This is a genomic window from Vitiosangium sp. GDMCC 1.1324, assembly GCF_003044305.1.
In the GTDB taxonomy this organism is placed as follows: Bacteria; Myxococcota; Myxococcia; order Myxococcales; family Myxococcaceae; genus Archangium.
Map to the genome: position 1 here is coordinate 170,344 of NZ_PZOX01000020.1, position 56,161 is coordinate 226,504.

General features: G+C 69.3%; 52 protein-coding genes and 1 other RNA gene (2 of these 53 running past the window's edge). 34 read left to right on the forward strand and 19 right to left on the reverse strand.

Annotated features, from left to right (window positions below; genetic code table 11):
• The 4 genes in view from DAT35_RS42510 to DAT35_RS42525 are tightly spaced (at most 60 nt apart) and all read left to right on the forward strand, a layout consistent with a single transcriptional unit that may run on beyond the window.
• Positions 1 to 2,733, forward strand: partial view of a response regulator gene (locus tag DAT35_RS42510; protein WP_108075102.1) — the 3' portion only. The gene continues 3 nt to the left of window position 1, outside the view; 2,733 of the gene's 2,736 nt are visible here — the last part of the coding sequence; its start codon lies beyond the left edge, outside the window; its stop codon occupies positions 2,731 to 2,733.
• Between the two features lie 35 nt (positions 2,734 to 2,768).
• Positions 2,769 to 3,767, forward strand: coding sequence for a tRNA (adenosine(37)-N6)-threonylcarbamoyltransferase complex transferase subunit TsaD (gene tsaD, locus DAT35_RS42515; protein WP_108075031.1), 999 nt, complete (start codon positions 2,769 to 2,771; stop codon positions 3,765 to 3,767).
• A 12-nt stretch (positions 3,768 to 3,779) separates the two neighbouring features.
• Positions 3,780 to 4,610 carry a 16S rRNA (adenine(1518)-N(6)/adenine(1519)-N(6))-dimethyltransferase RsmA gene (gene rsmA / locus DAT35_RS42520; protein ID WP_108075032.1) on the forward strand — a complete coding sequence of 277 codons (831 nt, stop codon included), beginning with the start codon at positions 3,780 to 3,782 and terminating at the stop codon, positions 4,608 to 4,610.
• 60 nt (positions 4,611 to 4,670) lie between these two features.
• A complete protein-coding gene (locus DAT35_RS42525) occupies positions 4,671 to 5,075 on the forward strand; it encodes a hypothetical protein (RefSeq protein WP_108075033.1) in 405 nt (134 codons plus the stop codon).
• A 1-nt stretch (position 5,076) separates the two neighbouring features.
• Here DAT35_RS42525 and DAT35_RS42530 read toward each other — a convergent pair whose 3' ends face one another.
• Complete coding sequence (locus tag DAT35_RS42530) at positions 5,077 to 5,466, reverse strand: hypothetical protein (RefSeq protein ID WP_369946325.1); 390 nt, start codon at positions 5,464 to 5,466, stop codon at positions 5,077 to 5,079.
• Between the two features lie 109 nt (positions 5,467 to 5,575).
• Here DAT35_RS42530 and DAT35_RS42535 point away from each other — a divergent pair, with 109 nt between their 5' ends.
• From DAT35_RS42535 to DAT35_RS42555, 5 genes are all read left to right on the forward strand, one after another.
• A complete protein-coding gene (locus tag DAT35_RS42535; protein ID WP_108075034.1) occupies positions 5,576 to 6,220 on the forward strand; it encodes a deoxynucleoside kinase in 645 nt (214 codons plus the stop codon).
• A 167-nt stretch (positions 6,221 to 6,387) separates the two neighbouring features.
• Positions 6,388 to 7,287 carry a 3-methyl-2-oxobutanoate hydroxymethyltransferase gene (gene panB, locus DAT35_RS42540; protein WP_108075035.1) on the forward strand — a complete coding sequence of 300 codons (900 nt, stop codon included), beginning with the start codon at positions 6,388 to 6,390 and terminating at the stop codon, positions 7,285 to 7,287.
• 3 nt (positions 7,288 to 7,290) lie between these two features.
• On the forward strand, positions 7,291 to 8,145 hold the full coding sequence (panC, locus tag DAT35_RS42545; protein WP_108075036.1) for a pantoate--beta-alanine ligase: 855 nt from the start codon (positions 7,291 to 7,293) through the stop codon (positions 8,143 to 8,145).
• A 13-nt stretch (positions 8,146 to 8,158) separates the two neighbouring features.
• Positions 8,159 to 8,644 (forward strand): SsrA-binding protein SmpB, encoded by a 486-nt coding sequence (smpB, locus tag DAT35_RS42550; RefSeq protein ID WP_108075037.1) that lies wholly within the window; start codon positions 8,159 to 8,161, stop codon positions 8,642 to 8,644.
• 31 nt (positions 8,645 to 8,675) lie between these two features.
• Complete coding sequence (locus DAT35_RS42555; protein ID WP_108075038.1) at positions 8,676 to 9,209, forward strand: ClpXP protease specificity-enhancing factor SspB; 534 nt, start codon at positions 8,676 to 8,678, stop codon at positions 9,207 to 9,209.
• 24 nt (positions 9,210 to 9,233) lie between these two features.
• On the opposite strand, the gene DAT35_RS42560 is transcribed toward DAT35_RS42555, so the two are convergent.
• The 6 genes from DAT35_RS42560 to DAT35_RS42585 all read right to left on the reverse strand — a co-directional run bounded on the left by DAT35_RS42560 (position 9,234) and on the right by DAT35_RS42585 (position 15,388).
• Entirely contained in the window at positions 9,234 to 10,997 is a 1,764-nt protein-coding gene (locus DAT35_RS42560; RefSeq protein ID WP_108075039.1) for a serine/threonine-protein kinase, read from the reverse strand.
• Between the two features lie 16 nt (positions 10,998 to 11,013).
• Entirely contained in the window at positions 11,014 to 11,352 is a 339-nt protein-coding gene (locus DAT35_RS42565; RefSeq protein WP_108075040.1) for a DUF971 domain-containing protein, read from the reverse strand.
• Positions 11,353 to 11,434: 82 nt separating this feature from the next.
• Positions 11,435 to 13,135, reverse strand: a complete 1,701-nt coding sequence (locus DAT35_RS42570; protein ID WP_108075041.1) for an HD domain-containing phosphohydrolase — start codon at positions 13,133 to 13,135, stop codon at positions 11,435 to 11,437.
• 18 nt (positions 13,136 to 13,153) lie between these two features.
• On the reverse strand, positions 13,154 to 14,041 hold the full coding sequence (locus DAT35_RS42575) for a LysM peptidoglycan-binding domain-containing protein (RefSeq protein WP_108075042.1): 888 nt from the start codon (positions 14,039 to 14,041) through the stop codon (positions 13,154 to 13,156).
• Positions 14,038 to 14,487 carry a FecR family protein gene (locus tag DAT35_RS42580; protein WP_108075043.1) on the reverse strand — a complete coding sequence of 150 codons (450 nt, stop codon included), beginning with the start codon at positions 14,485 to 14,487 and terminating at the stop codon, positions 14,038 to 14,040. The genes DAT35_RS42575 and DAT35_RS42580 overlap by 4 nt, the downstream gene beginning before the upstream one ends.
• Positions 14,488 to 14,584: 97 nt before the next feature.
• The gene (locus DAT35_RS42585) at positions 14,585 to 15,388 is read right to left on the reverse strand and encodes a carbon-nitrogen hydrolase family protein (RefSeq protein WP_108075044.1); all 804 of its coding nucleotides are present in this window, start codon (positions 15,386 to 15,388) and stop codon (positions 14,585 to 14,587) included.
• A gap of 214 nt (positions 15,389 to 15,602) precedes the next feature.
• On the opposite strand from DAT35_RS42585, the gene rimP reads away from it, so the two are divergent.
• The 16 genes from rimP (at position 15,603) to purB (ending at position 33,191) form a co-directional block, all read left to right on the forward strand.
• Positions 15,603 to 16,085, forward strand: coding sequence for a ribosome maturation factor RimP (gene rimP / locus DAT35_RS42590; protein WP_108075045.1), 483 nt, complete (start codon positions 15,603 to 15,605; stop codon positions 16,083 to 16,085).
• 61 nt (positions 16,086 to 16,146) lie between these two features.
• Positions 16,147 to 17,832, forward strand: coding sequence for a transcription termination factor NusA (gene nusA / locus DAT35_RS42595; protein ID WP_108075046.1), 1,686 nt, complete (start codon positions 16,147 to 16,149; stop codon positions 17,830 to 17,832).
• A gap of 44 nt (positions 17,833 to 17,876) precedes the next feature.
• Positions 17,877 to 18,218: a DUF448 domain-containing protein gene (locus DAT35_RS42600; RefSeq protein WP_108075047.1), complete on the forward strand. Its 342-nt coding sequence runs from the start codon at positions 17,877 to 17,879 to the stop codon at positions 18,216 to 18,218.
• A 72-nt stretch (positions 18,219 to 18,290) separates the two neighbouring features.
• A complete protein-coding gene (infB, locus tag DAT35_RS42605; protein ID WP_108075048.1) occupies positions 18,291 to 21,521 on the forward strand; it encodes a translation initiation factor IF-2 in 3,231 nt (1,076 codons plus the stop codon).
• Between the two features lie 88 nt (positions 21,522 to 21,609).
• The gene (locus DAT35_RS42610) at positions 21,610 to 22,212 is read left to right on the forward strand and encodes a DUF503 domain-containing protein (RefSeq protein ID WP_108075049.1); all 603 of its coding nucleotides are present in this window, start codon (positions 21,610 to 21,612) and stop codon (positions 22,210 to 22,212) included.
• Complete coding sequence (gene rbfA / locus DAT35_RS42615) at positions 22,209 to 22,568, forward strand: 30S ribosome-binding factor RbfA (protein WP_108075050.1); 360 nt, start codon at positions 22,209 to 22,211, stop codon at positions 22,566 to 22,568. The genes DAT35_RS42610 and rbfA overlap by 4 nt, the downstream gene beginning before the upstream one ends.
• Positions 22,569 to 22,573: 5 nt before the next feature.
• Positions 22,574 to 23,443 carry a tRNA pseudouridine(55) synthase TruB gene (truB, locus tag DAT35_RS42620; protein WP_108075051.1) on the forward strand — a complete coding sequence of 290 codons (870 nt, stop codon included), beginning with the start codon at positions 22,574 to 22,576 and terminating at the stop codon, positions 23,441 to 23,443.
• Between the two features lie 12 nt (positions 23,444 to 23,455).
• Positions 23,456 to 23,776, forward strand: coding sequence for a hypothetical protein (locus DAT35_RS42625; protein ID WP_108075104.1), 321 nt, complete (start codon positions 23,456 to 23,458; stop codon positions 23,774 to 23,776).
• Positions 23,777 to 23,908: 132 nt separating this feature from the next.
• Positions 23,909 to 24,181, forward strand: a complete 273-nt coding sequence (gene rpsO, locus DAT35_RS42630; RefSeq protein WP_108075052.1) for a 30S ribosomal protein S15 — start codon at positions 23,909 to 23,911, stop codon at positions 24,179 to 24,181.
• A 380-nt stretch (positions 24,182 to 24,561) separates the two neighbouring features.
• Complete coding sequence (pnp, locus tag DAT35_RS42635; RefSeq protein WP_108075053.1) at positions 24,562 to 26,742, forward strand: polyribonucleotide nucleotidyltransferase; 2,181 nt, start codon at positions 24,562 to 24,564, stop codon at positions 26,740 to 26,742.
• Between the two features lie 223 nt (positions 26,743 to 26,965).
• Positions 26,966 to 27,673: a hypothetical protein gene (locus tag DAT35_RS42640; RefSeq protein ID WP_233262041.1), complete on the forward strand. Its 708-nt coding sequence runs from the start codon at positions 26,966 to 26,968 to the stop codon at positions 27,671 to 27,673.
• A gap of 12 nt (positions 27,674 to 27,685) precedes the next feature.
• Entirely contained in the window at positions 27,686 to 28,696 is a 1,011-nt protein-coding gene (locus DAT35_RS42645) for a M23 family metallopeptidase (RefSeq protein WP_108075055.1), read from the forward strand.
• Positions 28,697 to 28,745: 49 nt separating this feature from the next.
• Positions 28,746 to 29,201 (forward strand): dUTP diphosphatase, encoded by a 456-nt coding sequence (dut, locus tag DAT35_RS42650; RefSeq protein ID WP_108075056.1) that lies wholly within the window; start codon positions 28,746 to 28,748, stop codon positions 29,199 to 29,201.
• Positions 29,202 to 29,302: 101 nt separating this feature from the next.
• On the forward strand, positions 29,303 to 30,940 hold the full coding sequence (locus DAT35_RS42655; RefSeq protein ID WP_108075057.1) for a serine/threonine-protein kinase: 1,638 nt from the start codon (positions 29,303 to 29,305) through the stop codon (positions 30,938 to 30,940).
• Positions 30,937 to 31,881, forward strand: a complete 945-nt coding sequence (locus DAT35_RS42660) for an ABC transporter substrate-binding protein (protein ID WP_108075058.1) — start codon at positions 30,937 to 30,939, stop codon at positions 31,879 to 31,881. The genes DAT35_RS42655 and DAT35_RS42660 overlap by 4 nt, the downstream gene beginning before the upstream one ends.
• A complete protein-coding gene (purB, locus tag DAT35_RS42665) occupies positions 31,878 to 33,191 on the forward strand; it encodes an adenylosuccinate lyase (RefSeq protein WP_108075059.1) in 1,314 nt (437 codons plus the stop codon). Before DAT35_RS42660 ends, purB begins: the two co-directional genes overlap by 4 nt.
• A 48-nt stretch (positions 33,192 to 33,239) precedes the next feature.
• Here purB and DAT35_RS42670 read toward each other — a convergent pair whose 3' ends face one another.
• Together DAT35_RS42670 and DAT35_RS42675 are read right to left on the reverse strand one after the other, a co-directional pair.
• A complete protein-coding gene (locus tag DAT35_RS42670) occupies positions 33,240 to 34,196 on the reverse strand; it encodes a phosphoribosylaminoimidazolesuccinocarboxamide synthase (RefSeq protein WP_108075060.1) in 957 nt (318 codons plus the stop codon).
• 46 nt (positions 34,197 to 34,242) lie between these two features.
• Positions 34,243 to 34,758 carry a hypothetical protein gene (locus DAT35_RS42675; protein ID WP_233262034.1) on the reverse strand — a complete coding sequence of 172 codons (516 nt, stop codon included), beginning with the start codon at positions 34,756 to 34,758 and terminating at the stop codon, positions 34,243 to 34,245.
• A gap of 124 nt (positions 34,759 to 34,882) precedes the next feature.
• Between DAT35_RS42675 and DAT35_RS42680 the strand changes: the two genes are divergently transcribed.
• Complete coding sequence (locus DAT35_RS42680) at positions 34,883 to 35,668, forward strand: RNA methyltransferase (protein ID WP_108075062.1); 786 nt, start codon at positions 34,883 to 34,885, stop codon at positions 35,666 to 35,668.
• On the opposite strand, the gene DAT35_RS42685 is transcribed toward DAT35_RS42680, so the two are convergent.
• The 3 genes from DAT35_RS42685 to DAT35_RS42695 all read right to left on the reverse strand — a co-directional run bounded on the left by DAT35_RS42685 (position 35,665) and on the right by DAT35_RS42695 (position 37,678).
• Positions 35,665 to 35,928, reverse strand: a complete 264-nt coding sequence (locus DAT35_RS42685; protein WP_108075063.1) for a vegetative protein — start codon at positions 35,926 to 35,928, stop codon at positions 35,665 to 35,667. The genes DAT35_RS42680 and DAT35_RS42685 overlap by 4 nt on opposite strands.
• A gap of 141 nt (positions 35,929 to 36,069) precedes the next feature.
• On the reverse strand, positions 36,070 to 37,284 hold the full coding sequence (locus DAT35_RS42690) for a S1C family serine protease (RefSeq protein WP_108075064.1): 1,215 nt from the start codon (positions 37,282 to 37,284) through the stop codon (positions 36,070 to 36,072).
• Positions 37,285 to 37,375: 91 nt separating this feature from the next.
• Complete coding sequence (locus tag DAT35_RS42695) at positions 37,376 to 37,678, reverse strand: hypothetical protein (RefSeq protein WP_108075065.1); 303 nt, start codon at positions 37,676 to 37,678, stop codon at positions 37,376 to 37,378.
• Positions 37,679 to 37,839: 161 nt separating this feature from the next.
• On the opposite strand from DAT35_RS42695, the gene DAT35_RS42700 reads away from it, so the two are divergent.
• Together DAT35_RS42700 and DAT35_RS42705 are read left to right on the forward strand one after the other, a co-directional pair.
• On the forward strand, positions 37,840 to 38,862 hold the full coding sequence (locus DAT35_RS42700; protein WP_233262035.1) for a CFI-box-CTERM domain-containing protein: 1,023 nt from the start codon (positions 37,840 to 37,842) through the stop codon (positions 38,860 to 38,862).
• On the forward strand, positions 38,859 to 39,473 hold the full coding sequence (locus DAT35_RS42705) for a TlpA disulfide reductase family protein (protein ID WP_108075067.1): 615 nt from the start codon (positions 38,859 to 38,861) through the stop codon (positions 39,471 to 39,473). The genes DAT35_RS42700 and DAT35_RS42705 overlap by 4 nt, the downstream gene beginning before the upstream one ends.
• A 3-nt stretch (positions 39,474 to 39,476) precedes the next feature.
• Here DAT35_RS42705 and DAT35_RS42710 read toward each other — a convergent pair whose 3' ends face one another.
• From DAT35_RS42710 to DAT35_RS42720, 3 genes are read right to left on the reverse strand one after another with little or no spacing between them, the layout of a single operon-like run.
• Complete coding sequence (locus DAT35_RS42710; protein ID WP_108075068.1) at positions 39,477 to 40,826, reverse strand: BamA/TamA family outer membrane protein; 1,350 nt, start codon at positions 40,824 to 40,826, stop codon at positions 39,477 to 39,479.
• 17 nt (positions 40,827 to 40,843) lie between these two features.
• Positions 40,844 to 41,968, reverse strand: coding sequence for a DUF819 family protein (locus DAT35_RS42715; RefSeq protein WP_233262036.1), 1,125 nt, complete (start codon positions 41,966 to 41,968; stop codon positions 40,844 to 40,846).
• Positions 41,968 to 43,290 (reverse strand): aspartate aminotransferase family protein, encoded by a 1,323-nt coding sequence (locus DAT35_RS42720; RefSeq protein ID WP_108075070.1) that lies wholly within the window; start codon positions 43,288 to 43,290, stop codon positions 41,968 to 41,970. Before DAT35_RS42720 ends, DAT35_RS42715 begins: the two co-directional genes overlap by 1 nt.
• 344 nt (positions 43,291 to 43,634) lie before the next feature.
• Between DAT35_RS42720 and DAT35_RS42725 the strand changes: the two genes are divergently transcribed.
• Entirely contained in the window at positions 43,635 to 44,612 is a 978-nt protein-coding gene (locus DAT35_RS42725; RefSeq protein ID WP_108075071.1) for a HEAT repeat domain-containing protein, read from the forward strand.
• Here DAT35_RS42725 and DAT35_RS42730 read toward each other — a convergent pair.
• The 4 genes from DAT35_RS42730 to DAT35_RS42745 all read right to left on the reverse strand — a co-directional run bounded on the left by DAT35_RS42730 (position 44,585) and on the right by DAT35_RS42745 (position 50,441).
• Positions 44,585 to 45,463: a hypothetical protein gene (locus tag DAT35_RS42730; protein WP_108075072.1), complete on the reverse strand. Its 879-nt coding sequence runs from the start codon at positions 45,461 to 45,463 to the stop codon at positions 44,585 to 44,587. The genes DAT35_RS42725 and DAT35_RS42730 overlap by 28 nt on opposite strands.
• A gap of 95 nt (positions 45,464 to 45,558) precedes the next feature.
• Complete coding sequence (locus DAT35_RS42735; protein WP_369946326.1) at positions 45,559 to 47,349, reverse strand: OmpA family protein; 1,791 nt, start codon at positions 47,347 to 47,349, stop codon at positions 45,559 to 45,561.
• A gap of 117 nt (positions 47,350 to 47,466) precedes the next feature.
• Entirely contained in the window at positions 47,467 to 49,083 is a 1,617-nt protein-coding gene (locus tag DAT35_RS42740; protein ID WP_108075074.1) for a pitrilysin family protein, read from the reverse strand.
• Positions 49,083 to 50,441, reverse strand: coding sequence for a pitrilysin family protein (locus tag DAT35_RS42745; protein WP_108075075.1), 1,359 nt, complete (start codon positions 50,439 to 50,441; stop codon positions 49,083 to 49,085). The genes DAT35_RS42740 and DAT35_RS42745 overlap by 1 nt, the downstream gene beginning before the upstream one ends.
• 221 nt (positions 50,442 to 50,662) lie before the next feature.
• Here DAT35_RS42745 and ssrA point away from each other — a divergent pair.
• The 5 genes from ssrA to DAT35_RS42770 form a co-directional block, all read left to right on the forward strand.
• Positions 50,663 to 51,025: a transfer-messenger RNA gene (ssrA, locus tag DAT35_RS42750) on the forward strand.
• A gap of 123 nt (positions 51,026 to 51,148) precedes the next feature.
• Positions 51,149 to 51,991 (forward strand): fructosamine kinase family protein, encoded by an 843-nt coding sequence (locus tag DAT35_RS42755; RefSeq protein WP_158502118.1) that lies wholly within the window; start codon positions 51,149 to 51,151, stop codon positions 51,989 to 51,991.
• Between the two features lie 300 nt (positions 51,992 to 52,291).
• Positions 52,292 to 54,259, forward strand: coding sequence for a serine/threonine-protein kinase (locus tag DAT35_RS42760; protein ID WP_108075077.1), 1,968 nt, complete (start codon positions 52,292 to 52,294; stop codon positions 54,257 to 54,259).
• Positions 54,260 to 54,366: 107 nt separating this feature from the next.
• Positions 54,367 to 55,293: a DUF2381 family protein gene (locus tag DAT35_RS42765; protein WP_108075078.1), complete on the forward strand. Its 927-nt coding sequence runs from the start codon at positions 54,367 to 54,369 to the stop codon at positions 55,291 to 55,293.
• A 135-nt stretch (positions 55,294 to 55,428) separates the two neighbouring features.
• Positions 55,429 to 56,161: the 5' portion of a serine/threonine-protein kinase gene (locus tag DAT35_RS42770; RefSeq protein WP_108075079.1), read on the forward strand. It continues 434 nt past the right edge of the window; 733 of the gene's 1,167 nt are visible here — the first part of the coding sequence; the start codon lies at positions 55,429 to 55,431; its stop codon lies beyond the right edge, outside the window.

Genomic DNA, 56,161 nt, shown 5'->3' on the forward strand with positions numbered 1-56,161 from the left:
GCCAAGCAGCACCTGCTCCTGGTCGATGGTGACCCGAAGAGTCTCCGTGTGATGGAGGTCAGCCTGAAGAAGGCCGGCTTCTCCGTCACGACGGCCATCCACGGCAAGGACGCGCTCGAGAAGGTGCAGATCAGCCCGCCGGACCTCGTGCTCGCCGACACGAAGATGCCGGAGATGGACGGCTTCGAGCTGTGCAAGACGCTCAAGTCGGAGGAGCGCTACAAGCACATCCCCTTCGTCTTCCTCACCAACCAGAAGGCGGTCGAGGCGAAGGTGAAGGGCCTGGAGCTCGGTGGCGACGACTACCTGACCAAGCCCATCTACATCAAAGAGATCGTCACCCGCCTGACGATGATCCTCCAGAAGGTGGACAAGGAGCGCATCGAACGGCGCGAGACGACCAAGGGCGGGTTCGCGGGCAACCTGGCCGACATGGGCGTGGTAGACTTGGTCCAGACGTTCGAGATCGGCCGCAAGACGGGCACCATCTCCATCAAGGGAGACCGGGTCGCCACCATCTACTTCAAGGAAGGCCGCGTCATCGACGCGGAGATGGGGCGGCTCAAGGGTGAGAACGCGTTCTACCGTCTGCTGAACGCCACCGAGGGCGAGTTCGAGGTTCAGTTCACCGCGCTGGATCGGCCCGAGCGCATCGAGGTCTCCACCCAGGGCCTGCTCATGGAGGGCATGCGCCGGCTGGACGAGTGGGGCCGGATGCTCGAGCAACTCCCGCCGCTGGAGACGGTGTTCGAGATCGACTACCACCAGCTGGCGGACCGCCTCTCGGAGATTCCGGACGAGGTGAACGGGCTGCTGCGCCTCTTCGATGGCAAGCGCAGCCTGAGCCGGGTGGTGGAGGACTCGGACTTCGACGACCTGGCGGCGCTGGGCATCATCAGCAAGCTGTACTTCGAGGGCCTCATCCGCGAGCTGGGCAGCGTCTCGCAGGAGCCCGTGCAGAGCGGCAAGCCGGGCATCGAGGAGTGGCTCCACAACGCGCCGGCGCCGAGCGCTCCCGCCGAGCCGGCTCCGGAGCCGGTGGTTCCCGCGGTGGTGGCCGCGCCCGTGGTGGCGCCGGTGGCCCCCCCTGTCCAGCCGGTGCAGCCCCCCGTGGCGCTCACGGCCGCGCCGGAACAGCCGGCCCCGCTCGAGCCGCAGGCCACGCAGGAGCCGCAGCCCGCCAACGTCGTCGTGTTCGAGGCCCGGAAGCGCCAGCCGAACGCCGCCGAGACGGACATCATCGCTCCGCCGCGCACGGCCGAGGGCTCGGCGTTCCTCGTGGAGCCGGCGCCGGCCCACCGTGCCAAGGAGCTGGAGCGGCGCAGCCTGCTGCTCGACTGGAACCGGGTGGACATGGATGGCCTGGGCTCGGCGGGCGCGTGGGGTCCGGGCTGGTCTCCGGCTCCTCGCGCCTCGGCGCCCGCCAATGCGTCCGTGCCTGGCAACGCGCCCGCGTCCACGCCCGTACCCACTCCTTCGAGCCCCGTGGAGTCGCCGGAGTCCTCGCCACGGGGTCCCATCTTCGGGGGCGCCGCCGTGGCGCCCAATCCTCTGCCACCAGTGCCTCCTCCGGAGCCCGCCACGCCGGCCCAGGAGGTGACGTTGGTGACGGGTCCGAAGCCCGTCGGTCCGGCCCCGGATGCTCCACCGGCACCAGTTCCCGCGCCCACCGCTCCCGTGGCAGCCGAGAAGCCCGCGGAGACTCCTGCCGAGAAGCCACAGCTCGCGCTCCCTCCGTACCCGGGTCATGGCGCGCCCGAGCCCGCCGCGGCCAGGCCGGTGGAACAGCCCAAGCCCGCCGAGCAGCCCAATCCGGTGGAGCAGCCCAATCCGGTGGAGCAGCCCAAGCCGGTGGAGCAGTCGAAGCCCGAGCCCAAGCCCGCACCAACGGTGGTCAGCACTCCCGCGGAGGAGCCCAAGCCGCGCCCGACGCCCAGGCCCACGCCGGCGCCCGTTCCCAGGAAGGGGCCTGCGGCTGACGATGCGCCGCCGAAGCCGAATCGCACGGGCCTCTACATCGGGGTGGGGATTGCGGCGATCGCCGTGGCCGCCGCGGTGGTGGTGTTCAGTCAGTCGGGTGGCTCGGGGAAGACGACTCAGCCTCCGGAGCCGAAGCCCACGCCCACCGAGCAGGTGAAGGCGCCCGAAACGAAGCCGCCCGAGACGAAGCCGCCCGAAACGAAGCCGCCCGAGCCCCCGGTCAAGCCGGAGCAGCCGACCACCGCCACCCAGACGGCCGTGCCGGACGCGGGGACTCCCGCCAAACCGGGCGAGCAGCCCACCGTCGCCACGAACCCCCCGCCCGCCCAGCAGGACGACGGCAAGGACGAGGAGCCCGAGCAGGACGACACGCAGAAGCTGAGCCCCGAGGCCCAGTACGCCGAGTTGTCGCGCCAGGCCCGGAAGTTCATGGGGACCGGGAAGTACAAGACGGCGGCGCTGGTCTACCGCAAGGCGCTCTCGGTCAAGCCGGACGCCTCCGAGGCCAAGGCGGGCCTGGGCATCTCCCTGGTGCGCAGCGACTCGAGCTACCGCGAGGCCGTCAAGCTGCTGGAGGAATCGCTCAAGGAGCAGCCCAACAACGCCCACGCGTGGCTGTGCCTCGGCATGGCCCGGCAGATGACCCAGCAGGACAAGAAGGCGATCGACGCGTACAAGCGCTATCTCTTGCTGGAGCCCTCCGGCCAGTACGCCAACGACGTGCGCGCCGCGCTCAAGTCGCTCGGCCAGTAGGCGGGACGGCGGGCTCCTGGTAGAGAGGCTGCCCTTTGCTCGTACTCGGACTCGAAACTTCCTGTGATGAGACCGCCGCCGCCCTCGTGGAGGACGGTCGGCGTGCGCTCTCTGACGTCGTCTCCACCCAGGTGGACATCCACCGGCGCTGGGGTGGGGTGGTGCCGGAGCTCGCCAGCCGCAACCACGTGGTGCAGGTCATGCCCGTCCTGCACGAGGCCCTCACCCGGGCGGGCAAGACGCTCGACGACGTGGACCTGATCTCCGTCACCTCCGGGCCCGGCCTCATCGGCGCGCTCCTGGTAGGGGTGCAGGTGGCCAAGTCGCTCAGCCTCGCCACCGGCAAGCCCTTCGTCGGAGCCAACCACCTCGAGGGGCACCTGCTCGCCATCCGCCTGCTCGAGGACGCGCCGGAGCCTCCGTTCCTCGGGCTCGTCGTCTCCGGGGGCCACACCAGCCTCTACGAGGTACAGGACTTCGGCCGCTACCGGTTGGTGGGCAGCACCCGCGACGACGCCGCGGGCGAGGCCTACGACAAGACGGCGCGCATCCTCGGCCTGCCGTACCCTGGCGGACTGCCCATCGATCAGCTCGCGCAGAAGGGGAACCCGGAGGCCATCCGCTTCCCTCGCGCGCTGCCGGGCGCGGAGAACTTCGACTGGTCCTTCTCCGGGCTGAAGACGGCGGTGCTGCACCACGTGCGCAAGCACGGCGTTCCCCAGGGGCAGGAACTGGCGGACCTGTGCGCCTCCTTCCAGGAGGCCGTGGCCGACTCGCTGTCGAAGAAGTTCGTCGCCGCCGGGCGCCGACTGGGCCTCAGTCGCCTGGTGGTGTGCGGAGGCGTGGCGGCCAACTCGCGGCTGCGCTCGCTGTGCCAGGAGCGCGCCGAGGACCGCAACCTGAAGCTCTACCTGCCGCCGGTGCGGCTGTGCACGGACAACGGGGCGATGATCGCCGTGGCGGGCTATGAGGCGTGGCGCCGAGGCCTGCGTGGCGACTTCAACCTGACCGCGGACCCCGCCTGGCGCATGTGAAGGGACACCCTCGTGGATACACCTCGTGACATCCTCCAGCGCCATGGCCTGCGGGCCAAGCACAGCTGGGGGCAGAACTTCCTGGGCGACCCGCAGATCCTGGAGGCCATCGCCGACGCGCTCGAGCTGCGCGAGGGCGAGCCGGTGGTGGAACTGGGCCCGGGCCTGGGGCACCTGACGCGCTTCCTCGCGGCCACCGGGGCGCGCGTGACGGCGGTGGAGAAGGACCGCGACATGATCGCGGTGCTGGAGAAGGAGGCCATCCCCGGGGTGCGCGTGGTGGATGGCAACGCGGCCACGGTGGACTTCGCCGAGGTGGCGGGTGTTCCCGACGTGAAGGTCGCGGGCAACCTCCCGTACCACCTGACGAGCTCCATCCTCTTCCAGGTGCTGGAGCAGCGCGAGCACGTGTCCCGCGCCGTCTTCACCCTGCAGAAGGAAGTGGTGGAGCGGCTCGCGGCGGAGCCGGGCGGGCGCGAGTACGGCCTGCTCACCGCCATCCTGGGTCTCTACTTCGAGTCCGAGCACCTCTTCGACGTGGATGCCCGGCGCTTCCACCCACCGCCGAAGGTGGACTCGGCGGTGCTGCGTTTGACGCGGCGTGCCGCGCCCCTGGCGCCCGTGGTGGATGGTGCGCGCTTCATCCGCCTGGTGAAGGCGGGCTTCGCGCAGCGGCGCAAGACGCTCTTCAACTCGCTCAAGTCGGACAAGACGCTGGGCACGTCGGAGCAGCTCCACCAGGCGCTGGAGACGGCGGGCATCGACCCGATGCGGCGTGCGGAGACGCTCGCGCCCGAGGAGTTCGCCGCCATCGAGCGCGCGTTGGGACCCGTGGCGACATAAGACGCGATTTGGCGTCCCGCCCGCTCTGATGCTAACGAGAAGAGGGCTCGGAGAGGATTGATGAAGCCCCTGCCACTGGAGGACCTGGAGCCGGTGCTCAACCGGTTCGGTGTGGTGTACGCGGTGTTCGCCCGCCCGGATGGGGGAGTGCTGTTGCGTTGGGGCGATGCGAGTCCGATTCCCATCCTCGACGAGAGCACCTTCGTGGGCGCCACCCGGGACATGGCCCAGGTCTACCGTTCGCTGGAGCGGATGCTGCTGCCGCAGATGGACGTGCAGGGGGAGTACCTGGGCATCCGCTCGAAGGTGGGCGACCAGGTGGTGTACGCGCTCTTCTTCGAGACGCGGCGCTTCGAGGCGGCCACGCCCGTGGAGCGGCTGCGCACCGAGTACGCGTTCTGCAAGTCACTGGGCAACGCGGTGGACACCGCGCTCCAGGCCTGGCTGAACAACGGCAAGGCGTGACTCAGGAGTCCTCGCCGCCGAGCACCTGGGCCAGGTCTCCCTGCTGGGCCAGCCAGGCGCGGAACTCCTCTTCGGGCAGCCGCATGCGCGCGAGCACGCCGCGGAGAATTTCCTCGGGAGAGCCGTCCTGCCGGCGCTTGAGCTCCAGGGCCGTCTTGAGGAGGGCCACGCCGTAGAGGGGGTCGGGCTCCACCACCTTCGCGGGGGCCCGAGCCGTCTCGGTGGCCGTGGCCCGGCGTGGCTCCAGCTCGATGACCGTCTTCGCGCGCTGCCGTCGATTCATCTCCCTCGGTCCCCGCGCGTTCGCGTGCCCCGCACCGCGCGTGAGTCCCTGGTAGTGGACGCCCAACGGGCCGTCAAGAGTGCCGAGCGCTCGGCTGATCGCGAACATTGCCCGGCCGCCCCTCCCGTGCTCTATTCCGCGCCCCGTTGCCGGCCGGTCGCAGGAGGCGGGCACGTGGCTACGTGGCTTTTGTTGCAGTTCGGAGGTCTCGAAGCGGATGGACAACCGCTACATCGTGGTCGAGGGGCCCATCGGCGTCGGTAAGACGAGCCTCTCCAACATCCTCGCCGAGCGCTTCGGGGCCCGGCGCATCTTCGAGAGATTCGAGGACAACCCCTTCCTCGCCAGCTTCTATACGGACCGCCAGAAGTACGCCTTCCAGACGCAGCTCTTCTTCCTGCTCTCGCGCTTCAAGCAGCAGGAGGAGCTCGTCCAGCAGGATCTCTTCAACTCGGTGACGGTCAGCGATTATCTGTTCGCCAAGGACCGTATCTTCGCGTGCCTGACGCTGGACTCGCACGAGCTGGCGCTCTACGAGCGCGTCTTCGAGGCGCTCAGCCCCCGGGTGACGAAGCCGGACCTGGTCATCTACCTGCAGGGCCGGCTGGACGTGCTGCTCCACCGCATCAAGAAGCGCGGCCGCGAGTTCGAGCGCCAGTTTGACGCCGGGTATCTGGAGGAGCTCGTCCACGCGTACAACGAGTTCTTCTCCCACTACACGGAGACGCCGCTGCTCGTGGTGGACACGTCGGACATCGACTTCGTCCACGACGAGGGGGACCTGAAGGGGCTGTTGGGCGCCGTTGACCGGGCGCGTCAAGGCACCCAGCACTACCTCCCCACGAGCTCCAAGCGGCCCTGATCGGCGCCCGGTTGCCTGCCTGCCCACAAAGAGAAGCCCCGCGGCGCTTCCGAGGGCGTTAGAGTGTCACTCGGTGGTCGCTTCCGTCGATCCCCTCCGGGGACGGTGAGGGGCGGCCATGCATGCACGGCAGGAAATCGAACCCGCACCCTCATAGGAGGTGAACCGTGAAGGACAAGGTCACCATCCACACGCTGAAGCGCCTGAAGCAGAGCGGCCAGAAGATCACCATGGTCACGGCCTACGATGCCACCTTCGCCCACGTCTTCGATGAAGCCGGGGCGGACGTGCTGCTCGTGGGCGACTCCCTGGGCATGGTGGTCCAGGGGCATGACTCCACCCTCCCGGTCACGATGGACCAGATGGTGTACCACTCCGCCGCCGTCAACCGCGGGGCGAAGCGGGCGCTCGTGGTGGGCGACATGCCCTTCATGAGCTACCAGGTGTCGGTGGAGGAGGCGGTCCGCAATGCCGGCCGTCTGGTGACGGAGGGCAGGGTAGGGGCCGTGAAGCTGGAGGGCGGCGCCGAGTTCGCCGACGTCATCTCCGCCATCGTCCGCGCCAGCATCCCCGTCATGGGCCACCTGGGCCTCACGCCGCAGTCGGTGCACAAGATGGGTGGCTATGTGGTGCAGGGCCGCGACGAGGACGCCGCGCGCAAGATTCTTGAGGACGCCATCGCGCTGGAGCGCGCCGGTTGCTTCTCGCTGGTGCTCGAGGGTGTACCGCTGGAGCTGGCGCGTCAGGTGACGCAGCGGCTCTCCATTCCCGTCATCGGCATTGGCGCGGGCAAGTACTGTGACGGCCAGGTGCTGGTTTGTTACGACCTCCTCGGAATGAACCCGGACTTCAAGCCCAAGTTCGTGAAGCGCTACGCCAACCTCCACGGCTCCATCACCGAGGCGGCGAGCGCCTACTTCTCCGAGGTGCGCGCGGGCGCGTTCCCGGACGATGAGCACTCCTTCAAGTCCAAGCCCATCCGTCTCGTGGCCGCTCCGCTGGAGACCACGGACGGCTCCTCCGAGGCCCCCGAGAAGATGGGCCCCGTGTACGGAGCACCGGTCTAGCCCATGGCACCGCTCGTCCTTCGTACTGTCGCCGAGACTGCCGCGTGGGCGGAGTCGCTCCGCCGCTCGGGCCGCCGGCTGGCCCTGGTGCCCACCATGGGCTTCCTGCATGACGGCCACCTCTCGCTGATGCGCGAGGGGCGAGCCCGTGCCGATGTCGTCGCGGCCTCCATCTTCGTCAACCCCACCCAGTTCGGTCCCAACGAGGACCTGTCTCGCTACCCGCGGGACATGGAGGGGGACCTGGCCAAGTGTGCCAGCGCCGGGGTGGAGGCCGTTTTCGCCCCCGTCCCCGCGGAGGTGTACCCGCCGGGCTTCCAGACGTACGTGGATGTGGAGCAGGTGAGCCAGGGCCTGTGCGGTGCGCGCCGGCCCGGCCACTTCCGGGGCGTGGCCACCGTGGTGACGAAGCTGCTGTGCATCTTCAGGCCCCACGTGGCCCTCTTTGGAGAGAAGGACTACCAGCAGCTCCAGGTCATCCGTGCCCTCGAGCGCGACCTGAACCTGGGCGTGGAGATCCTCGGGATGCCCACCGTGCGCGAGCCGGACGGGTTGGCCATGAGCTCGCGCAATGCCTACCTCTCCCCGGAGAACCGGCAGCGGGCGCTTGCCCTGTCGCGTGGTCTGGCGGCGGCCCAGGCGCTCTGCCGGAATGGAACCCGCGAGGCCCCCGCACTGGTGGACGCGGTGCGTCGAGAATTGAAGGCGGCGGAGCTCCGCGAGGATTATGTGGAACTGGTGGATGCCACCTCGCTGACCCCGCTCCCGGCCGTGACTCCGGGCAAGCCAGCGCGGCTTCTGGTGGCGGCCTTCGTCGGTACTACACGGTTGATCGACAACCAGCCCATCGGAGGCTAGAGGACGCGAGCGTATGGCGGGTGGAAAGGGAAAGGGCGGGACGGGAGAGCCCGGAGTCAAGGTCATCGCCGAGAACCGCAAGGCGCGTGCCGCCTACACGGTGGACGAGAAGGTCGAGGCCGGCCTTCAGCTCTCCGGGAGCGAGGTCAAGGCACTGCGAGCCGGGACGGCCAACCTCTCGGACGCCTACGCCCTGCCCAAGGGCAGTGAGTTGTATCTGCTCAATGCCCACATTGGCGTCTACAATCCCTCCAGCTTCTTCACCCACGAGCCCCTGCGCGGCCGCAAGCTGTTGATGCACCGCGAGGAAATCGATCGGTGGACGACGAAGGTTCGGGAGCGTGGCTATTCCATCATCCCGCTCCTGCTGTACTTCAAGAACGGGCGGGCAAAGGTGGAGCTGGGGTTGTGCCGGGGCAAGACGCACGAAGATCGACGGCAGGACATCAAGGAACGGGAGACGAAGCGGGAGATGGACCGGGCGATGCGCCGTCGCTGAAACGCCCCCCTCGCCCGCTCAGCGCACGTCGATGGACAAGAAAGGTCCCGAGAAGAAGGCGCGGCTGTTGGCCGCACTCGATAAGGGCATGGTGATGATCCACCTGGACGCGCGCCGTCCGGGAGTCATCGTGCCTCCCGCGTTGCGCACCGAGTCGCACCTGCGCCTGAACCTGTCCTACCGGTTCGATCCACCGGACTTGACGGTGGGGGAGTGGGGCGTGCGCTGCACCCTGAGCTTCTCGGGGAGCCGCTTCACGGTGGCGGTGCCCTGGTCGGCGCTCTTCGCCATCACCAGCCACGTGACGAAGGAATTCTGGATGTACCCGGACGACATGCCGGCCGAGCTCATCCAGCAGACGATGGTGACGACCAAGGCGCCGATGCCGGAGCCGGTGGCGGAGCAGCCGGCGGCGCCGGTGGAGCGTCCCCGGGCGGTGCTGCGCGAGGTGGCGCGGCAGGAGCCGGAGGAGTCGGCGGAGCCGCCCGTGGCCCCGGTCGAGGCCGAGGGACCCAAGGATGACCCGCCCACGCCGAGGCGTGGCCACCTGCGCCTGGTGAAGTGAGGAGGGGGGCCTCGCGCCCCCCCGTTAGCGCTTCAGCTTCGCTTCCAGGGACACGGGCTGGCCGCCGGTGAACCGGCCCTTCCAGGGCTTGTAGCCCTTGAGCGTCAACTGCACGGAGATCTCCTGGTCGGGGTAGTTGTTGTCCAGGACCATGGGCGTGTTGCCCAGCTCCGTCCCGTCGATGGTCACGAGGGCACCCGGGGGCTCGCTCTGGATGGAGAGCAGGGGCATCTGCTTCTTGCCCGAGGCGTAGAGCGCCCGGGTCATCAGGATGCGGAGGTGGGGTAGCGCCACCACGCCCACGCCCACTACCACCAACAGCGTGGCCAGGGTCGTCACCACGCGCTTCCATGGGAAGGGGCGCTTGGGAGGCTCGTAGTGGGTGCCGTGTTTCGGGCCCCGGTCGACCAGCTCCAGCTCCTCTTCTTTCATGTCCAGCACCGAGCGCTGCGGGGCGGCTCCCGGACGGGCCCAGGAGGAGGGCGAGGCGACATCCTCGGCGAGCGTGGAGAGCTCCGGAGACAGCTCCCGGGCGCAGCGGTCGCAAGGGGCGTGGGCCGAGGGCAGGAGCGCGTTGCAGCGAGGGCAGCGGGCCTCTCGGGCGCGGGGAGGCGTGGAGGTGAGGGGGGGCCGGGCCAGAACGGGTGTCGAGGGCTGGGTGGGGGCCGGAGGTGGGGCCGGGACAGGCGCGGAAGCAGGAGGTGTGGGGCCGATGAGCCGGCCGCTCGAGCTGAGGGCGGCGCCTCCGGGCAGCTCCTCCCACTCCTCCACCGGTTGCAGCTCGAAGGAGGCGGGATCCACGGCCCGGGTGGGGAGGGTGGGGCGCCGGACGGTCTGTGCGAGGGGCCCCTGCTGTTCGGAGAGCTCTCCCTGCTCGACGAGGGTGGCGGGTGGGGGGAGGCCTGTGATGAACGCGGCCAGGGACTGCGAGGTGGCGGGTTCGCCAGCCTGGGCCAGGTAGCGGGCGAGTGCCTCGGCCATGTCCTCGGGCCGGGGGAAACGGGCCTCGGGCGCCTTGCTCATGGCGCGCATCACCACGGCGGCCAGGGGCGGGGGGATGTCCGTGAGCGGCGCGGGTTCGCGTTCCGTGATGGCCATGGCGAAGGCCATGGGGTCCTCGGCGCCGGTGCCGAAGGGGTGCCGTCCGGCGAGCAGCTCGTAGAGGACGATGCCGAGCGCGAACTGATCGCTCAGGGCGGTGGCTGGCTCCCCGTGCAGCGTCTCCGGAGCGGAGTAGGGGAGCTTGCCCTTGAAGGTGCCGGGCTGGGTGCCCTGGGACATGCCCTCGATGCGGGCGATGCCGAAGTCCGTCACCTTCACCTCGCCCTCGCGCGAGACGAGGATGTTGGAGGGTGAGATGTCCCGGTGGGCGGTGAGCACGGGGCGGCCGTTGTGCACGCGGCGGTAGGCGTGGACGAGGCCCGCGAGCACCTGGGCGCCGATGAAGGCCACCAGGTGGGGAGGGAAGCGCTGGCCGCGGCGGTGGGCGTGCCGCAGGAGCACACCCAGGTCCCAGCCATTCACCAGCTCCATCACCAGGAAGAGCCCATCGGGGCCGTTGCCCACGTCGTAGACGGTGGCGATGTTCTGGTGGTGCAGGTGGGTGGCCAGCCGCGCCTCGGCGACGAACATCTTCGCGATGGCGGGCTCACGCGCCAGATGCGGCAGCATGCGCTTGATGGCCACGGACTTCTCGAAGCCCTCCGCGCCGTGAGCCACGCCGAGGAACAGTTCCGCCATTCCTCCTGTGGCCAGCGGGCGCACCAGCCGGTAGCGGGACTCGTTCACGTATTCCTCCGAGGCTTCAGCCCTGGGACTGGGTGATGTCGCGCAGCAACTTCCACGGGTAGATGCCGGTGGCGTGCCCGTCGCTGAAGACGAAGGTGAGCGCGTAGTTGCCCACGGGCTGCACCTGGGTGATGCGCAGGTCCGCGGGCACCCGCGAGGGGTCCAGCGTGCGCTTGTTGGTCCACTCGTCCACGCACCCGGCGCACGGGCACTGCTGGCGCAGGTGCTGCGCGGTGGCGTCCGTCTTCACCCCGTCCTCCCAGGTGAGCGCCAACTGGGCACCATCCGGAGACAGGGCTGCCTCGGTGGCGGACACGGGGCGGGTGGTGGGCTTGATGCGATCCCAGAAACTCAAAACGGTCCCCCTTCAGGGCCAGAACAGTCCGGGTGCTGCTTACCATCCGGCGCGTCCGGAGGGGGAGGGGCCGCTTGGGGAATCACGACGCCAGCTTGACGGGGAGGCGGTGGCCCTCGACGCGCACACCCTTCTTCTCCACCACCCGGCGCAGCGCCGACACGACGGCCGGGTCGAGCTGCCGGCCGCTGAGGCTCTCGAGGATCTCCATCGCCTTCTCCAGGGGCATGGCCTTCTGGTAGGGGCGGGTGGAGGTGCAGGCGTCGAAGGTGTCCGCGCACGCCACGATGCGGGCCAGCAGGGGGATGTCCTCGCCCTTGAGGCCGTCGGGGTAGCCAGTGCCGTCCCAACGCTCGTGGTGGCTGCGCACGCAGGCGCGCATGGCCTGCAGGAAGCTGATGGGCTTGATGATGGTGTCGCCGATGGCCGGGTGCTCGCGCATGATGGCCATCTCCTCGTCGGTGAGCCGCGACTGCTTGCAGAGGATGGACTCGACGATGCCGATCTTCCCGATGTCGTGGAGGATGCCGCCGAACTGGAGCTGCTTGAGCTCGCGCTCGGAGAGGGCCAGCTCGCGGCCGATCTCCACCGCCACGTCGCCCACGCGCTGGCTGTGGCCGCGGGTGTAGGAGTCCTTGGAGTCGATGGAGTTGGCCAGCGCGACGATGGTCTCCAGGTAGCCCTGCTCAAGGCTCTCGTAGAGGCCGCGGTTCTCGTGGTCGTACGCGAGCAGCTGCTTGCTCATGTAGTTGAACGTCCGGGCCAGCTCGCCCAGCTCGTTCTTCTGGGGGACGTTGACCTCGAGGCCGAACTTGCCCTGGGCCAGCTCGAGGGCACCCTGGATGAAGCCCTTGAGGGGGCGGGTGACGCTGCGCGAGAAGAAGGCGGCGAGCCCCAGGGCCACCAGTGTGGCGGCCAGCAGGGTGAGCAGCAGCCGCCGCTCCATCGTCTCCACCTGCTTGTAGGCGAGCGCCACCGGCTGTTCGGAGACGATGGCCCAGTGCGGATCGGCGAGCGTGGCATAGGCGGCGACGACGCCCTCGTCCCCCTCGCCGAAGTTGCCCACGTGGAGGATGTCCGTGTCCGGGGAGCGCGCCACACCCTGGAGCAGGTGCGCGACCACGGGCCGCTGGGCGACGTCCTGGTTGGCCACGAGCCCGCCGCCGCCGGCGAGCACATGGCCCTTGGCATCGGCGAGGTAGACGAAGCCGGTGCTGCCCACGCGCTCCTGGGCGAGCATGGTCTGCAGCTCCGCCAGCGACACGTCCGCGGCGATGTAGCCCTTGATGGGCTCGCCCACGGGGAAGGCGAACGTCACCACCGCCTCACCGCTGGGGCGCCACACCACGTCCGCGTAGCGCAGGCCGCTCAAGCCCTCCAGCAGTGTCACGGCGCGTGCCTCGTGCTCGGCGAGCGCGGTGGGCGGCACGTCGCTCACGGCGAAGGCCTGCAGGCCCGGCAGCCGCTTGCCATCGGACCCGAAGAGGGTGATGGCCTGGACCTCGCGGCGCTGGTTGAGCACCGCGCGCAGGTATGTCTGCTGCTGCTCCAGCGGCAGGGCGAAGAAGTTGGGCACGCGCGCCATGCCCATCACCGCGCGCGTGGGCTCGGCCAGGAAGCTCTCCGCCTTCAGCTTGAGCTGTTTGACGCGCTCCTGCGCCAGTTCCTGGGCATCGCGCACCAGCAGCTCGCGCGTGTCGGACACGGACAGCAGACCCACCATCACCGTGGGCACCAGACTGGCCACCAGCATCAGCAGGAGGATGGTCTTGAAGAGCCGCATGGGGACGCTCCTCCCGCGCTACTTCCACTTCGAGGGCTGGACCTGGAGATTGATGGACTTGGGCGAGGCCTCCGCCACCTCGAAGCCCTGTTCGGCCGAGAGCTCGGAGCGGTTGTCGTGGGCCAGGGCGCGCACGCTCCAGCGGTAGATTCCCGCGGGCAGTGTCACCTTGAGCTGGTTCACGGTGGCGGACATCACGCGCTTCTCTCCTCGCAGGGGCGTCAGCTCCACCTCATAACCCTCGGCGCCCTCCACCGCTTGCCAGACGAGCGTGACGGGGCCCTGGCCGCCCTTGGCGAACTGGACGCTCAGCCGCAGCTTGTCGGCGGGCTGCATGGGCTGGGGTACGCCCAGGGGAGAGCGGGGCGGGGGCGGCGGCTGACCCTTCTCCACGCGCACGCTCTCGCCCACGGCGACCGGGCGCGTGACGCCCTCGGCCTCCACGCGCACGGGCTGTCCGGAGCGGGTCCTCACCGTGGTGGTGCCCTTGTCGTCCACCGCCACCGTGAAGGCGGTGGGGGGCGAGGCGCTCACCGACAGCAGCTTCCAGGCCCCATCCGCCGCCTGGGCGGCGTCCTCGTAGCGCGCGTTCTGGAAGTGGGCCTCGGCCTCCTTCAGCTTGGCCACGGCCTCCTCGCGCCGGGCCGCCTTGGCGTCCGCGTGCTTCACCGCGTTGCGCGCCGTCTCCAGCACGCTCTGTGCCCGTGCCCGGTCCGCGCCCGGCAGTCTCAGCTTCGTGCCCGGCGCGACCGCGTCGTCCTTCAAGCCATTGAGCGCCTTGAGCTCACTGGCCCCTCCGCGATCTCCCAGCGTGCGCTGGGCCACCTGGGCGAGTGATTCCCCATCGCGCACCACCACCTCGGTGGGGGCCAGCATGAGGAGGGCAAGCAGGAGGGAACCCTTCATTGGAACACGATCTCCCTTCCGGCCCGGACGGTGGCCGCAGGCGTGGTGACCGAGAGCGACTGGCGCGCCGGATCTTCCAACTCGGCGTCCACCCGCCCGCGCAGAACGGTCAGGTCCGTGCGTTCCTGCCCGGGCCTCGGCCGTGTCTCCGCGATGCTGATCAGCGCGTCCTCGCCCAGATTCACCACACTGCCGTTGGCGAAGACGATTTGTGCACCGGCGCCGGCCACGGTCCGCACCTTGTCGTTCTCGAAGAGGGGCATGCCCTCCTGAGCGGGGAGCCATTCATCCCCTGCTGCGCGTTTCACCTTCACGTCCGCTTGCAGCCCCTTGAGCTGGGCACGGCGCACCGGAGGCGGCGCGGCCGGCACATGCACCGGAGGCGTGGGCTTCTCATCGGCGGGGCAGCCCACCGAGAGCGCCCCGATCGAGAGGACGAACACCATAGAAGACCAGCGACTGTTCACGAGATGGGTTCCGGGCCCCAGTCTACTGGGGAATGGACCCGGGACCCAGGGGGCTGGTCACATGAGCTCGGCCGGTTCAGTCCAGTCGTCGATGTTGCAGGCAGGGCAGATTCTTGCGGATGCGGGCGAGCAGCTCCGGGTCCACCGGCGCCACGGCGAGGCCCTCGCCCTCCGAGGCCCGGGCCGTCACCAGGCCCCAGGGGTCCACCACCATGGCGTGGCCCCAGGTGACGCGCTGGGGCGAGTGCCGTCCGCCCTGCGCCGGGGCGAAGAGGTAGCACTGGTTCTCGATGGCGCGCGCGCGCAGCAGCACCTCCCAGTGATCCTTGCCCGTCATCAGCGTGAAGGCCGCGGGCACGGCGAGCAGCGTGGCTCCGTCCTTCGCCAGGCGCCGGTACAGCTCGGGGAAGCGCAGGTCGTAGCAGATGGAGAGACCCAGCCGGCCGGCTTCCGTGTCCGCCACCACCACGTCGGTGCCCGGGGCCACGGCCTCGGACTCGCGGTAGGGCGTGCCGTCGCCCACGTCCACGTCGAAGAGGTGGATCTTCCGGTACACGGCCAGCCGCGAGCCATCCGGCCCGAAGAGGACGGTGGTGTTGTAGAGGCGGCCGCCGGGCGCGCCCTGCTCCAGGATGGAGCCGGCCAGGAGTGTCACCCGGCGCTCGCGTGCCAGCTCGGCCATGCGCGAGAGCGTGGGACCCTCGAGTGTCTCGGCGGCGCCAGTGCGCTCGGACTCCGGTCCCATCCAGCTGAAGTTCTCGGGCAGGCCCACCAGGCGGGCCCCGAGGTCGGCGGCACGCCGGACGAGCCGGGTGGCCGATTCCAGGTTGTGGGCCTTGTCCGCGGTGGACACCATCTGGGCTGCGGCAATCAGGTGCATGGGGGCGTTATAACCGCTCCCCGTCCGTGGAAACCCTGGGAATCCCTACCCCCAGGAGGACTGTTGGATGGCAGGGACGAGGGGTGCGTCATCCTTTACACCCCGAGGTGGCGTGTGTTACGGACGCCGCCGACATTTTTCGACGCAGTTCCTCGAAAAGTGGGCCGTCGTGCCCGCTTTTCGTGTTTTAGGAGTCTGGAGTTTTCAGCGGCCTATGGCGGAGAACATCAAGCAGACGGTGGAGGCGAGGGCACAAGAGCTGCTCGAGCCCATCGTTGCGGGCGAGGGGCTGGAGCTCCTCGAGGTGGAGTTCGTCCGCGAGCGCGAGGGCTGGGTCCTGCGCCTGTTCATCGACAAGCCGGGTGGACGGGTGGGCCTGGACGAGTGCACGCAGGCGTCGCGAGCGGTGGACACGGTGCTGGACGTGGAGGACATCATTCCCCACGAGTACAACCTGGAGGTCTCCAGCCCCGGGGTGAATCGTCCCCTGAAGAAGCCCGCGCACTACGAGCGGGTGAAGGGGCAGAAGGTCAAGGTGAAGACCTTCGGGCCCATCGGGGAGCCGCCGCGCAAGAACTTCTCCGGGACGCTCACCGAGGTGGCGGCCGACGCTATCTCCGTGGACGTGGAAGGGGCGGGCAGCTTCCGCATCCCCTTCAAGGACATCGCCAAGGCCAATCTGGAGTTCGAGTTCTAGCAGTCCACATACAGGGTGCGCTCTCGCGCGGGCGCGCCCGTGGAACCTTTTGGAGAAGATGATGCCCACGCCAGCCAACCCCAACATCAACCTCAACCTCGTCCTGGACCAGGTGGCCAAGGACAAGGGCATCGACCGGAGCGTGCTCATCGCCACCCTCGAGGACGCGATGACGACCGCGGCCAAGAAGCACTTTGGTCAGGAGCGCAACCTCGAGGCCAAGTATGACCCGGAGAAGGGCGTGGTGGAGCTCTTCCAGGCCATCACCGTGGTGGAGCAGATCACCGACCCTGTTCAGGCGGTGAACCAGATCTCCCTCGACGAGGCGCATAAGAAGGGCATGGAGGTGGAGCCGGGCGACGAGCTCGTGTTCCAGATCTTCTACCGTGACGAGGACGCGGCGGAGGCCAAGGCGCAGGACGATCAGTACGGGGACATCCTCCGGCTGAAGACGTTCCGGCGCGGCTTCGGACGCATCGCGGCCCAGACGGCCAAGCAGGTCATCCTTCAGCGCACCCGCGATGCCGAGCGCGAGAACGTCTTCAACGAGTACCGGGACCGCAAGAACGAGATCGTCACGGGCATTGCCCGGCGCTTCGAGCGCGGCAACATCATCGTGGACCTGGGCCGTGCCGAGGCGGTGCTGCCGGTGCGCGAGCAGGTGCCGCGTGAGACGTACCGTGCTGGTGACCGCGTCCAGGCGTACGTGCTGGACGTGCTGCGCGAGTCCAAGGGTCCCCAGATTGTCCTCAGCCGCGCCTCCGTCAACCTGCTGACGAAGCTGTTCGAGATGGAGGTGCCGGAGATCGCCGAGGGCATCGTGGTCATCGAGGCCGCGGCGCGCGAGCCGGGTGGGCGCGCGAAGATCGCCGTGTCCAGCCGGGACGCGGACGTGGATCCGGTGGGTGCGTGCGTCGGTATGAAGGGCAGCCGCGTGCAGGCGGTGGTGCAGGAGCTGCGCGGCGAGAAGATCGACATCGTCCCCTTCGACGAGGATCCGGCGCGCTTCGTGTGCGCCGCGCTGGCCCCGGCCGAGGTGAGCCGCGTCATCATCGACGAGGCCAACCACGCCATGGAGCTCATCGTTCCGGATGATCAGCTGTCGCTGGCCATCGGGCGTCGCGGGCAGAACGTGCGGCTGGCCGCCCAGCTGACCGGTTGGAAGCTGGACATCAACAGCGAGAGCCGGGTGCGCGAGATGCGCGAGTTCGCCAACCGCTCGCTGGGGGCTCTGCCGGGCGTCAACGAGATGCTGGTGGAGACGCTGTACGCCCACGGCTTCCGTCAGGCCAAGGACATCGCCGAGGCCAATCCGGAGATGCTGGGCCAGATTCCGGGGATGGATCCGTCGCGGATTCCCGCTATGCAGGAGGAGGCCCGCAAGCAGATGTCCCTGGATGCCGCGGAGCTGTCGCGCATGGAGCGCGAGCGCGAGCAGGCCCGGCAGGCCGAGGCCCGCCGCCACCCGGACGAGCTCAGTCAGACGGAGCGCATGGCTCGCGTCAGGGGCATGGGCGAGAAGACCATCGAACAGCTCACCCTTGCCGGTTACAAGACGGTGGAGGACATCGCCAACGAGAAGGATCTGGCGAAGCTGGGCGACGTGCCGGGCGTGGGCATCAAGAAGGCTCGCCAGCTCAAGAGTGCGGCGGAGAACTATCTGGTGGAGGAGGCCAAGCTCCGGGCGGAGCTCAACGCCGAGCGCGGGGCTTCGTCCTCTCAGGCCGCCGAGCCGGCGGGTGCTTAATCGGGTCGGAGTGAGATCGTAAGCTCGCTTGGATGGTAGGGGGGATGCGCCTGAAGGCCCGTTCCGGTACTAGAAGAAAAGAAGATCTCCCGGCCAACGCCGGACCGGTGCGAAGCTGCATCGGCTGCGGCGCGAGGCGGGTCCAGGAGGAGCTCACCCGGTTGGTGGTGGGCTCCGAGGGTGTGGTGGTGGTGGACAGGAGGAGGCAGCTCCCTGGGAGGGGGGCCTACCTCTGTGGGGCCGGGTGCCTGGCGGCGGCGGTGAAGCGGAAGGCCTTTGGCAGGGCTTTCCGGGGCAAGGCGGGTCCGGTCGACCCGTCGGTGCTCGGACAGGCGTTGGAGACGGGCCCGGCTCAGGGTGGAGCGGCCGGGGGGAGTGGGTGTTAGCACCACTCGCACACATTTTTGGATTAGGGTGCTGCGCCCGGTAGCCGGCGGAGCAGAAGGCCAAGCTAAGGTATGTCGAAGAAGCGCGTTCACGAAATTGCCAAGGAGCTCAAGGACCATGGGGTCGAGCTCGACAACAAAGAGGTCGTGACCGAGCTCGTCGCGCTCGGCTACGACGTCAAGAGCCACTCGTCTTCGCTCGAGGACGATCAGGCCACTGCCGCGGTTCAGAAGATCCTGGACAAGCGCAAGCCCAAGCAGGCCGCGCCGCCGGTGACGGCGAAGGGCTTCGTGGTGCGCCGCAAGGCCCCGACGGCTCCCTCGTCCGCCGACATGGGCGAAGAGGCTGTGCCGCCCTCGGGTGCCGAGGCGCCTCAGGTCGCCGCGCAGCCCCCAGTCGTGGAGGCCCCCGCCGTCGAGGCGCCGGTCGCCGAGGCACCTCGTGCCGTTGCCGCGCCTGTCGCCGCCCCGGAGGCTCCGGCCGTCGAGGCTCCGCCCGCCGCACCCCCTGAGGCACCGAGGGCCGTGGCCCCGCCGGCCGTGCCAGAGACTCCGGCTGTCGTGGCCCCGCCGGCCGCCCCGGCCGAGGCACCCCGTGCCGAGGCCCAGCCTGCGGCTGCCCCAGCGGAGCCGCCGCGCCCCGTTGCCCAGCCCGTCGCTGCCACTCCCGAGGCGCCACGCGCCGTGGAGCCGCCGCGGGCCCCGACTCCCCCGCCTTCGGCGGCCGCCGCTCAGCCGCCTCCCTCTTTCAAGGAGACACCCAGCTTGCCTACCCGCCCGCCTTCGGCGGTTCCACCTTCTGTCCGGACGCCTTCGCATCCGTCTTCCGGTGCCCACCGGGCGCCTTCCTCGGGTGCGCCCGGCATGGCCTCCGGCCGTCCTGGTGGTCCCGGTCAGCAGGGCCGTGGTGGTCCCGGTCAGCAGGGCCGTGGTGGTCCCCCCGGTCAGGGCCGTCCGGGTGGTCCCGGTCAGCAGGGCCGTGGTGGCCCCAGCCAGTATCAGCGAGGTGGCCCCAGCCAGTACCAGCGCAGCGCCCAGTCCACGGGAGCGGTGCGTCCCTCGGCTCCGGGCGCCGGGGCAGGGGCCCAGGCGGGTGCCGCTCCGGGTCAGACGGGCCAGCAGGTCATGGTGGGCGGAGTGCCCCACCAGCAGGTCGCGCAGGATCCCCGTTCGCTGCGTCCCACGGCCACCCAGGCCGTCGTCATCTCGCGCCCGCTCATCCAGGTGCGCCGGGTCACGCCCACCGGCGGTGGGGGCAAGCAGTACCCCATGGCGCCGGGCAAGAGCGCCATCGGCGAGAAGCGCGAGTACAAGGTCGTCCCGGATCACCTGGGCCGCGGCCGTGAGCTCGTCGACGTCTCCAAGAACAAGGAGAAGGAGAAGCCTGGGCGTGGCAAGCGCGGGACTTCCGCCGCCGAGGGCGGTCCTTCCAAGCAGGAGATCTCCGACCTGATGTGGGGTCGCGTCACCATCCCGGTGCGCGGCAAGAAGAAGAAGCCCACCAAGAAGGGCGCCAAGACTCAAATCACCCAGATGGCCGAGGAGAAGAAGGTCATCAAGATCCAGGAGGGCATCTCGGTGTCCGACCTGGGCCAGCGCATGGGTGTGCGCACCGCCGAGCTCATCAAGAAGCTGATGGGCCTGGGCAAGATGGCCACGGCCAACCAGATCATCGACTCGGAGACCACCGAGCTGCTCGCCACCGACTACGGCTGGCGCGTGGAGAAGGCGGGCTTCGAGGTCGAGGACTTTCTGCCCGAGGTGGCGGCTCGTCCCGAGGACGAGCGTCCGCGTCCGCCGGTCGTCACCGTCATGGGCCACGTCGACCACGGCAAGACGAGCCTGCTCGACGCCATCCGCGCCGCCAACGTGGCGGCCGGCGAGGCCGGTGGCATCACCCAGCACATCGGTGCGTACTCGGTGACCACGTCGCGCGGCGACATCACCTTCCTGGACACCCCGGGCCACGAGGCCTTCACGTCCATGCGCGCCCGTGGCGCCAACGTGACGGACATCGTGGTGCTGGTGGTGGCCGCCGATGACGGCGTGATGCCGCAGACGGTGGAGTCCATCAAGCAGGCCAAGGCCGCCGAGGTCCCCATCGTCGTCGCCATCAACAAGATGGACGTGCCGGGCGCCAACCCGGATCGCGTGAAGAAGGACCTGGCCAACCACGAGCTCGTGCCCGAGGAGTGGGGCGGCGACACCATCATGGTGCCCGTGTCCGCCAAGCAGAAGATGGGCATCGACCTGCTGCTGGAGAACGTCGCGCTGCAGGCCGAGGTGCTCGAGCTCACGTCCAACCCGAGCCGTCCGGCGGTGGGCGCCATCATCGAGGCCAAGCTGGAGAAGGGCCGCGGTCCCGTGGCCACCGTGCTGGTGCAGGAGGGTACGCTCCGCGTGGGCGATGCCGTCGTCACCGGCACCCACTTCGGCCGCATGCGCGCCATGAACAACAGCCGTGGCGAGACCGTGAAGGAAGTGCTCCCGGGCTACTCCGCCGAGCTCATCGGTCTGTCCGGCGTGCCCACCGCGGGTGACACCCTCAACGCGGTGGCCGACGAGAAGGCCGCCAAGGAGATCGCCACCCACCGCGCCATGAAGGGCCGCGAGGCGGAGCTGGGCAAGGCCAGCAACCGCGAGACGCTCGAGCAGCTGTTCGCCAAGACCAAGGCGGGCGGTGGTCCCAAGGAGCTGCGGCTCGTCATCAAGGCGGACGTGCAGGGCTCGGCCGAGGCCGTCAGCGAGGCCGTCCAGAAGCTCTCCACCCACAAGGTCCGCGTGGAGATCATCCACTCGGGCGTGGGCGCCATGACCGAGGGCGACGTGATGCGCGCCGCCGCTTCCAAGGGTCTGGTGGTGGGCTTCAACGTCAAGCCCGAGTCCGGCACCGAGGCCGCCGCCAAGGCTCAGGAGGTGACGCTGCAGACCTACAGCATCATCTACGAGCTCATCGACGGCGTGCGCAAGGCCATGGAGGACCTCCTGGAGCCCATCCGCACCGAGCGCAAGCTGGGCCGCGCCGAGGTGCGCAACACCTTCAACGTGCCGAAGCTGGGCACCATCGCCGGTGCGGCGGTGCTCGATGGTGTGATGAAGCGTGGTGCCTTCGTCCGCCTGCTGCGCGACAGCAAGCAGCTGTTCTCCGGCCGCATGGCCTCGCTGCGCCGCTTCAAGGACGACGTGAAGGAGGTCGCCCAGGGCTTCGAGTGCGGTATCGGCATCGAGAACTACACGGACCTCAAGCCGGGCGACATCATCGAGGCCTACGAGATCGAGGAGACGCGGCCGAGCCTGAGCTAGTCCCTCTCCGGCCGCTGTCTTCCACCACCGGGATTCTCCCGGTGGCCCGCTCTCCAGGCGTGGTCACCGGGGTGAAGGGCTTAGTGTCATGTTCGTCTGTGTCGCACGTCTGACCCTGCAGATTCCGGAGAGTGGCTCCCTCAAGGCCAAACGGCAGGTTCTCCGCCGGATAACGGACCGGGTGAAGGCCCGGTTCAATGTGGCGGTGGCCGAGGTTGATGATCAGGATCTCTGGCAGAAGGCCACGCTCGCGCTGGCGGTGGTGGGCAACGACCGCCGTCATGTCGACGAGCAGATGGAGAAGATCATCCACTTCGTGGAGGAGATGTACGTGGCGCCGCTCCTCTCCCGGCAGACCGAGATCATGGCCTTCGGGGACACCCTCTACAGCCCTGGGCGTCCCCTGCCGGCCGCGAGGGACGAGGGCGAGGACGAGGAGTCAGAGGAATTCGACGAGGACGGCGAGGAGGCGGGGCCAGAGGCGGACCTGGAGGAGCTCATCGCCGGGATGGGCCGTGGAGACCGCACCATGGCCGAGGCCGAGGGAATGGCCGACTGGGAGAGCCGCCCCGCGGGGCGGGAGAGCGGGCGGCCTGCCAAGGGCACGGAGCGTCAGGGGACGCTGTCCCTGGATGAAGCCCGGGCTCGTGCTCGCAGCCTGCGCAACCCGAGGGATTGGGAGAAGAAATGAGTACCAGCAACAGGCCGGAGCGCGTGGGGCAGGAGATCCAGGCGGCCCTCGGGAAGATGCTCACCCGGGGCGAGCTGAAGGATCCGCGGATCGGCTTCATCACCATTACCGGCGTGAAGGTGTCGCCGGATCTGAAGACGGCGCGCATCTTCTACTCGATGATGGGCACCGAGGAGCAGCGCAAGGAGACCCAGAAGGGGCTCGAGGCGGCCAAGGGCTACATCCGCCGGGAGATCACCGAGGCGGTGAACCTGCGCGTGTCGCCCGAAGTCTTCTTCACCTTCGACGAGTCGCTGGAGCGGGGTGACCGCATCGAGCGGCTGCTGCGCGAGGTGAAGGAGAAGGAGGGCTGGTAGACAGCATGGACGGCGTCCTGGTCATCGATAAGCCCAAGGGTCCCACCTCGTTCGACGTGGTGCGGCAGGTCCGGGGTCTGCTCAAGGTGAAGAAGGTGGGTCACACCGGCACGCTGGACCCGATGGCCACGGGGGTATTGCCCCTGTGCCTGGGCGAGGCGACCAAGGTGGCTGGCTTCATCACCGAGGGCGACAAGGCCTACGACGCCGTGGTGCGTCTGGGCGCGGAGACGGACACCCAGGATGCCGAGGGCAAGGTGGTGGCCGAGGCGCCCGTGCCTCCCCTCACCACGGCGCTGCTGGAGGAGGTGCTCGGGCGCTTCCGCGGCTCCTTCGAGCAGGTGCCGCCCATGTACTCGGCGGTGAAGGTGGGCGGGAAGCGGCTGTACGAGCTCGCCCGCGCGGGTGAAGAGGTGGAGCGCGCCAGCCGCCAGGTGACGGTGTACGAACTGGTGCTGCGCGACTTCAACGCCACGCAGCTCCGCCTGTCCGTGCGCTGCTCCAAGGGCTTCTTCGTCCGCACGCTCGCCTATGACCTTGGCCGGGCGCTGGGTTGTGGTGCCCACCTGGAGGCGCTGCGGCGCACCACGAGCGGTCCCTTCACGCTGGCCCATGCGCTGCCGCTGGCGGACCTGGCCACGCTGGCGAAGGAGCCCGAGGCCCTGGCGAAGCGGCTTCTGCCGGTGTCCGAGGCCCTCACCGACCTGCCCGCGGTACGGGTGAGCGAGGCGGATGCGGCGCGGGTGTCTCACGGTGTCCCCGTGGAGGCCCCCGCGCATCCCGGCCGCGTACGGGTGGTGGCCCCCTCGGGCGCGCTGCTCGCCGTGGCCGAGGTGGTCCGCGGCCGGCTGCGCTACCTGCGGGTGCTCGTCTGACTCTCGGTGACCGTGGCCCGGGCTCTCGACGTCACCGTGGTGGTGCCTCCCCCCCTGAGGGCCCTCTTCGAGGGGCGGCGCGAGGTGACTCTCGGTGTGCCCTCCACCACCACGGTGGGCGAAATCCTGGAGACACTCCTGCGCCTCTACCCCCGGCTCAGCCAGCACTTCGCCGGGGATCAGCCCGTCTCCGGCGGCTTCTATGTGCAGCTCGCACTGGACGAGCCCTCCCTGAAGGAGCTCGCCTCGGGAGGTACCGGATTGTCGACTGGAGGGCGTCTTGTTCTCTTCTGTCTCTCTCGTCCGTCTCCAGGCGTACGGCCGGGCGCTTAAGGTTGACCGCCCGCACAGGCGATGCTTATAAGCCCCCGATTCGTTAGAAGGAGGAAGCCCGGTCTGTACCCCTCCGCGGACCGTGGCGACCGCAGTACCCACCCCGGAGCGGGATAGAAGCCAGAGAACACCATGTCGGCATTGCATCAGGACCGCAAGGCAGAGGTCGTCGCGAAGTACCGCACCCACGAGACGGACACCGGTTCCCCCGAGGTCCAGGTGGCGCTGCTCTCCGAGCGCATCACCCTGCTCACGGAGCACTTCAAGACGCACAAGAAGGACCACCACTCCCGCCGCGGTCTGCTCAAGCTGGTGGGTCAGCGTCGCCGTCTGCTCGACTACCTGAAGAGCAAGGACGCCAACCGCTACAAGAAGCTCATTGAGGGCCTCGGCATCCGCAAGTAGGCCCGCAGTCAATCGGGGCGCTGGCATGGGTCAGCGCCCCGAGTCGTTCCAAGCAGTCGCAGCACACAGTGGAAGCAAGGTGACGGCGAGGGAGGAGGCAAGGGCGTGGTGTGGACGGAGGTTTTGGTTTCCGTTCGGACGGGCCGACCGGTGCAGCCGGGTCGGCCCGCGCGATCAGGGATCAAAGCTCCGACGCATCCCTGCCGGCGCTTCCGAAGCGCCCCACCGCAGTCAGACCGCGGTTGCCCGTCTTCGCCTGTTCCAGGCCTGGCGACCGCATCAACCCACAGGCCTCGCATCGAGGCGCGTGGGCCCTCACCTTTTGGAAAAGGCAGGGCACGCGTCGCGGGGCCTTCCGGCAGTTACGAGGCAAGACGGATATGCACTTGAAGAAGAGCGTCAAGATTGGTGACACCGAGCTGTCCATCGAGACCGGCCACATGGCCAAGCAGGCGGACGGCGCCGTGGTGGTTCGCTACGGCGACACCGTGCTGCTGGTCACCGCGGTGAGCGCGCGCGAGAAGAAGGACGTGGACTTCCTCCCGCTCACGGTGGAGTACCAGGAGAAGCTGTACTCGGCCGGCCGCATCCCCGGCAGCTATTTCAAGCGCGAGGGGCGCCTGACGGAGAAGGAGACGCTGGCCAGCCGTATCGTGGACCGCTCCTGCCGCCCGCTGTTCCCGGACGGGTACGCCTACGAGACGCAGATCATCACCAGCGTCATCTCCGCGGACCCGGAGCACGAGGGTGACATCCATGGCATCACCGGCGCCTCGGCGGCGCTGTGGGTGTCGGACATCCCCTTCAACGGCCCCATCGCGGGCATCCGCGTGGGCCGCGTGGACGGCAAGCTCATCGCCAACCCCACGCTCAAGCAGCGCGAGCTGTCGGACATCGACCTGGTCATGGCCGTCAGCCGTGAGGCCATCGTGATGGTGGAGGGCGGCGCCGAGGAGGTCAGCGAGGCGGACATGGTGGCCGCGCTCGAGTTCGGCAAGCAGGCGGTGCAGCCCGCGCTGGACCTGCAGGACGAGCTGCGGCGCGCGCTGAACAAGACGGTGCGCAACTACGACCGCATCCCCGCGGTGGCCGAGGACCTCAAGGCCAAGGTGCGCGCGCTGGCCTGGGACGGCATCGTCCACGGCTACACCATCAAGGAGAAGGCGGCCCGCTACGAGGCGCTCTCCAAGGCCAAGAAGGACGCCCTGGCCAAGCTCAAGGAGCAGCTCGGCGAGGGCTACACCGCTCAGGTGGAGAAGCACGCCAAGCAGGTGGTGGAGGATCTGAAGTACGAGCACATGCGCACGCTGACTGTGAACGGAGGTCGCATCGGCGGCCGCGGGCACGACAAGGTGCGTGACATCACCTGCGAGGTGAGCGTGCTCCCGCGCACCCACGGCAGCGCGCTCTTCACCCGCGGCGAGACCCAGGCGCTGGTGGTGACGACGCTGGGCACCTCCGAGGACGAGCAGCGGCTGGAGCTGCTCAGCGGCCAGTCCTTCAAGAAGTTCATGCTGCACTACAACTTCCCCCCGTTCAGCGTGAACGAGACCAAGCCCCTGCGCGGCCCCGGCCGGCGTGAGGTGGGCCATGGCGCCCTGGCCGAGCGCGCCCTGCGCAACATGCTGCCCGCGAGCGAGAAGTTCCCGTACACCGTGCGGCTCGTGTCGGACATCCTCGAGTCCAACGGCTCCTCGTCCATGGCCTCGGTGTGCGGCGGCACGCTGTCGCTGATGGATGCCGGCGTGCCCATCAAGGCTCCGGTGGCGGGCATCGCCATGGGCCTGGTGAAGGAGGGAGACAAGGTCGCCATCCTCTCGGACATCCTCGGTGACGAGGACCACCTGGGCGACATGGACTTCAAGGTGTGCGGCACCTCGAAGGGCATCACCTCCATCCAGATGGACATCAAGATCACCGGCCTCACCACGGAGATCATGAGCCGCGCGCTGGAGCAGGCGCGTCAGGGCCGCATCCACATCCTCGGCGAGATGCTCAAGACGATGGCCGAGCCGCGCAAGGAGATCAGCTCCTACGCGCCTCGCATCACCACCATCCAGATCCGCCCCGAGTTCATCAAGAACGTCATCGGGCCGGGCGGCAAGGTGATCAAGGACATCATCGCCCGCACGGGTGCCGTCATCAACATCGACGACTCGGGCCGCGTGGACATCGCCAGCTCCAACGTGGACTCGGTGAAGTCGGCCATCGCGATGATCCAGGCGCTCACGCGCGAGGCGGAGATCGGGAAGATCTACACGGGCACGGTGCGGAAGATCGCCGAGTTCGGCGCCTTCGTGGAGCTGTTCCCCGGCACCGATGGCCTCATCCACATCTCCGAGCTGTCCGACAAGCGCGTGAAGAGCGTGTCGGACGTGCTGAAGGAGGGCGATGAGGTGCTGGTGAAGGTCGTCAGCATCGACAAGACGGGCAAGATCCGCCTGTCGCGCAAGGAGGCCATGGCCGAGCGCGCCGCCGCTCAGCAGGGCACCGCCCCCTCCGAGGCCGCCCCCGCCGCCGCCCAGTCCCCCGAGGCCACCCAGCCGGGCGCCAAGGCCTGAGCTGACTCGATCGCCTTCCTCTCCCCCGGGAGAGGGTAGGAGACACGGGACGCCCTCTCTTCGCTCCGGCGGGGGAGGGCGTCTTCCTTTGCGGGCTCCAGGCGGGGAAAGATCTTCCTGGCGGCTCGTGCGTTGAGGCACGGGTCCCCTTCCGGAGCCTCGCGTGTCCCAGGGCCCTTTCTCCGCGCTCTCGCGCTTTCTCGGCCACTTCCGCTGGGCCTTCATGCCGCTCGGACTGCTGGCGCTCATCGCCGTGGGCGTCCACGCCGCCGCCGATACGCTCGATGACCGGCTCCTGACGCTGGTGGACCTCGTCGATGCCGCGTTCGATCGTGTCGTCGGCCGCTACAGTCTCACCGAGTCCCTCGTGGATCTGCTCTCCCTGGAGCGGCGCACGACGCTGGCTCGAGTCCTCACCCTGGCCTGGGAACTGAGCGCGGACGTGGTGCTCGCGCTGCCCGCGCTCGGTTATCGCGAGGAGGAGGTGTCGACCCAGGTGCGGCCTCGGTTCTCACTCCACCTCCCGCCTCGCGATACGTGGCGCGCGATGCTGGGGCGTTGTCTCCTCAAGCCCACCACGATGCGGTGGATCCGCCCCCTGGCTACCGCGCTCGTGGCCGTGGCCGGAGCCTGTACCGTGGCGCGGCTCGTCCAGGGCACTGTGTACCTGTCATGGCGCGAGCTGCTCGGAGAGGGGGCCTCGGATGTGGCGGCCCGGGGCCTCGCCCTCGCGGCGTTGGTGGGCCTCCTGTGGCGCCTGGGCTGGCGCGCCGTGCTGCGCAACCTCCAGCACGCGGATGCTGCTTCCGAGGCTCATGCGCGCGGTCTTGCTCGGGCCTTCGCCTACGGACTGCCCGGCTCCGCGCTGGTGGCTCCCCTCGCCCTCGCCGCCGCGCTCGATGCCTCGCCCCTGCTGTCCTTCGTGCGCTGAGGAGGAGGCCCCATGTTCCCGCGCCACGTCCGAGGGCTGCTCGACTTCTCCCTGGCCGTCCTCTGTCTCTGGACCGCCTGGCACCACACGCCCGTGGGCGCGCTGGTCCGGCGGAGCGCGGCCTGGGCCCTCGGAAGCCGGAGCACCGCCCGGCCGTTGCTCGCGTACTACGATGGCGTCAGTGGTACGGGTGTCTCCGCCCCCACGCTCGCGCCTGTCGCGCCGCCCCTCCGGCCCTTCTCCGACATGGAGGCGCTCGCGTATGGCACCCACCTCGCGCTCAAGGGACTTTCGCCCTCGGCCCGGGCTCCCGCGTTCGCGCTCGCGGGTGAGCTGGGCATCCCCCCCGAGTCCCTGCTCGATGAGACCCGGGGTCCCGTCGCTGCTCGGCGGTTGCACGAAGCCTTGAATGGGGCTTTCCCCCTCGAGGAGTCTCGTCTCACCGCCGTCTTCGCGGGCCGTGTCCCGGCGCGCTATGCCCTCGAGCGCGTGGCGGCCGAGGGCGGGACACCAGACCTGGAGCGGCTCGCCAGGCAGTTGCCTCCTGGGTTCGAGGACGCCACCGTGGCTGCTGCCCAGGCGCTCGCGCTGGCCACCGCCTTCGGCCTCGCGTGGCCCGTGCCGGAGCACACCCCGGTGACGAGTCCCTTCGGCTATCGCACCCACCCCGTGCTCGGCACGCGCAAGCTGCACACCGGTGTGGACCTGTCCGTGCGCGAGGGCAGCGAGGTGCATGTGGTGGCGGACGGTACCGTGCGCCGCGCGAGCGAGGACGGCGTGAATGGCCGGGTGCTCATCGTCGACCATGGCCGCGGGGTGACCACGGCCTACTGTCACAACTCGGAGCTGCTGGTGCGGCCAGGGCAGCGCGTCGCTCGTGGCGAGCTCATCGCCCGCTCGGGCAATACCGGCCGATCCACCGGGCCCCACCTGCATTACCAGCTCGAGCTGTCCGCGCAGCCCGTGGACCCTCTTCGTTTCCGTCCCAGGACGAGTCCCGTGGCGGACGAGACGGCGCGCTGACGAGGGTCGCAAACTCGATTCTTCGTCACGCCGTGCTACTTCGCTGGACATGTCCTCGCCCGTGACCGTGAGGGTCCGCCGCGTGCGTGCCCACCCGGAGCCCCTGCCCCTGCCGCGCTATGAGACCGCGCTCGCCGCGGGCATGGACCTGCGGGCGGACATTGACGGGGAGCTCCTCGTCGGGCCCTTGGAGCGCGTGCTGGTTCCCACCGGTCTCGCCCTGGCCCTGCCCAACGACTACGAGGCCCAGGTCCGGCCCCGCTCGGGACTGGCGCTGCGGCATGGCATCACCCTGCTGAACTCGCCAGGTACGGTGGACGCGGACTACCGGGGCGAGGTCAAGGTGCTCCTGGTGAACCTCTCCCAGGAGCCCTTCATCCTCAAGCGCGGCGAACGCATCGCCCAGCTCGTGGTGGCTCCCGTGTCTCGGGCATCCCTCGTGGAGTTGGAGGTCCTGGAGGCCACCGAGCGGGGCGAGGGTGGCTTCGGCTCGACGGGCCGTTGACCCCGCGTTCCTTGCCCAGTGTCAGCGCGGCGCGGTAAGACGGCTCAGGGTGCCTTCTGGAGGCCCCGTTACGCCCCCCCACCTCCGGGAGTCCGACCGCTGTGCTCTGCTACCGCTGCGGCAGCCATGTCCCCGACAACACTGAATCCTGCGCCACCTGTGGGCTGAAGCTCACCGGTGCGGCGGCAGGGGGCGGTCCGCGCCGTCGTGGAGCCACCGTCGAGGCCCCCTACAAGCCCGGCGACGTCTTCGCCAAACGCTACGCCATCCGCGAGGTGCTCGGCCCGGGCCCCGTGGGCCACGTCTTCCGCGCGCTCGACCAGGAGATGGACGTCGAGGTCGCGCTCAAGGTCATCAACCCCCGGCTCGTGCAGATGCCCGAGGAGCGCACCCAGTTCTCCCTGGCCCTGCGCGCCGGCAAGAAGCTCACCCATCCCCACCATGTGCGCGTCTACGAGGAGGGCGAGGACCGCAACCGCCCCTTCTTCACCACGCAACTGCTCGAGGGCATGACGCTGCGGCGGATGATGGAGCAGCGCCAGGTGCAGGGTCAGCGCTTCACCCCCAAGGAAGTGGAGCCCCTCCTGGCCCAGCTCGCCGAGGCCCTCGACAGCGCCCACAAGTACGGGCCGCACTCGGACCTCAAGCCGGAGAACATCATCGTCCTGCCGGACATGCTGAAGGTGACGGACTACGGGTTGGCCCTGGGTATTCCCCGTCTGCCCTTCGTCCAGGCCCAGAAGGTCGCGCGCGTGGCGGGCTATGTCGCTCCCGAGTACGCCGAGGGCGGCGAGCTGGATACGCGAATGGACCTCTACTCGCTGGGTGTCGTCATGGGCGAGCTGCTCACCGGACAGACGCCCGACGAGGGAGAGGTGCCGGAGCTGCTCGCCTACGACCCCGAGCTGCCGCCCGGCGTAGAAGCCCTCTACCGGCGCGCCACCAACGCCAATCCGCTCGCGCGGCCGAAGACGGCGAGCGAGTTCCTCGCGGAGTTCAAAGCGGCCCTGGCGGCCCCGAGGCCTCCGTCGGCGAAGCCCGCGGCGGGAGCCCAGGCACCCGTGCCTCCCCGTCCTCGTCCCAAGCCGGTGCCCTTCAGCCTCACGGCCGAGCTGGCCACGGCGGGAAGACTGAGCTCGGACATGCTGCCTCCGCCCGTGCCCACGTCCGAGCTGCCCGCCCTGGGCGCTCCGACGATCCAGGTGCCCATCGTGGGAGGCGGCAGCCCCACCATCGAGGCTCCCAGGGCCGAGGCTCCCAAGGCCACCCTCCCGGAGGTCCCGCTCTCGGGCAAGCCCACGCTCGAGATGCCCAACTTCTCGGCCGGGCCTACCGAGCAACTGTCCGCCGCCAGCATCGCGCAGCGGGTCGCTGCGAAGCCGAAGGATCACGAGCCTCCTCCGGATGCCACCCAGCCGCTCGACCCCGCGGCGCTCGCGGCCCTCATGGGCACTCCCAAGCCCGCGGCCTCGAGCCCGGCTCCCAGGCCTCGTCCGGCGCCGGTTCCCGTTGCGGCCGTGCGTGCCGAGCCCCGGTCCCCCATTCCCCCTCCCGGCAAGGCGGCTCCCCGCATCGTCCTGCCTCCGCCGCCGGCGCCTCGCTCCCGCTCCTCGACTGTGAAGCTTGTGTTGCTGGCGCTCGCGGGGCTCGCCCTGGGCGCGGCGGGAGGCTATGGATTGTTGAAGATGCGAGCGCAGTCCGCGCAGGGCTCTCCCGCGGCACAAGGGGTGAAACGATGAGACGGTGTGGGTGGCTCGTCCTGCTGGCGCTGCTGGTGCCGCTGGTGGCCACCGCGCAGCCGGCGCGTCCGAAGGTGGTGGTGGTGAAGTCCGCCGGGCTCGCGCCCTACGCGGCCGTGGTGGCCGGCTTCAGCGCCGAGGTGCGCGCCGAGGTGTCCGAGGTGACGCTGGAGGACAGCGCCCAGGCGGCCGGCCGAGCCTTCCAGCGCATCGCCGCGCAGAAGCCGGCGCTGGTGCTGGCCATCGGTCCCCTGGCGGCCAACACCGCTCGCCGCTCCCTGGGCAAGGACGTGCCCGTCCTCTTCGCCATGGTGCCCTACTACGAGAAGTACGGACTCGAGGGCCCCAACATCACCGGCATCGCGCTCACCAGCGACTTCCGTCCCGAGCTGGCCGCCCTCAAGGCCCTGGCTCCCTCGGCGAAGCGGGTGGGTATTCTGCATGATCCCCGTTACTCCACCGGGCTGGTAGAGGCGGCGCAGACGGCCGCAGGCCCGCTTGGCCTCTCCGTCGTGCCGCTCGAGGCCGACGCCCAGGCCAAGGCGGAGAAGGTGCTCGCCGGCTCGCGGGACAAGGTGGACGCCCTGCTGATGGTGGCCGACAAGACGGTGGGCAATGCCTCCGTCGTCCAGGAGCTCATCGCCTTCGCCTCCGCCCAGCACCTGCCGCTGGTGGGCCTCACCCCCAGTCAGGTGAAGGAGGGCGCCACGCTGGCCCTCGCTCCCAGCCCCACCGCCATCGGGCAGCAGGCGGGGCGGCTGGCCAACCGCATCATCCACGAGAAGGTCGATCCCGGAGCGCTCGCGGTGTCGCAGCCCGAGGGGTTGGACCTGGCCGTCAATCTCTCCGCCGCCGGCAAGCTGGGGGGCTCCAGGGACGTGGTGCTGGAGCTGCTCCGGTTCGCGGCGAAGCGGGACTTCCCCGTGAGGGTCTTCGAGTGATTCCGCGTTACAGCCGTAAGGAGATGTCCTCCCTCTGGACCGATGTGGCCCGTCTGCGCCGCTGGCGCGACGTGGAGCTGGCCGCGCTGGAGGGCATGGTGGAGCACGGCATCGCGCCGCGCGAGGCGTTGAACGACTGTCTCGCCCGCGCCGGTGACTTCACCGAGGCGGATGCCGCCCGCATCGAGGAGATCGAGCGCACCACCAAGCACGACGTCATCGCGTTCCTCACCTTCATGGAGGAGCGGATTGGCCCGAGCGCGCGCTGGCTGCACCTGGGAATGACGTCCTCGGACGTGCTGGACACGTCGCTGGGCCTGGTGCTGCGCGACGCGGCGGACCTCATCCTCCAGGGCGTGGGCCGCGCCATGGCCGCGGTGGAGAAGCGAGCCTTCGAGCACAAGCGCACGGTGATGATGGGCCGCAGCCACGGCATCCACGCCGAGCCCATCACCTTCGGGCACAAGCTGGCCATCTGGTACGACGAGCTGCGCCGCGCCGAGGCCCGTCTGCTCCGGGCCCGCGACGTCATCGCCGTGGGCAAGATTTCGGGCGCGGTGGGCACGTTCGCGCACCTGCCTCCGGCGGTGGAGGTATTCGCCTGCAAGAAGCTGGGCCTCACGCCCGCGCCGGCCTCCAGCCAGATCGTCCAGCGTGACAGGCACGCCGAGTACTTCTCCGCGCTGGCGCTGCTGGGCGCGAGCATCGAGAAGTTCGCGGTGGAGATCCGCCACCTGCAGCGCACCGAGGTGCGCGAGGCCGAGGAGCCCTTCACCGCGGGCCAGAAGGGCTCGAGCGCGATGCCGCACAAGCGCAACCCCATCCTCTCGGAAAACCTGACGGGGCTGGCGCGGCTGCTGCGCGGCTACGCGGTGAGCGCGCTGGAGGACGTGGCGCTCTGGCACGAGCGCGACATCTCGCACTCGTCGGTGGAGCGCGTGATTGGCCCGGATGCCACCGTCGTGGCGGACTTCATGCTGCACCGCTTCTCCGGGCTGATGGAGAACCTGCGCGTCTACCCGGAGCAGATGCAGAAGAACCTGGACCTGCTGGGCGGGGTGGTGAACTCGCAGCGCATCCTGCTGGAGCTGGCGCGCAAGGGGATGGATCGCCAGGCGGCGTACGTCATCGTCCAGCGCAACGCCATGCGCATGTACGAGCAGGGCGTGTCCTTCCGCAAGGCGCTGCTCGAGGACCAGGACTTGCTCAAGGCGATGACGCCGGCGGAGATCGAGGACTGCTTCTCGGCCGGCTACCACATCAAGCACGTGGACGACATCTTCCAGCGGGTGTTCGGCCGGAGCGAGTAGTCCCGTCAGCTCCCGAGGGAAGGAGGGTGTTTCCCTCGGGAGATGGACTCAGAGGTACTTGCGCGCCTTCAGGTTCTTCTCGATGCGCGCGTGCACGTCGCCCACTTCCAGCGTCAGCGGCGTGCCGGTGATCTGCTCGTAGGCCGCGAGGTACTTCTCCGCGAGCGACACGCGCACATCATCCGGGATCGGCGGCGGCGTGCCCTGGCCCTGGAAGCCCCGCTCGCGGATGAGCCACTGGCGGATGTTCTCCTTGTCCAGCATCCGCTGGTCCTCGCCCTTGGCGAAGCGCGCGTCGTACTCGTTGGCCACCCAGTAGCGGCTCGAGTCCGGCGTGTGGATCTCATCGATGACGTACAGGTCATCGCCCACCTTGCCGAACTCGTACTTCGTATCCACGAGGATCAGCCCGCGCGTGCGCGCCCACTTCTGGCCCTCGAGGAACAGCCCCCGGGCCGCCTCGGTGATGCGCGCCCAGTCCCGAGCGCTCGCCAGCCCCCGGGACAGAATCTCCTTCTCGGAGATGGGCTCGTCGTGCTGGCCGTACTGCGCCTTGGTGGACGGGGTGATGATGGGCGAAGCGAAGGCCTCGTCCTTGCGCATCCCGTCCGGGAAGGGCACTCCGTAGGCGGTGTGCGTGCCCTTCTGGTAGTCGCGCCACAGGCTGCCCGTCAGGTAGCCGCGTACCACCACCTCCACCGCGAAGGGCTCGCAGGCGCGCGCCACCGTCACGTTCGGATCCGGCACGTCCAGGATGTGGTTGGGAACGATGTGCTTCGTGCGCTCGAACCAGAACGTCGCCAGCCGGTTGAGCACCTCACCCTTGAAGGGGATGGTGGTCAGCACATGGTCGAACGCCGACAGCCTGTCCGAGGTGACCAGGACGAGCCGGTCTCCCTGCCGGTAGGTGTCGCGGACCTTGCCCTGGTAGTGCTGGCCCAGGGCCGGCAGGTTCACCTGCCGGAGCGTATGCGGAAGCTGCGCGTGGAGTGCGGAGGTGTTCACGAGTTGCGCCTCGGGCCCCGACTCGGGGCATGAAGGAGGCGCGACTCTACTGGACCGCGCCCGGCAGGGAAGCGGGACCGTAGGCCGCCGCCATGTACAGGAACGCGGGGTTGATGCGCAGGATGCCGTCCACGTAGGCCACCGCGTACGGCGCGCCCGAGGCCCGATCCACCTGCACGACACCCGACGGATTGACCTTCCAGTGATCGAGCAGCGTCCGGGCCACCAGTTCGGCCGCCTCGCGCTCGGACAGGCCCTGCAGGCTCTCGCGGCGATCCTCCGGCCAGCGCTCGCCCGCCCGTCCATCGAAGCTCAGCTGCAGCCGAGCCCCCGCATCCGGGGACTGGAGCAGATCCGTCCGCGCCTCGACACCCGGGGCCGCCACCAACTCGGTGCCCTGGGTGATGGGGAACAGCACCGGCGCCTGCGCGGCCTGGCCCGCCTCCGTCTCGGAGATGCGGACCACCTCGCGGAACAGCTCCAGGCGAGAGGTAGAAGTCTCGAACTCGAGCAGCTCCGGCGGGTTGGTGAGCGCCTGCCGTGCGCCCAGGGCCGCGCGCACGGGTGCGCCCCCGACGCCACAACCGGTCAGGGTTACGAGAGAGATGAGCAGGCCAGCGACCCAGCGACGCATCGACGGGGAATATACCGATGCGGGTCTGACTCGGAAAGCTAAACTCGGAGGCATGATCGCGGCCTCCAACCTGACCGTCATCCTCCACCAGACACGCTCACCGGAGAACCTCGGCGCGGTGGCCCGGGTGATGGCCAATTTCGGATTCTCGCGTCTCATTCTCTCGGACCCCGCGACCTATGCCTTCCGAGGCGCCGAGCGGCTGGCCGTCAAAGGGGACGCGGTGTTGGAGCGCATGGCCGTGGCCCAGAACCTGCCCGAGGCCCTCAAGGACTGCGTGTACGCGGTTGGCACCACTTCTCGTACCCAGATCGAGGGGCGCACGGCCCTCACCCCGGAGGAGGCGGTGGCGCGGCTGGCGGATCAGAGCCGGCGGGGGAGGGTGGCGCTGGTGCTCGGCAGTGAACAGCGCGGGCTGTCCAATGAGGAACTGGCGTTCTGTACGGATCTGCTCGTCATCCCCACCAGCGAGGTGCAGCCGTCGATGAACCTGGCGCAGGCGGCGGGGGTGTTGCTCTACCTGTGCTCCCGCGAGGGACGCACGCCCACGGAGGTGCCGGCCCCGGTGGCGCCGGAGCAGCAGGGCGCGAGGATGGGGACGGTGCGCGCGCTGGGCGAGCGGATGCGCCAGGTGATGCTGGAGGCGCAGTTCCTCAACCCGCAGGCGCCGGATCACATCCTGCGTGAGTTGGAGCGGAGTCTGTTGCGTGCGGAACTCACCCAGCGCGAGGCGGAGCTATGGCTCACGGCCTTCAAGCACCTGGAGCGAGCGATGGGCGGGGGAAAGGGCACTCCCGGGAAGGGAGCGCCCTCGCGGGGCCCCGGCCAGGACGGCTAGGCCGCGGCCTTCTTGTACGTCTCGGCGTAGTGCTTCTCGCACAGACCGCCCTTGTCCACCTTCAGGCGGCAGTCCGCCTTGGAGCAGGTGCGGTAGCGAGAGTGGGGCAGCTCGCCCTGGCGCCACTTCTTGTAGTGGAAGAAGCAGTAGCTCTTGGCGCGGTAGGGACGCTTGCAACCCTCGACGCTGCAGGCCTTCTTGCCACCGCCCTTGGCCAGGCGCGGCCACTTCTTGAGGGTCGTCTTCTGTGCTTCAGCCATGGAAATGCTCCTGTTGCGAAACGATGCCTCGCGTCACCATGGTGAGTCCCGCGGGGCGTGCAAAGGCGCTGTCTGTAGCCTTGGCCGTCACGGAACGCAAGGAGGCAGGCGGGGATGCGGGCGCACCCCTTGCTTTCTGGCTCAGGGAGAGGGGGGGGGCTTCCCGGGCGCCTGCCCGTCCGTCTCCCCAGGCACGCCGCTGCCTCCCATCCCCGGCTCCACTTCCGGATGGGGGCTCCTGGCGGGAGCTGCGAGGAGGGGATCGGCCGGCTGGGTGTCTCCGGGCACGTCCTCAAGCTTCACCTTCAGTCTCAGGGGGCGTTCGCCGCGCCGGACCCGGAGCATCACGCTGCGGCCTACTCCCCGGGCCGCCACCTGCCAGCGCAGCTTGTGGGCGCGCTCCACCCGGCCGGCGTCCAGGCCCTCGATGATGTCCCCCACCCGCAGCCCGGCGCGCGAGGCTGGGCCTCCCTCCATCACCTCGGACACCACCACCCCATGGGGGTGCGCCAGCCCATAGGCCTCGACGACGTCGGGCGTGCAGTCCTGCACGGAGACACCCATCCACCCGCGCCGCACGCGCCCATACTTCTGCAGGTGGGGCAGCACCGCCTTGGCGATGTCCACGGGGATGGCGAAGCCGATGCCCTGGCCCGCCACGTTCACGGCGTTGACGACGGCCACCACGTCCCCGTGCAGGTCCAACACCGGCCCGCCCGAGTTGCCCGGGTTGATGGAGGCGTCCACCTGCATGTAGTCGAAGTCGCCATCGCGCCCGTTGGGCGTCACGTCCGTGCGGCCCTTGGCGCTCACCACGCCCGCCGTCACCGAGTGCGTCAGCCCGAAGGGGTTGCCGATCACCACGACGAAGTCCCCCACCTCCACCCGCGAGGCCGACGCCAGCCTCAGCACGGGCAGCTTCCGGCCCGCATCGATCTTCAGCAGCGCGAAGTCCGTGCGCGTGTCCTCGCCCACCACCTCGGCGGAGTACTCCTCGGGGTAGCCACCCTCGGAGAGGACGGAGATGGTGATGTCGTCGGCGCCCTCGATGACGTGGGCGCTGGTGAGGACGTAGCCGTCCGGATGGATGATGAGGCCCGAGCCGATGCCCTTCTGCGTCTCTCCCTCGGTGCCAGGACTGCCGCTCGGCTGGCGTGTGGTGATGGACACCACCGCGGGCAGGGCGGCCTGCGCCACCTGGCTGAGGGCCGAGCGCTGCTCGCGCACGGAGCGCTGCTTCGCCTCCACCCACAGCCGCGCCGGCTGCTCTCCATGCCGGGCTCCCCAGGCCGGTGCGCCCAGGGTGCACAGCACTGTCGCCAGCGAGACACCCTTCCACCACCTTCCACCGATCATCGTCCCGCGCCTCCGGCCCAGCCCGCCTCGGGAGAAGCTAGGGAGGGGGGCTCTGGAGGGGAAGCGGGGCGATCAGCGAGGGTGGGGCGGGCTACTTCTTCTGGGCGATGATGCGGTTGATCTCCGCTCGATCTTCATTGGTGATGCGCTCGCGCGGCGCCGCGGGGGCCTGCTTCGTCGTCTTGTTGACGGCATCCCGGGCCTCGTCCAGCACGTCGCGCACGCCGTCCTTCACCCGGTCCACCTGACGGTCCACCTCGGACGGCTGCACGTGCCGCTTCCACGCCCGCTGTGCGTAGTCCAGCGGCGTCCGGCCCTCGATGCTGCCCGTTGCCAGGAAGACCCCGAGTCCCACCGCACAACCCGTCCACACCAGGAACTTCAGGAAGCCCATCGTTCACATCCTCCTACCACGTCATACACCGACGGAAGAGCGTCGGCCAGTTTCTGGCAGGGGGAGGGGATGGCCGCTGACAGCGGGCGGGGGGCCCTCTAATGTGCGCGGCCTTGCAGCCCGAAGAGCTCTTCCAGGCCGCCCGGCAGAGGGCGGAGTCGATGTCCCTTCCGCGAGCGCAGGAAGCGCAGGAGCAGTTGCGCGCGCAGGCGCTGGCGCTGTTCGCCCGGATTCCAGAGCCACCGGTGTACCACCGGGCGGAGGACCCGGCGCGCAAGGCGGCCGAGGCGCTGCTGCCCGAGCTGGAGAAGGTGCTGGCCCTGGGGCTGGCGGTGGAGCGGGACGCGGGGCGGTGGGAGCCCACGGAGCGCATCCTCGCGGCGCTGCGGGCGCATGGTGAGGCGCTGTGCCACACGGCGGACGGGCGGCTGGTGCAGGCGGAGGAGGCCTGGCGGCGGGCGCTGGAACTGGAGCGCGCGGCGCATCCCACGCGGGCGCTCGGGGCGAAGGAGAAGGTGGTCGAGCCGGTGTATGACCGGACGACGGGGGCCTCGCGGTTCGATCCGAAGCAGGAGCCGGTGGCGCAGGTGAAGCTCATCTGCCCCAACACGGGCTGCAAGCGCATCAACGACTACGGGTACGTGCCGGGGCCGGGGACGCGCCGCTACGTATGCCCGGCCTGCCACACGCCCTTCCTGGCGTACTTCGGTGAGCTGCGCGGGCTGGAGATAGAGCACAAGAGCAGCTCCAAGCGCTTCTTCTTCACGGTGGACGAGGTACGGGGCTCGGGCAGCTCGCGGATCGAATTCGAGGAGGCGAGTGGCGAGGAGTTCCCGGTGGCGCGGCGAGACTTGCTGGTCTTCCTGTACACCGAGGCGCGCGAGCTGAAGGCGGTGGTGAACCTGACGAACAACCGGCTGATGTGGATTTCGCCGGCTGGCTCGTGCTTCGTGGTGACGGCGGCGTTCGGAGAGGGGGCGCCGGAGCTGGTGGCGTTCCGCGAGTTCCGGGACGAGGTGCTGCGCCGCCACGGGGTGGGGCGGGAATTCATCCGGGTCTATTACCGGTATGGGCCGGGAGTGGCGGAGTGGGTGGTGAGGAGGCCGAGGGTGAGGCGGGGAGTGCGAGGGGTGCTGAAGCAGGTGCACCGGGTGTTGAAGACGACGAGGAGTGGAAGCACGTGACGGAGCAGCGGAACGCGGACACCGGACAGCAGCCGGGAGCGGGGCAGGAGAGCGCGGGGGCGGGGCAGCCGCCGGCGCGCCAGGGGTGGAGCAAGGTGGTGCTGGTGGTGACGGGCCTGCTGGGGCTGGCGGGGCTGTCGTACCTGGGCGTGCAGGAGGCGCTGCGGGCGCGGCTGGCGTCGGACGGGATGGCGGCGCCCTCGGTGAAGATGAAGACGTACAAGGGCGAGACGCTGTCGCTGGCGGACCTCAAGGGCAAGGTGGTGATGCTGGACTTCTGGGCGACGTGGTGCCCGCCGTGCCAGGCGGAGATGCCGTCGCTCATCAAGCTGGCGAAGGAGTACGAGGGGAAGGGGCTGGTGTTCGTGGCCGCGAGCCGCGACGAGATGCCGGACGCGCCCATGTTCGTGGAGGAGTTCGTGGTCAGCCGGATGCCGGAACTCGGGCAGTACGTGGTGTACGCGCCGGACGAGGTGGCCGGGGTGTTCCAGGTGACGGCGCTGCCGACGCTCTACTTCCTGGACCGGGAGGGCCGGGTGGTGGACGCGCAGCGCGGCGCGCTGTCCGAGGACGCGCTGCGCCAGCGGATCGAGCGGGCCCTCAAGCAGTAACCCTCAGAAGAGGTGGCCGAAGTCCAGGTAGAAGCCCGTGGTGCCGTCGCGAGGGCTGATGCCGTAGTCCACCCGGAGGATGAAGTCGTTCTCCCAGGCGATGCGCAGCCCGCCTCCCGCGCCATAGCGGGGGTCACCTCCATCCGCGAAGCGGAGATCCGTCCACGCCTGTCCCGCGTCGACGAAGGCGACGAGGGTGAAGTCCAGGTGCTGATCCCACGGTGACACCGAGAGGAACTTGAAGCGCAGCTCTCCGTTGGCGAGCGCCTTGGCTTGGCCCTGCAACCGGTTCTTCAGGATGCCTCGCGCGGTGTACACGCCGCCGATGCCGCTCCAGCCGTCGAGCCACTCCACGCCGCCGAACGAGGTGAGCAGGAAGAAGGGGACGTCGCCGCCCATCACATCGACGAAGAGTCGCACGGCCGCGACCAGCCGCTCGGTGAACAGCGGTTGGTAGAAGCGCAGGTTGAGCGTCGCCCCCCAGTAGTTGGAGGCGCTCCCCGTGGCGGTGGCGGCTCCGCGCAGCGCGAGCTCGTGGAACATGCCGCGCACCGGCGCGGGCTCGTTGTCGCGCGTGTCCAGCAGCAGGCTCGCCGTCACCTCCGCCGTGCGGAAGGAGGTGGCTTCTTCCTCGCCGTGAATGCCCGAGAGCATCCCGGCCCGCGCGTCCTCCACCACTCGCGAGTCCCGCGCCTGTCCCAGGTCGTCCGCGCCGTAGCGCGTGCGCACCTCGGTGAGGCGGAAGCGGTAGCCCAGCGCCAGCTGCCAGGGCCCACTCAGCGGCCGGCGCGCATTCAGTACCACGCTCGGCAGGGTGCGCTGCTCGAAGCTGTAGTAGCGCAGGCCCCGGAAGTCCGGGTTGCCCGGGCACGTGTTGGGGTCCTCCTCCAGCGCGTCCCGGTTCGCGCAGACGCCGTAGGCCGGCACATAGGAGGTCTGGCCGCCCAGCCCGAAGTACGGCGAGAAGCGATCATTGAGCAGGGCCAGGTTGAGGCCCAGCCGCCAGTTCGACGAGAGGAAGTGGGGCTCGTCCAGGATGAGGCGGTGCTGGGCCACCCCGTTCGTCGACTGGAAGAACTGCGCCACCACGGAACGGCGATAGGGCACTTCACTGCCGTCGCCCGCGTCCACCAACATCAGCCGGGCACCATAGCCGAAGCCCTCGTCACTGTTGTAGCTGACCAGCGGTAGGCCCAGCACGCGCCACCCCGTGCGAGGGGGTTCGGCGGGGGGAGGCGTTACCGCGGCCGCGGGCGGTTCGAGCACCTCTCGGGAGGGCTCCTGTGCCCAGGCGGGAGCCGTGGCCAGCGCGGCGGTCAGCACCACTGCCCACGTCGTCCGAGTCGGATGCATGGAAGTCTCCGGGTGCTTCAGGGCCGCAGCAGCCACGCCACGGCCAGTCCGAGGTAGGTGCCCACCGCGTAACCCATGATGCCGGTGGTGAGCCCGGACACCATGAGCTCGCGGTTGCGCAGCGCACGCGCCACCGGGCCGATGAAGGGTGGACCGAAGATGGTGGCGGTGGAGGTGATGAGGGCGGTGTCCGCGTCGATGCGGAAGAGCGCGGCGAGGGCGAGGTGGATCGCCACGGTGATGAACTCCACGGCGGCGCAGAAGACGAAGACGAAGGGGCCCGTGTCACGCAGGCGGCTGATGTCCGCGAGCGTCCCGACGGCCACGCAGAAGACGAGCAGTGCGTAGTCCCCCATCACGTAGCTGCCCGGCAGGTTCCGGATGGAGGGCACGAAGGACGCGGCCAGGCTCAGCGAGGTGATGAGCAGCAGCACCACCGGCGGCTCCAGTCCGCCGAACGCCAGGAGTGACGCTCCTACGGACACGCCCACGATGAGGGCGGCGAGCAGGAAGGCCAGCGCCATGCCACGCACCCGGCTCCCGGTGAGGACGGGGGCGTTTCGTGCCGCCTCGTCCTCGGCCTCGTCCCAACCGGTGGGGTTCGGGAAGCGCGGCAGGAAGAGGTGCGCAATCCGCTGGGCCACCGTCACCAGGAAGAGGAGGTAGGCGGCGCCGACGACGAGGTCCGCGGTGTTGAGGAGGATGAAGGTCTCATCGCGCACCCGGAGCGCGAGCCCGACGGCGTTCATGTTGGCGGTGCCGCCCGTGTAGACGCCCACCAGCATGCCGGACATCTTCCACCACTCGTCCGAGCGGTCCGCGCTGGCGAGCCCCACGAGCGCGGCCCCCACCATGGCGGACAGACACGCGAGCACGAAGGACACCAGCGTGGTCCGGGCCAGCCGCAGCCAGCGGGGCACATCCGTGCCGAAGAGGAGCAGGGGGATGGCCAGGGGGACGGTGGCCTCGCTCACGGAGAGGCTCAGCTTCTCCTGCGTCAGCCCGTGGATGTTGCCCAGGGCGATGCCGACGGCGTAGCAGACCACCACGGGGCCCACGACGGCCACGGGCTTGAAGTGACGCGCCGCGAGCAGGACGAGCCCCGGGAAGCCCACCAGGAAGAGGACTTGGAGAAGCCCCATCACTCGTCTCCGTACAGCCCGTCCATGAATTGCAGGATGAAGCCCTCGGCGTCCTTGGGGTCGGGGAGGGAGCCCAGCATGCCGTACAGGGCGGCGCTGCCATCCGGGGCGGGCTCGCCCGAGGCGAGGCTGGCGGCGCACGCGCGCAAGTCCGAGAGGAAGGGCTCCACCACCGCCGCATGGGCGGGCGTCACCATCAGGTGCAGCGCGGGGGGGAGCATCTGCCGGTCCAGCTTCCAGCCGCGCGCCTCCATGGCGTCGCCCAGCGCGTAGACGTCCAGGGTGTCCGAGGAGAAGGCGAAGACGCTGAGCGGAGGCTGGCCCAGGAGCTTCAGCCCGGGGATGGAGGAGATGCCCTCGCGCAGCGCCTTCGAGGTGTCGAGCACGGTGCGGGCCAGCCGCAGGTAGCCCTCCTCGCCGAGGTACTTGAGGATGGCCCAGGCCGCGGCGATGGCGCCACCGGGGCGGGTGCCCGCCATGGAGGGCGAGGCGTAGATGCCGCCGCTCCAGCCGCCATAGGTGAAGAACTGGTGCCGGCGCAGCTCGGGCGAGCGGTAGAGGATGACGGAGGCGCCCTTGGCGGCGTAGCCGTACTTGTGGAGGTCCGCCGAGAGGCTGGTGACGCCGGGCACGGCGAAGTCGAAGTCAGGGAGCGAGTGGCCGAGCCGCCGGGCGAAGGGCAGGAGGAAGCCGCCGAGGCAGGCATCCACATGGAAGAGGACGCCCTTGTCGCGGGCCATGGCGGCGAGCTCGGAGATGGGGTCCATCACTCCGTGCGGATAGGAAGGCGCCGAGCCCACGACGAGCACGGTGTGGGGCCCGATGGCGGCGCGCATGGCCTCCACATCGGCGCGGAAGTCCGGCGCGACGGGGACGGTGACGGGCTTCACCCCGAAGTAGTGGGCGGCCTTCTGGAAGGCCGGGTGGGCGGAGGCGGGCAGGACCATCTCCGGCTCGGAGATGCCGCGCTCGGCACGGGCGAAGTCGCGAGCCGTCTTGACGGCCATGAGGATGGACTCGGTGCCCCCGGACGTCATGGTGCCGGCGGCGGTGTCGCCGTGGAAGAGCTCCGCCGCGATGGCGAGCACCTCGGCCTCGAAACGCCTCAGGCTGGGGAAGGCCAGGGGGCTGAGACCGTTCTCGGACATGAACTCGGTGTAGGCCTCGGCGGCCACGCGGCGGATGTCCTCACCCGCGTTGTAGACGAGGCTCCACGTGCGCCCCTCCTGCCAGCGAGCATCGTCTGTGCGCATCGCACGCATCCGCGCGAGCACGTCCTGGTGACTCAGGCCCTGGGAAGCCAGGCGGGGGCTCTTCGACATCGCATCTCCGGGAAATGAGGGAGGAGGGGGACCTCACACTATAGGTGAAGTGCCGAGGGGATTGTGCTTCCCAGGGGCGGGCATCGAAGACGCGCCGACGCGGGGCGTCACAGGGGCTCCACCTTCACCGCTCCTGGAGTGGGGTCCACCGTCCGTGGAGCGCATGCGGTGCAGTAGGTTGCTCCATGCGCGCCTGCGGCTCGGGTGCCGGGGGTCATGTGAAACACTTCATCGTCTGTCTCGTTCTCCTCGCCGGATGTGCCACGCCCATTCAGCAGGCCTCTCCTGCGTCTGGCTCCACCTCCACACCTGAAGCCACTGCGCCCGTTGCTCCACAGAAGCCCGTGTACACATTTGGCGGCTTCGAGGTGTTCGGCTCGCGCAAGGTCCCCAAGGAGAAGCTGCTCGCGCTCGTTGGGGACGGGCTGCCCGCTCCGGGTACGCGCCTCGACGAGTCGGTGGACTTCGGGAAGCTGCTCGGCGAGAGCAAGAAGCGCCTCACCTCGGCCCATTCCTTCGCCCAGTGCACGTACTCGGTGGGCGTCGACCTCGAGACGAACATCCTGCGGCTGACGGTGGACCTGGTCGACGAGGGAGACGAGTGGCGCATGCGCTTCTCCCCCGCGCCGCAGGGGGACGTGGCTGATCCGGAAGGGCTGATCGCTGCCTGGGGGGACTTCCTCACGGCGTACTGGAAGCTGCGGAACGCGGGGGCGCTCCCGTCCGGCTTCGGCTCCTGCCGGGCCTTCTCCTGCTTCGGCCGCTTCGACCACCCGGAACTCGCCCCCCTGGAGCCACGCTTCGTCGAGGGAGTGCCCCGCAACTTCGATGCGCTCGTGCGCGTGCTGCGCGAGGATCGCGACGAGGGCAAGCGCATGTCCGCGGTGAACCTGCTGGCCTACGGGCCCTCACGCGAGCAGGTGCTCCAGGCGCTCCTGCCGTCGGTGAGAGATCCGGCCCAGGGCGTGCGCAACGAGGTGTTGCGCGTGTTCGGGGCGATGCAGAAGGACCAGCCGCGCGTCATCATCCCGCTCGAGAAGGTGCTCGAGGCGCTCTGGTTCCCGACGACTCCCGACCGCAACAAGGCGGCCTGGGCGCTCGTGCGAATCCTGGAGACGGAGGGGGCCATCCACCGGGAGCAGATCCTCGAGAAGGCCGGTGAGCCGCTGCTGGAGATGGTGGCCATGCAGGTGCGGACCGATCGCGAGCCGGCGCACAAGGTGCTCACCCTCCTGGCGGGGCGCGACCTCGGGGAGGACGGCGAGGTCTGGCGCCAGTGGGCCCAGACGGTGGCTCAGATTGCCAGGCCGAAGGCGAGGTAGGGGCCGGGCAGCACGTCCTGGTGAACGACGCCATCCACCTTGCCCGCGTCGTTCAACACCAGCGCGCGCACGCCGCCACGTAGAGCGAACAGGCGCCAGCCGCCCAGGTACCACACCATACCGCCCGCCGCGTCGAGCTGGCGGTAGGGCCAGGGCGTGAACTGCGCTCGGGCCTCCAGGGACAGGAAGTCCAGCAGGAAGAGCTCGGACGAGATGCCCACGCTGGGGCCGACGAAGGTGACGTCCGGAGCCTTGGCGATGGACAGGCCTCCCTCCAACCGCAGCCGTCCCGCCCACCCCTTCAACACGGCCACCGACGCGTGCAACTCCGTCACCGAGATGCTGTCCTTCTCGCCGCTCCCATCATCCGCGCGCAGCGTCAGCCCGCTCGTCCGCAGGAAGGCGCCGAGCCGCTCGCCCTCCACGCCCAGGTGGAGGCCCACCGCCGAGCCCTCCTGCAAGATGCTGCCCTCGAGGCCGAGGGTGAAGTTCCGGTGGTGGCGGGCCGCGAACCGTTCCTCGTCCCAGGAAACGCCCGGGGGCTCGGAGGTCACATAGGTGGGGTCCGGCTCGGCGGGGCCGACATAGACCGGAGGAGCCGGCGGGTAGTACGGCTCCGGGGAAGGCTCGGGCGGAGGCGGAGGCGGCTGGGACACCGGAGTGGCGTCGTGCACGGTCCCGCTGGAGCCGGAGTCCTGCTGCACCGGGGTGGCATCGTGCACCCTCGACTCGGACCTGTCCGAATCGTCCGAGGAGTCCGAGCGCTTGCCGAAGCGAGCCTCGGCGGCTGGAGCGGCGAGCAGCGCCCCGGTGAGCAGGGCACACGACACGGCACGGAAGGCAGAGGACATGAGGGCCTCGGGGATGGCAGGGCGCGTATCCCCACGACGGCCCCGGTGCCCTGATATTCAACCGGGCAACCGCCGTGCCCTGACAGCCGCTCCCCTCAGCGCTTCCCGGCGTCGCCCTTGCTGTCGCCCGTGCCGTTCTTCTTCTCGTCGCTGGTGCCGGTCTTCTTCTCCGCCGGCACGGTGCGCGAGGGCGTCTCCACCTCGGACTTGATGAGGCGGAACTCGACGCGGCGGTTCTTGGCGCGTCCGAGCGGGGTGGCGTTGGTCGCGATGGGCTTGGACTCGCCGAAGCCCTTGGCGCGCAGGCGGTGGGCCTCGATGCCCTTGGAGATGAGGTAGTCCATGACGGACTGGGCGCGCCGCTGGGACAGGTTCAGGTTGAGCGTGTCCGAGCCCACGTTGTCGGTGTGTCCCTCGATGAGGACGGGCCCGAGCTCGGGGTTGCGGTCGAGCACCACGGCCACCTCGTCGAGCAGCTTGAGGGACTGCTTCTGGATGGTGGCGGAGCCGGTCTCGAAGAGGATGTTGCCCTTGATGCGGATGCGGTCGGACTCGATGACCACGAGCGGGGGGTTGTCGATGGGGCAGCCATCGGCCTCGGGGGCACCGGACTGGTCGGGGCACTTGTCGACGTTGTCGGGCACCTCGTCGCCGTCGGTGTCCGGGCAGCCGTCATAGCCCTTGGGGCCGGGCATGTCGGGGCACAGGTCCTGGCCGTCGGGCACGCCGTCGCCATCCGAGTCGCCGCAGCCTCCCTGGGACTTGGCGCCAGGGGAGTTCGGGCACTGGTCCTCGCCGTCGCTGACGCCGTCTCCGTCGTTGTCCGGCTCCGGGCAACCATCGGTGTCCTGGAAGCCGTCCATGTCCTCGGCCTCGGAGGGGCACTTGTCGAACGAGTCGCGCACGCCATCGCCGTCCGAGTCGAGGAACGTCTCGTCGTAGCGCAGGGCGAGCATGACGCGCAGGGCCTCGCGGCCGTAGCCGCTGCCGAGCGTCACGCCGCGGCCCACGTCCAGCTCCAGGCCCCAGCCTCCGTAGAGGCGGGCGCGCACGCCACCGAGCACCTCCCAGGGCGTCTTGAGGGAGTCGGCCTGGCGGAAGTTGAAGGGGGCCGTGGTGGGCGTGGCCAGGTGCATCTCGGCGATGGCCTTCACGTCGGTGAGACGGCCCACATCCGGCAGGTCCACCACGGCGCCGGCGCCGAACGTCACTTCATTGCCCACGTAGAGGTTGAGGTACTGTCCGGGACGCGGGCGCAGACGCAGGCCCAGGTTGCCGAGCAGTCGCACGGGACCGAAGGCTCGCTCCACGGCGAGCCTCGGGGCCAGGAGCACGCCCCGCTCGCCGAGGAAGCTGTTGCCATCACCGGTGGGCAGGCGGACCTCGGCGCTGAGCGCGACGCCCACGGGGAAGTCCTCGGGCAGCAGCAGGAAGGCGCGCGGTTGGATCCGCACGTCGCCGAAGCCCTGGGCGCTCACGCCGTTGGCGCCGGGGAAGCCCGGAGCGGCGAGGGCGTCTCGCAGCATCTGGAAGCGGTCTCCCTGCGCGAGGGTGAAGGGCACGTCCGCGGCGATCTCCAACCGGCGGTGGAGCTGCCAGGCGAAGAGCGCGTGGGCGTCGAGCCGGTAGGGGATGAGGTCCCCCAGCTTCTCGTCGCCGAGCTTGAGGGCGAGGATGCCGCGGTTGTAGTCGAAGAGCAGGGCGGCCCGGAAACTGCCGGCGGGCTCGGCGGTGGCGCCTTCGAGGGCGATACCGCTTTGCTGCGCGGGGGTGGCCTTCAGCGGCACGGCGTCGAAGCCGCGAGTGAAGGCATCGGGCTGCGCCCACGCAGCGGCGCCGGCCAGCAGCAGGCACATCACTGCGAGTCGGGTTGCTGTACTTCGCAAGGACCGCTCCCAGGGAGAGGCCCGGAAATTCGGGCCTTGACTGTCCGGTCCATACCACCCACTCCCGGGGGGCGGAAGAAAACCCCCGCGAGAGTGCCTGCTCGCTACAGCCGTGCGCTACTTCTCCATGAAGGACTGCGCGGGCACGACCTGGATGGCGTCGGGCCGGATGGGCAGGGGCCGGGAGATGATGGCCTTGTCCTCGTCGAGGAGCGCGGGTTGTTTGGGCGAGGCGTAGGAGATGGGCGAGGGCGGCTGCTCCTCGAGCAGCTTGGCGAGCTCCTGGGCGTCCTGGGCGACGAAGGCGAAGTTGAGGGCCTCGGGGCGCAGCTGCCGGCGGACGGCGGCGTGCACGGACTCGGGAGTCATCTTCGCGAGCGCGGCGCGGTACTGCTCCAGGAAGCCGGGCGTGCCGTAGAAGAGCGAGTCGATGGCGTACCCGAGCCGACGCTGATCCGTCTGCTCCCACAGGCGGGTGTAGCCCAGGAGGAAGCCGCGGCTGAGCTCGAACTTGTCCTGAGGAATCCCCTGCTGCACCAGCCGGTCCAGGAAGTGGAGGGTGCCTCGGGTGGCGAACATCGCGTTGCCGGGCACCACGGGGCGGATCCAGAGGGTGATGTCCTGCTGGGTGCGCGCCACGTTGGTGCGGTTGTAGGTGGTACCGGGCTGCTCGATGAAGTGCTCGGCGTAGGAGTAGTCGCCGTAGTTGAGGCCGCGCTTCTCGCGCAGCTCGTTGAAGAGGACGCCGGAGGACTGGCGGTGCTCGCCGAGGTACGAGAGCGCGAGGGCCACGGGGAAGAAGTCCGGGTCTCCGCGGCGCAGGGACGTGACGTAGCCCATGGAGACGGCGGTGGAGAGCGCGGGCTTCTGCACCACGATGGCGCGTCCGCCGGTGGCGGGCACGGGCGGCAGCTCCACGCGAGGGGCGCCGGTGGCCGGGAGCGCGGACAGCCGCGAGACGACGGTCTTCTGGAGCGCGTCATCCACGGGGCCGGCCAGACCGATGACGAGCCGGTCCTGGGTGAAGACGCGGGCGGCGTGGGCCTTCACGTCCTCCAGGGTGATGGACTCGAGCCCCTTCTCGGTGCCGCCTACGAAGTGCGCATAGGGGTGACCCTCGAAGAGGAGCGCATCGAGCGCCACCTTGCCGAGCAGCTCGTCGTTCTCGCTGCGCAGCCCGTTGCGCACGTCGCTGAGGGCGCGGGTGCGCAGCCGCTCGAACTCCTGCGGCGACAGACGGGGCTTGAGCAGCACATCGGTGAAGATGTCGAGGAAGCGCGGCAGGAAGTCCTTGTGGACGCGGCCGGAGAAGACGGTGAACTCCTTGTCGGCGGAGGCGCTGAGCTCGGCGGCCATGGGGAAGAGGGCCTCGAGGAGCTGGGCGGAGGTGAGGCTCTGCGTGCCTCCCTCGGACAGGATGTCGGCGGTGAGGGAGGTGAGGCCCTCCTTGCCCTTGGGGTCATCCACCGAGCCCGAGTGGAAGACGAGCCGGAAGCTGACGATGGGGTTGGCGGGGTTGGCCTGGACGATGACCTGCATGGGCGCGGGCTGCTGGAGCGGCACCGCGGGCACGGTGGTGGGCGCCTGGGGCTGGACGGGGGCCTGGGCCTGCGGCTCGGCCTGGGGCTTGGGGGCCTCGGGGGCGGGAGCGGGCGCGGTCTGGGAGGGGGTGGCGCAGCCGCCGAGGCACAGCGCGGCGGAGAGGGCGAGGGCGCGGGACACGAGGGAGCGCATCACTTCTGACCTCCGGCCGTCTTGGGCGTGAGGGTGAGCACGGTGCGGTTGGCGGCGGTGAGATACTTGCGGGCGAAGGTGACGAGGTCGGCGGGCTTCACCTCGGAGACCTTCTGGTAGTGGCGGGCGAGCGCGTCCGGGGTGCCGTAGATGCCGGCGTACCAGGAGAGCTGGGTGGCCACGGACTTGGCGGTCTCCATGCCCATGAGGAGGCCGTAGCGGGTGTTGCTCTTGATGGCCTCGACGCGGGCGGCGTCCACCTTGCCGGTGGCGAGCTCCTTCACGGCGGCATTGAAGGCGGAGCGGACGGCCCCTTCGTAGCGCTCCTCCTGGAGGACGGCGACGAGGCTGAAGAGGTGCGGGTCGCGGTGGATGGTGGCATCGCCGCCGATCTCCTGGGCGAGCTGCTTGTCGAGCACGAGCTCCTTGTAGAGGGGACTGGTGGGACCGGCGAGGTAGTCGGCGAGCACGGTCTGGATGGCGGCGCTGGAGGTGTCGAGCCGCGCGGCCGGGGTGTGCCAGGCGTAGATGAGGCGGGGCTGGGTGCTCTGGGGCCAGTCGATGTGGACGGAGCGCTCCTTCGTCTGGGGCGGCTCGGTGGGCACGGTGACGGTGGCGCTCTTGCGGTCCCACGGGCCGTAGGACTTGCGCACGGCCTGCATCAGCGCGTCGTCATTGAAGTCGCCGACGATGACGAGAATGACGTTGTCCGGGGTGTACCAGCGCTCGAAGAAGGTGCGGCTGTACGCGTAGGCCTGGGGCATGGCCTTGATGTCGTCGTAGTAGCCGAGCGTGGTGTGCCCATAGGTGTGCTTCGTGAAGGCGGTGCGGGCGAGCTCCTCCTCGATCTTCAGGTAGGGCTGGGCGGCGTTCTTGTGGTACTCGCCGAGCACGGCGAGCGCCTCGGTCTGGAAGGAGGGCTCCGAGTACTCGAGGTTGCGGAAGCGGTCGGCCTCGATCTCCACCAGCTTCTCCAGGCCGGCGGTGGGGCCGTAGGAGTGGTAGACGGTGACGTCATCGGAGGTGAAGGCGTTGTCGTCATAGCCGTAGGTGCTGATGACCTTCTCGCGCTCGCCCTCGGGGAAGTTCTTCGTGCCCTTGAACATCATGTGCTCGAAGAAGTGGGCGAAGCCCGTCTTGCCCGGCTCCACCTCGTTGCGCGAGCCCACGCGCACCACCGTCTGGTAGGCGATGAGACCGGGCGAGTTGAAGGGCACGCGGACGACCGTGAGCCCGTTGGGCAGACGGTCGACCTTCATGGGGTAGGGGAAGAAGGGGGAGGGGGCCTGCTCGGCGGCCGCCGCCGGGAGGGCTGCTCCCAGCAGGAGGAGCAGGAGGGGAAGGAGACGTCGTTGCATGCGTGTCCTCAGGTCGCTGGACCACCCACGAGGTGGGGGCCCGAGAACCGCGCAGCCTACCTGCTATTCCCACGAGGGGGCGGGCGATGAGGGGCGAGGAGGTGGAGGACAACAGTTCGGGACGTCAGAAGGATTGACCGGGCGGCGTCAGCGGTTAACCTGGAGGCGGTAACGAGGACGTGAGCGAAGTAGAAGCAGTGAACGAAGTGGCAGTGCCCGAAGGGGGCGACCTGGTTTCGACGGGGGCATGGAAGTTCGAGACGCGTGCCGAGCATGTTGGTCGCTCGTAAAAACGCCCAACAAAGACACAAAAGCCAACGACAACGTTGAGCTCGCGCTGGCTGCCTAACAACAGTTCCTAGTGCGCGGTCCCCCTGCTCTCGGCCCGTGGGGTGGGGTAGGACCGTCATAATGCGGGCTGGCCGTCGGGGGTGCCTGGACTCCCGGTGGTGAGATCATCCAGGACCGGCTCGTAGGATCCCGTCCGTGGGAGCCTGCGGGACGTAACAAACCGCGGACTACGCACGTAGGGTCAAAGGACGGAAGGCTTTCGGACGCGGGTTCGATTCCCGCCGCCTCCACTCTTCAGGGCTCCAGGTTCTCCGGAACCTGGGGCCTTTTGTTTTTCCGGGGGAGGAGCACGGATGCCAGGGCACGGTTCGGAACGCCTGCTACGGGATTCGCTGCGGATTCCCTTGGAGCGACACGTGTCGGCCTTTCTCGGCAGGGCGTGGCGGGTGCTCGGTGTGCAGGACCGGAGCGATGCGGCCTCGCACCCCGCCGCGATTCTGTCCGACGACACGTTCTCCATCTTCGTGAAGCTGGGGGTAGGTGAGCTCGCACGGGAGCAGTTCAACCGGGAGCTCTCCGGACTGCGCACGTTGACTGAGCGCGCCGGTGTGCTCACCCCGACAGGCCTCGGCATCGTGCAGGTCGGCGATGAGGCGCTGCTGGTGTTGGAGGCGGTGGATGTCGTGGAGCGGACCCCCGAGCACTGGCGGCAAATGGGGCGAGCCCTGGCGCGGCTCCACGGTGTGAAGGGGGAGCGGTTCGGGTTCGAAACGCACGCCTACTGGGGCAGCCTGTTTCAGGACAACACGCCGCTCGAGGGGTGGGTCGATTTCTTCCGTGAGCGCCGGCTGGTGCCGCGCCTGCGAGCCGCGATCGCTTCGGGTCACCTGCCGCCAGACGTGGCGGCGCGTGTCGAGCGATTGGGCGACCGGCTCCCCGAGCTTTGCGGCCCACCCGTTGTGCCGGCTCTGCTGCACGGCGATGCCCACCAGAACAACTTCCTGAGCACGCCAGCGGGGCCGGTGCTGCTCGACCCCGCCGTCTACTACGGCCACCCCGAGTTGGAGTTGGCCTACATCGACTTCTTCGCGCCGGTGCCGGAGGAATTCTTCCACGGCTACCGGGAGCTCGCCCCGGTGGACCCGGGCTTCGCCGAGCGGCGCGAGCTGTGGCGCATCCCCGCGTGGCTCGCGATGGTGGAGGTGGACGGAGCCCAGCACGTGGATGCGCTCACCAATGCGCTACGAGCGTATGAGTGAGAGCCTGGAAAGCTCGTGCGCGGCGAGTCTGAGCATTCCAGCATGAAAGGCATTGCCGGCATGCTCTCTCTGGGTGTGCAGACGGAGGGTACCCATGCCCCTCGTCCTGCGGCTTACGCTGCCGCTCGTCGTCGAGTTGCTGGTGCGCACTGGCACTCCGACCAGCCGGGCACGTTGCCGATTCCACCAGGTCCGTCCCCGAGCACGGGAGGCCCCTGGTTCTGATAGCTTCCCCACCCCAAAGGTTGAGCGCATGACCGAACTCCCACCGTTACTGGCTGGTGCCACTGGAGATGCACCATGAAGCCCACGCTGGAGGACGTGGTGCGGCCGGACATGGTGGTAGGCGGCTACCGCATCGAGAAGAAGCTGGGGGCCGGGGGCTTCGGCAAGGTGTACCTCGCATGGCGTGACGGCAACCCGTACGCGCTCAAGTTCATCCACCTGGAGAGCGTCGGGGAGTGGGGCTGGCGGGAGCTGTTCATCATGCTCCGCCACGAGTTCCCCAACGTGGTGAAGTTGCTGAGCCACTTCAAGTGGCCGGAGGAGAAGCCCGAATACCTGGTGCTCGTCATGGAGTACGTGCCGGGAGTGATGCTCTACCAGTGGGCCCGGGACAAGAATCCGTGCGCCCTTGAGTTGGTGGAGAAACTGCTGCCGCTCGCGCGGGCGTTGAAAGAGGTTCACGCCCAGGAGGTGAAGCACCGCGACTTGAAGGGCGACAACGTACTGGTGCGTGAGTCGGACGGAGCGCCAGTGCTGGTGGACTTCGGCGCGGGCACCATGCCCGGCGTGCCTCGCGTCACCCGTGGCTCGCTAGCCCCGGCCAACCTCCGCTACCGCAGCCCCGAAGCCGTGTCCTTCTTCCTGCGCGAGGAACGCAAGCCGGGAGAGCGCTACGACTACGTGGTGAAGGACGAGCTGTACGCCCTGGGCGTCATCCTCTACGTGCTCGCCACGGACGTGTACCCCTTCAACGGCCCGGACGACGAGCTGATGGCGGAGATTCGCGCGGGCAAGCCCAAGCCTCCGCATGTGCGCAACTCCCGTGTGCCCCCGGCGCTGAGCAATCTGTGCCTACGCCTGCTGGCCAGAGCGCACGCCCGCGTGCCGGACGCCGAGGCCCTGTGCGAGGCGCTGGAGAAGCTGCTGGAAGAGGCGAAGGCGGACCCCCGCTGCTGGGAGATGCCGTTGTGCTACGGCTGGACGGTGGACGGACGCACCACCGAGGACGCGCCGGAGTTGGTGGGCCACGACAGCCAGGCATGGCTGCGCAGGTGGATCAGGCAGAAGCCGAAACGGGGCAAGCCGTCCCCTCCTCCTGCTGCTCTCGCACTTCCCGCCGAGCCCCCCGCCCCACCCGAGCCGCCCACCGCGTCAACCGCCCCCACCCTTCGTACCCGAGGGAGACGCGCCGTCCCGCTCCTCGTGGTGATAACCGTGTTGGGCCTCGTGCTGGGCGTGGTGCTCGTCCTCGGCCAGCTCCGGCCGACGCCTCCCGCCCCAACGCCGCCCCCTGCTCCAGGCCAGCCGGTGTTGACGTCTCCCGTACCTGCGGAATTCTCACCCGATGGCCCGACGCCATGGGCCACGCACGTCCATGAAGTGGCGCCCCCATGGAAGCCGCCCGAAGCTGACACAGGCGCAGCGCCCTCGAAGGCGGACACCCCTGCGCCCGTCACCACCATGACGCTCAGCTCGGGAACGACTCGCATGAAGAAGAAGGCCCCCGGCTCACAGGCGGAGAAGAAGGGCAACGGCTCCACAGGGGCCAACATGCTGATCGCCGTGGCCGCTGCTGCCAACATGGCCTGTCCCGGTGCCCAGGTCCGCAAGGAGCCCGCCCCTCAGGCGTGCCCGGCCGGTGCCGTCGAGACCATGACGCGTCAGCTCGGCCTCGAAATCGGAGAGAGGCACGGCGCCGGTATGCCCGGTGAGAAGCAAGGCAGTTCAGAGCCCGTCCCCGTGAAGGAGGGCCCCGTCTCACTGGAACTGGCGGGCGCCTGGAAGGCGGGAGCTGATGCCATGGGCCGGGGTGGGCGAGTCGTGCTGCCGGACGGCACCCGCCTCTCCGGGCAGCTCTGCATCGGGGAGAAGCTCGTCTACGCCCGCATCACCCAGGCCGTCACGCCCACCGGAGACACGTTCACCGTCTGCATGGAGCTGTGGGACCAGAATGGACATCGCGGTGTCGAGATCGAGCCTGACGGTGGAGCCATCAAGGTCTTCCCCCGCGTGGAGGTGGAGACGGTGGAGCGGTTCGAGTAGTGCCATCCGGGGGCTTGGTGGGCTGAAAGCCCAGGCGGCTCGCATGACTGGGGAGGAAGGTGTGTTAGAGCCCACGTCTCCGGTCTCTTCGTGGAGGTTCCTGCTCAGTGTTCACCTTGTCCTCCACCGCCCTGCTCGGGGTGGCCCTGCTCGCCTCGCCCGCCGACACCACCGAGCGGGCGCCGCTCCCCACCTGCGAGGCGGGCACGCGCTACATCGAGCTGACGGCGGACACCCCCAGCAAGCCGCCGGAGGTGTGCATCCGGCCGGAGCTGTCCATCAACCTGTTCTTCGATGCGAAGCTGGCGCGCGTGGAAGTGGAGGGGCGGGAGCGGTTCCGCCGGGTGACGCTGGTGGACGACATGCTGACGCTCGTGGCCTCGGAGGCGCTGCACGACGGGGAGCGCGTGCCGGTGACGGTCTACTTCCAGGATGGCGCGGCCCCGACGAGTGCCACCTTCGTGCTGGTGGTCCACCCGTCCCAGGCGGAGCGGCAGGTGGAGGTGTCGCGCCATGAGCGCACGCTGGCCTCCCTCCGGCAGGGCGAGCAGCAGGCGCGAGCCGAGGCCCAGCAATGCCGGGAAGAGAAGGCACGTCTCCTGGCTGAGTGCAGCGGCCAGGGTGGGCTCACGGCTCTCATCGCCAACAAGTGGATGGACGAAAAGGGGGTCATCGCCCGGGTGCTCAAGGCCGTCACCTCACGCCCAGGAGGCTCGCTCGTCGCATGGAAGGTCATCAGCTACCGGACCGTTGGGCCCAAAGGGCGGGGACGGGTGGCCGTGGAGATGGAGTTGCGTAACCGGGGAACGGTGACCTGGACGCCCACGGGGGCAGCCCTGGTGGGCGCCAAGCGCGAGGAACTGACGGAGCTGACGGTGTGGCCCCTGGAGCCCATCCCGCCGGGAGAGTCGCTGCGCATCGTGGTCGAGCTGAACGCGACGGAACGCGAGGCCCGAGGCACCTTCACGCTCAAGCTGTGGGGCGGACAAGACGGAGCTGAGGGCATCGCCCTCGACGGCGTGACGTTCCCTTAGAAGCTCCCCCGCTCCAGCAGGTTGAGTCTGGGCGCTGACCTGCCTGGTTGGCCGGTGCTTTCTTTCGACTCTCGTGCTACCTGAAAGGAACTCAGTTTCAACTCTGAGCACCTGAAAGGTTCAGGAGGCATCCTCGTGAAAGATCCATCAAGCAGCGACAGCTTCCCCATCCGCCCCTCGGGTCCTGACGGTCTTCTCTTCGAGGGGCCCGAGTACCGCTACACCTTCGTCGCCCCGCTGGCGGACGCACATGACCCCATGGCCATCGCTCGGCGCACCTCCTTGCTCGGGGAGAGCGTTCCGTGCCTCGTCATCCTCAAGCGGGTGCAGATGCCGCCCGAGGAGGAGCGCCGCCAGCGGGCCGTAGAGGAGGTTCGGCTTGCTACCCGGTTGCAGCACCCCGGTATCGCCCAGGTGTACGAGCTGGCGGAGCACCAGGGCGAGCCCTACGTGGTGATGGAGCACTCCCCGGGCCTCTTCCTGGCGACGGCCATGGAGACGGCGCTGCTGCTGGGCAGGACGCTCGCACCGGCCCATGCCGTCTACATCGCCGCCGAGGTGGCCGACGCGCTCCACTACGCCTGGAACAGCCGGGACGAGGAGGGCCGACCGCTGCACGTTGTCCACCGGGCCGTGAGCCCCATGAGCATCCGGTTGGAGTCCGGCGGCCGGGTGAAGCTCACCGACTTCGGGGTGGCGTACTCGCGGATGGTCGGACGGCTGGACACTCCCTCCAAGGTGCTGCGCGCGGAGCTGGACTATGCCGCGCCCGAGGTGGTGCGCCACCAGGAGCCGGATGGGCGGGCGGATCTCTACTCGCTGGGCATGGTGCTGCTCGAAATGCTGTCGGGTCAGTACCCGCTGGACT

Excerpts from the sequence above, each read along its gene's own strand:
- DAT35_RS42525 (WP_108075033.1), top strand. The coding sequence starts at position 4,671 with ATGAAGCCCCTGCCACTGGAGGACCTGGAGCCGGTGCTCAACCGGTTC.
- DAT35_RS42530 (WP_369946325.1), bottom strand. The coding sequence starts at position 5,466 with ATGTTCGCGATCAGCCGAGCGCTCGGCACTCTTGACGGCCCGTTGGGC.
- DAT35_RS42535 (WP_108075034.1), top strand. The coding sequence starts at position 5,576 with ATGGACAACCGCTACATCGTGGTCGAGGGGCCCATCGGCGTCGGTAAG.
- panC (WP_108075036.1), top strand. The coding sequence starts at position 7,291 with ATGGCACCGCTCGTCCTTCGTACTGTCGCCGAGACTGCCGCGTGGGCG.
- smpB (WP_108075037.1), top strand. The coding sequence starts at position 8,159 with ATGGCGGGTGGAAAGGGAAAGGGCGGGACGGGAGAGCCCGGAGTCAAG.
- DAT35_RS42555 (WP_108075038.1), top strand. The coding sequence starts at position 8,676 with ATGGACAAGAAAGGTCCCGAGAAGAAGGCGCGGCTGTTGGCCGCACTC.
- DAT35_RS42570 (WP_108075041.1), bottom strand. The coding sequence starts at position 13,135 with ATGCGGCTCTTCAAGACCATCCTCCTGCTGATGCTGGTGGCCAGTCTG.
- DAT35_RS42575 (WP_108075042.1), bottom strand. The coding sequence starts at position 14,041 with ATGAAGGGTTCCCTCCTGCTTGCCCTCCTCATGCTGGCCCCCACCGAG.
- DAT35_RS42580 (WP_108075043.1), bottom strand. The coding sequence starts at position 14,487 with ATGGTGTTCGTCCTCTCGATCGGGGCGCTCTCGGTGGGCTGCCCCGCC.
- DAT35_RS42585 (WP_108075044.1), bottom strand. The coding sequence starts at position 15,388 with ATGCACCTGATTGCCGCAGCCCAGATGGTGTCCACCGCGGACAAGGCC.
- rimP (WP_108075045.1), top strand. The coding sequence starts at position 15,603 with ATGGCGGAGAACATCAAGCAGACGGTGGAGGCGAGGGCACAAGAGCTG.
- nusA (WP_108075046.1), top strand. The coding sequence starts at position 16,147 with ATGCCCACGCCAGCCAACCCCAACATCAACCTCAACCTCGTCCTGGAC.
- DAT35_RS42600 (WP_108075047.1), top strand. The coding sequence starts at position 17,877 with ATGCGCCTGAAGGCCCGTTCCGGTACTAGAAGAAAAGAAGATCTCCCG.
- infB (WP_108075048.1), top strand. The coding sequence starts at position 18,291 with ATGTCGAAGAAGCGCGTTCACGAAATTGCCAAGGAGCTCAAGGACCAT.
- DAT35_RS42610 (WP_108075049.1), top strand. The coding sequence starts at position 21,610 with ATGTTCGTCTGTGTCGCACGTCTGACCCTGCAGATTCCGGAGAGTGGC.
- rbfA (WP_108075050.1), top strand. The coding sequence starts at position 22,209 with ATGAGTACCAGCAACAGGCCGGAGCGCGTGGGGCAGGAGATCCAGGCG.
- truB (WP_108075051.1), top strand. The coding sequence starts at position 22,574 with ATGGACGGCGTCCTGGTCATCGATAAGCCCAAGGGTCCCACCTCGTTC.
- rpsO (WP_108075052.1), top strand. The coding sequence starts at position 23,909 with ATGTCGGCATTGCATCAGGACCGCAAGGCAGAGGTCGTCGCGAAGTAC.
- pnp (WP_108075053.1), top strand. The coding sequence starts at position 24,562 with ATGCACTTGAAGAAGAGCGTCAAGATTGGTGACACCGAGCTGTCCATC.
- DAT35_RS42640 (WP_233262041.1), top strand. The coding sequence starts at position 26,966 with ATGCCGCTCGGACTGCTGGCGCTCATCGCCGTGGGCGTCCACGCCGCC.
- DAT35_RS42645 (WP_108075055.1), top strand. The coding sequence starts at position 27,686 with ATGTTCCCGCGCCACGTCCGAGGGCTGCTCGACTTCTCCCTGGCCGTC.
- dut (WP_108075056.1), top strand. The coding sequence starts at position 28,746 with ATGTCCTCGCCCGTGACCGTGAGGGTCCGCCGCGTGCGTGCCCACCCG.
- DAT35_RS42660 (WP_108075058.1), top strand. The coding sequence starts at position 30,937 with ATGAGACGGTGTGGGTGGCTCGTCCTGCTGGCGCTGCTGGTGCCGCTG.
- DAT35_RS42680 (WP_108075062.1), top strand. The coding sequence starts at position 34,883 with ATGATCGCGGCCTCCAACCTGACCGTCATCCTCCACCAGACACGCTCA.
- DAT35_RS42685 (WP_108075063.1), bottom strand. The coding sequence starts at position 35,928 with ATGGCTGAAGCACAGAAGACGACCCTCAAGAAGTGGCCGCGCCTGGCC.
- DAT35_RS42690 (WP_108075064.1), bottom strand. The coding sequence starts at position 37,284 with ATGATCGGTGGAAGGTGGTGGAAGGGTGTCTCGCTGGCGACAGTGCTG.
- DAT35_RS42695 (WP_108075065.1), bottom strand. The coding sequence starts at position 37,678 with ATGGGCTTCCTGAAGTTCCTGGTGTGGACGGGTTGTGCGGTGGGACTC.
- DAT35_RS42700 (WP_233262035.1), top strand. The coding sequence starts at position 37,840 with ATGTCCCTTCCGCGAGCGCAGGAAGCGCAGGAGCAGTTGCGCGCGCAG.
- DAT35_RS42710 (WP_108075068.1), bottom strand. The coding sequence starts at position 40,826 with ATGCATCCGACTCGGACGACGTGGGCAGTGGTGCTGACCGCCGCGCTG.
- DAT35_RS42715 (WP_233262036.1), bottom strand. The coding sequence starts at position 41,968 with ATGGGGCTTCTCCAAGTCCTCTTCCTGGTGGGCTTCCCGGGGCTCGTC.
- DAT35_RS42720 (WP_108075070.1), bottom strand. The coding sequence starts at position 43,290 with ATGTCGAAGAGCCCCCGCCTGGCTTCCCAGGGCCTGAGTCACCAGGAC.
- DAT35_RS42730 (WP_108075072.1), bottom strand. The coding sequence starts at position 45,463 with ATGTCCTCTGCCTTCCGTGCCGTGTCGTGTGCCCTGCTCACCGGGGCG.
- DAT35_RS42740 (WP_108075074.1), bottom strand. The coding sequence starts at position 49,083 with ATGCGCTCCCTCGTGTCCCGCGCCCTCGCCCTCTCCGCCGCGCTGTGC.
- DAT35_RS42745 (WP_108075075.1), bottom strand. The coding sequence starts at position 50,441 with ATGCAACGACGTCTCCTTCCCCTCCTGCTCCTCCTGCTGGGAGCAGCC.
- DAT35_RS42760 (WP_108075077.1), top strand. The coding sequence starts at position 52,292 with ATGAAGCCCACGCTGGAGGACGTGGTGCGGCCGGACATGGTGGTAGGC.